The 57,671-nt window shown below is 46.3% G+C and carries 47 protein-coding genes, 3 tRNA genes, 1 other RNA gene and 1 pseudogene (2 of these 52 running past the window's edge); 34 read left to right on the forward strand and 18 right to left on the reverse strand.

The window, feature by feature from the left end:
- The 3 genes and pseudogenes from ACLWMH_RS00630 to ACLWMH_RS00640 all read right to left on the reverse strand — a co-directional run.
- Positions 1-1,339: the beginning of an InlB B-repeat-containing protein gene (locus ACLWMH_RS00630; protein ID WP_411914837.1), read on the reverse strand. The gene continues 3,668 nt to the left of window position 1, outside the view; the window shows 1,339 of its 5,007 coding nt (coding positions 1-1,339); it begins with the start codon at positions 1,337-1,339; its stop codon lies off the left edge, out of view.
- Between the two features lie 310 nt (positions 1,340-1,649).
- Positions 1,650-1,826, reverse strand: a complete 177-nt coding sequence (locus ACLWMH_RS00635; protein WP_411914838.1) for a hypothetical protein — start codon at positions 1,824-1,826, stop codon at positions 1,650-1,652.
- 777 nt (positions 1,827-2,603) lie between these two features.
- Positions 2,604-3,120, reverse strand: a pseudogene (locus ACLWMH_RS00640) (hypothetical protein); the annotation flags it as partial.
- A 278-nt stretch (positions 3,121-3,398) separates the two neighbouring features.
- Between ACLWMH_RS00640 and ACLWMH_RS00645 the strand changes: the two are divergent.
- The 3 genes from ACLWMH_RS00645 (at position 3,399) to ACLWMH_RS00655 (ending at position 9,266) form a co-directional block, all read left to right on the forward strand.
- The gene (locus tag ACLWMH_RS00645; protein WP_411914839.1) at positions 3,399-6,101 is read left to right on the forward strand and encodes a TonB-dependent receptor; all 2,703 of its coding nucleotides are present in this window, start codon (positions 3,399-3,401) and stop codon (positions 6,099-6,101) included.
- Positions 6,102-6,231: 130 nt separating this feature from the next.
- Positions 6,232-8,511, forward strand: a complete 2,280-nt coding sequence (locus ACLWMH_RS00650; RefSeq protein WP_411914840.1) for a trypsin-like serine peptidase — start codon at positions 6,232-6,234, stop codon at positions 8,509-8,511.
- 5 nt (positions 8,512-8,516) lie between these two features.
- The gene (locus ACLWMH_RS00655; protein ID WP_411914841.1) at positions 8,517-9,266 is read left to right on the forward strand and encodes a copper homeostasis protein CutC; all 750 of its coding nucleotides are present in this window, start codon (positions 8,517-8,519) and stop codon (positions 9,264-9,266) included.
- Here ACLWMH_RS00655 and ACLWMH_RS00660 read toward each other — a convergent pair.
- The 7 genes from ACLWMH_RS00660 to ACLWMH_RS00690 form a co-directional block, all read right to left on the reverse strand.
- Positions 9,253-10,251, reverse strand: a complete 999-nt coding sequence (locus ACLWMH_RS00660; RefSeq protein ID WP_411914842.1) for a type I phosphomannose isomerase catalytic subunit — start codon at positions 10,249-10,251, stop codon at positions 9,253-9,255. The genes ACLWMH_RS00655 and ACLWMH_RS00660 overlap by 14 nt on opposite strands.
- On the reverse strand, positions 10,248-10,466 hold the full coding sequence (locus ACLWMH_RS00665) for a hypothetical protein (protein ID WP_411914843.1): 219 nt from the start codon (positions 10,464-10,466) through the stop codon (positions 10,248-10,250). The genes ACLWMH_RS00660 and ACLWMH_RS00665 overlap by 4 nt, the downstream gene beginning before the upstream one ends.
- A gap of 26 nt (positions 10,467-10,492) precedes the next feature.
- Entirely contained in the window at positions 10,493-10,969 is a 477-nt protein-coding gene (locus tag ACLWMH_RS00670) for a 23S rRNA (pseudouridine(1915)-N(3))-methyltransferase RlmH (RefSeq protein WP_411914844.1), read from the reverse strand.
- 12 nt (positions 10,970-10,981) lie between these two features.
- Entirely contained in the window at positions 10,982-11,413 is a 432-nt protein-coding gene (locus ACLWMH_RS00675; protein ID WP_411914845.1) for a DUF3127 domain-containing protein, read from the reverse strand.
- 26 nt (positions 11,414-11,439) lie between these two features.
- Entirely contained in the window at positions 11,440-12,426 is a 987-nt protein-coding gene (gene trpS, locus ACLWMH_RS00680) for a tryptophan--tRNA ligase (protein WP_411914846.1), read from the reverse strand.
- Positions 12,427-12,656: 230 nt separating this feature from the next.
- Positions 12,657-13,697, reverse strand: coding sequence for a ribonucleotide-diphosphate reductase subunit beta (locus ACLWMH_RS00685; RefSeq protein WP_411914847.1), 1,041 nt, complete (start codon positions 13,695-13,697; stop codon positions 12,657-12,659).
- A 90-nt stretch (positions 13,698-13,787) separates the two neighbouring features.
- Positions 13,788-16,295 (reverse strand): ribonucleoside-diphosphate reductase subunit alpha, encoded by a 2,508-nt coding sequence (locus ACLWMH_RS00690; protein ID WP_411914848.1) that lies wholly within the window; start codon positions 16,293-16,295, stop codon positions 13,788-13,790.
- Positions 16,296-16,991: 696 nt separating this feature from the next.
- Between ACLWMH_RS00690 and ACLWMH_RS00695 the strand changes: the two genes are divergently transcribed.
- The 17 genes from ACLWMH_RS00695 to ACLWMH_RS00775 all read left to right on the forward strand — a co-directional run bounded on the left by ACLWMH_RS00695 (position 16,992) and on the right by ACLWMH_RS00775 (position 30,202).
- Positions 16,992-17,306, forward strand: a complete 315-nt coding sequence (locus ACLWMH_RS00695) for a YtxH domain-containing protein (protein WP_411914849.1) — start codon at positions 16,992-16,994, stop codon at positions 17,304-17,306.
- A gap of 140 nt (positions 17,307-17,446) precedes the next feature.
- A complete protein-coding gene (locus ACLWMH_RS00700; RefSeq protein WP_411914850.1) occupies positions 17,447-17,923 on the forward strand; it encodes a hypothetical protein in 477 nt (158 codons plus the stop codon).
- 14 nt (positions 17,924-17,937) lie between these two features.
- Positions 17,938-18,384 (forward strand): hypothetical protein, encoded by a 447-nt coding sequence (locus ACLWMH_RS00705; protein ID WP_411914851.1) that lies wholly within the window; start codon positions 17,938-17,940, stop codon positions 18,382-18,384.
- Between the two features lie 163 nt (positions 18,385-18,547).
- Entirely contained in the window at positions 18,548-19,228 is a 681-nt protein-coding gene (locus ACLWMH_RS00710; RefSeq protein ID WP_411914852.1) for a tetratricopeptide repeat protein, read from the forward strand.
- A 3-nt stretch (positions 19,229-19,231) separates the two neighbouring features.
- Complete coding sequence (gene ribH, locus ACLWMH_RS00715; RefSeq protein ID WP_411914853.1) at positions 19,232-19,732, forward strand: 6,7-dimethyl-8-ribityllumazine synthase; 501 nt, start codon at positions 19,232-19,234, stop codon at positions 19,730-19,732.
- 58 nt (positions 19,733-19,790) lie between these two features.
- Positions 19,791-19,873 (forward strand) — tRNA-Tyr (locus ACLWMH_RS00720).
- 49 nt (positions 19,874-19,922) lie between these two features.
- Positions 19,923-19,995 (forward strand) — tRNA-Gly (locus ACLWMH_RS00725).
- A 55-nt stretch (positions 19,996-20,050) separates the two neighbouring features.
- A tRNA-Leu gene (locus ACLWMH_RS00730) sits at positions 20,051-20,135 on the forward strand.
- 140 nt (positions 20,136-20,275) lie between these two features.
- Positions 20,276-21,112, forward strand: a complete 837-nt coding sequence (gene murI, locus ACLWMH_RS00735; RefSeq protein ID WP_411914854.1) for a glutamate racemase — start codon at positions 20,276-20,278, stop codon at positions 21,110-21,112.
- A 108-nt stretch (positions 21,113-21,220) separates the two neighbouring features.
- Entirely contained in the window at positions 21,221-21,649 is a 429-nt protein-coding gene (locus ACLWMH_RS00740) for an META domain-containing protein (RefSeq protein WP_411914855.1), read from the forward strand.
- Between the two features lie 90 nt (positions 21,650-21,739).
- Positions 21,740-23,968, forward strand: a complete 2,229-nt coding sequence (locus tag ACLWMH_RS00745) for a S9 family peptidase (protein WP_411914856.1) — start codon at positions 21,740-21,742, stop codon at positions 23,966-23,968.
- A 5-nt stretch (positions 23,969-23,973) separates the two neighbouring features.
- Positions 23,974-24,840: a lipoyl synthase gene (lipA, locus tag ACLWMH_RS00750; RefSeq protein WP_411914857.1), complete on the forward strand. Its 867-nt coding sequence runs from the start codon at positions 23,974-23,976 to the stop codon at positions 24,838-24,840.
- Between the two features lie 7 nt (positions 24,841-24,847).
- On the forward strand, positions 24,848-25,609 hold the full coding sequence (locus tag ACLWMH_RS00755; RefSeq protein WP_411914858.1) for a type III pantothenate kinase: 762 nt from the start codon (positions 24,848-24,850) through the stop codon (positions 25,607-25,609).
- Positions 25,587-26,891: a hypothetical protein gene (locus ACLWMH_RS00760; RefSeq protein ID WP_411914859.1), complete on the forward strand. Its 1,305-nt coding sequence runs from the start codon at positions 25,587-25,589 to the stop codon at positions 26,889-26,891. The genes ACLWMH_RS00755 and ACLWMH_RS00760 overlap by 23 nt, the downstream gene beginning before the upstream one ends.
- A 75-nt stretch (positions 26,892-26,966) precedes the next feature.
- A complete protein-coding gene (locus tag ACLWMH_RS00765) occupies positions 26,967-28,337 on the forward strand; it encodes a tetratricopeptide repeat protein (protein WP_411914860.1) in 1,371 nt (456 codons plus the stop codon).
- A 25-nt stretch (positions 28,338-28,362) separates the two neighbouring features.
- Positions 28,363-28,932, forward strand: a complete 570-nt coding sequence (gene lptC / locus ACLWMH_RS00770; protein WP_411914861.1) for an LPS export ABC transporter periplasmic protein LptC — start codon at positions 28,363-28,365, stop codon at positions 28,930-28,932.
- Entirely contained in the window at positions 28,919-30,202 is a 1,284-nt protein-coding gene (locus ACLWMH_RS00775) for a hemolysin family protein (protein WP_411914862.1), read from the forward strand. The genes lptC and ACLWMH_RS00775 overlap by 14 nt, the downstream gene beginning before the upstream one ends.
- 107 nt (positions 30,203-30,309) lie before the next feature.
- Here ACLWMH_RS00775 and ACLWMH_RS00780 read toward each other — a convergent pair whose 3' ends face one another.
- The 8 genes from ACLWMH_RS00780 to ACLWMH_RS00815 form a co-directional block, all read right to left on the reverse strand.
- Positions 30,310-33,330, reverse strand: a complete 3,021-nt coding sequence (locus ACLWMH_RS00780) for a hypothetical protein (protein WP_411914863.1) — start codon at positions 33,328-33,330, stop codon at positions 30,310-30,312.
- Positions 33,331-33,533: 203 nt separating this feature from the next.
- An RNA gene (gene rnpB / locus ACLWMH_RS00785) (RNase P RNA component class A) lies at positions 33,534-33,905 on the reverse strand.
- Between the two features lie 24 nt (positions 33,906-33,929).
- Positions 33,930-35,042: an Mrp/NBP35 family ATP-binding protein gene (locus ACLWMH_RS00790; RefSeq protein WP_411914864.1), complete on the reverse strand. Its 1,113-nt coding sequence runs from the start codon at positions 35,040-35,042 to the stop codon at positions 33,930-33,932.
- A gap of 24 nt (positions 35,043-35,066) precedes the next feature.
- The gene (trmB, locus tag ACLWMH_RS00795) at positions 35,067-35,822 is read right to left on the reverse strand and encodes a tRNA (guanosine(46)-N7)-methyltransferase TrmB (RefSeq protein ID WP_411914865.1); all 756 of its coding nucleotides are present in this window, start codon (positions 35,820-35,822) and stop codon (positions 35,067-35,069) included.
- Between the two features lie 22 nt (positions 35,823-35,844).
- Positions 35,845-36,192, reverse strand: a complete 348-nt coding sequence (locus ACLWMH_RS00800; RefSeq protein ID WP_411914866.1) for a hypothetical protein — start codon at positions 36,190-36,192, stop codon at positions 35,845-35,847.
- 35 nt (positions 36,193-36,227) lie between these two features.
- Positions 36,228-37,364: a methylmalonyl Co-A mutase-associated GTPase MeaB gene (gene meaB, locus ACLWMH_RS00805; RefSeq protein WP_411914867.1), complete on the reverse strand. Its 1,137-nt coding sequence runs from the start codon at positions 37,362-37,364 to the stop codon at positions 36,228-36,230.
- A 13-nt stretch (positions 37,365-37,377) separates the two neighbouring features.
- Complete coding sequence (locus ACLWMH_RS00810) at positions 37,378-38,448, reverse strand: DUF1573 domain-containing protein (RefSeq protein WP_411914868.1); 1,071 nt, start codon at positions 38,446-38,448, stop codon at positions 37,378-37,380.
- A gap of 35 nt (positions 38,449-38,483) precedes the next feature.
- Positions 38,484-38,888 carry a DUF1573 domain-containing protein gene (locus ACLWMH_RS00815; protein WP_411914869.1) on the reverse strand — a complete coding sequence of 135 codons (405 nt, stop codon included), beginning with the start codon at positions 38,886-38,888 and terminating at the stop codon, positions 38,484-38,486.
- A gap of 452 nt (positions 38,889-39,340) precedes the next feature.
- Between ACLWMH_RS00815 and pyrH the strand changes: the two genes are divergently transcribed.
- The 14 genes from pyrH to ftsH form a co-directional block, all read left to right on the forward strand.
- Positions 39,341-40,051 (forward strand): UMP kinase, encoded by a 711-nt coding sequence (gene pyrH, locus ACLWMH_RS00820; protein ID WP_411914870.1) that lies wholly within the window; start codon positions 39,341-39,343, stop codon positions 40,049-40,051.
- A gap of 22 nt (positions 40,052-40,073) precedes the next feature.
- On the forward strand, positions 40,074-40,637 hold the full coding sequence (frr, locus tag ACLWMH_RS00825; protein ID WP_411914871.1) for a ribosome recycling factor: 564 nt from the start codon (positions 40,074-40,076) through the stop codon (positions 40,635-40,637).
- Positions 40,638-40,688: 51 nt separating this feature from the next.
- Complete coding sequence (gene rsgA, locus ACLWMH_RS00830; protein WP_411914872.1) at positions 40,689-41,630, forward strand: ribosome small subunit-dependent GTPase A; 942 nt, start codon at positions 40,689-40,691, stop codon at positions 41,628-41,630.
- Between the two features lie 29 nt (positions 41,631-41,659).
- Positions 41,660-43,858, forward strand: coding sequence for a ribonuclease R (rnr, locus tag ACLWMH_RS00835; RefSeq protein WP_411914873.1), 2,199 nt, complete (start codon positions 41,660-41,662; stop codon positions 43,856-43,858).
- Positions 43,859-43,862: 4 nt separating this feature from the next.
- On the forward strand, positions 43,863-44,930 hold the full coding sequence (gene rlmN, locus ACLWMH_RS00840; RefSeq protein ID WP_411914874.1) for a dual-specificity RNA methyltransferase RlmN: 1,068 nt from the start codon (positions 43,863-43,865) through the stop codon (positions 44,928-44,930).
- A 59-nt stretch (positions 44,931-44,989) separates the two neighbouring features.
- Positions 44,990-45,784, forward strand: a complete 795-nt coding sequence (locus ACLWMH_RS00845) for a thymidylate synthase (RefSeq protein WP_411914875.1) — start codon at positions 44,990-44,992, stop codon at positions 45,782-45,784.
- A 9-nt stretch (positions 45,785-45,793) separates the two neighbouring features.
- The gene (locus ACLWMH_RS00850; protein WP_411914876.1) at positions 45,794-46,330 is read left to right on the forward strand and encodes a dihydrofolate reductase; all 537 of its coding nucleotides are present in this window, start codon (positions 45,794-45,796) and stop codon (positions 46,328-46,330) included.
- Positions 46,311-47,687: a histidine--tRNA ligase gene (gene hisS, locus ACLWMH_RS00855; protein WP_411914877.1), complete on the forward strand. Its 1,377-nt coding sequence runs from the start codon at positions 46,311-46,313 to the stop codon at positions 47,685-47,687. Before ACLWMH_RS00850 ends, hisS begins: the two co-directional genes overlap by 20 nt.
- Entirely contained in the window at positions 47,675-49,573 is a 1,899-nt protein-coding gene (gene dxs / locus ACLWMH_RS00860) for a 1-deoxy-D-xylulose-5-phosphate synthase (RefSeq protein WP_411914878.1), read from the forward strand. The genes hisS and dxs overlap by 13 nt, the downstream gene beginning before the upstream one ends.
- Positions 49,570-50,916 (forward strand): Trk system potassium transporter TrkA, encoded by a 1,347-nt coding sequence (gene trkA / locus ACLWMH_RS00865; protein ID WP_411914879.1) that lies wholly within the window; start codon positions 49,570-49,572, stop codon positions 50,914-50,916. Before dxs ends, trkA begins: the two co-directional genes overlap by 4 nt.
- A gap of 94 nt (positions 50,917-51,010) precedes the next feature.
- Positions 51,011-52,432: a TrkH family potassium uptake protein gene (locus tag ACLWMH_RS00870; RefSeq protein WP_411915590.1), complete on the forward strand. Its 1,422-nt coding sequence runs from the start codon at positions 51,011-51,013 to the stop codon at positions 52,430-52,432.
- 408 nt (positions 52,433-52,840) lie between these two features.
- Entirely contained in the window at positions 52,841-54,802 is a 1,962-nt protein-coding gene (gene gyrB / locus ACLWMH_RS00875) for a DNA topoisomerase (ATP-hydrolyzing) subunit B (protein WP_411914880.1), read from the forward strand.
- A complete protein-coding gene (locus tag ACLWMH_RS00880; RefSeq protein ID WP_411914881.1) occupies positions 54,783-56,576 on the forward strand; it encodes a membrane dipeptidase in 1,794 nt (597 codons plus the stop codon). The genes gyrB and ACLWMH_RS00880 overlap by 20 nt, the downstream gene beginning before the upstream one ends.
- Before the next feature lie 85 nt (positions 56,577-56,661).
- Positions 56,662-57,671: the 5' portion of an ATP-dependent zinc metalloprotease FtsH gene (ftsH, locus tag ACLWMH_RS00885; protein WP_411914882.1), read on the forward strand. 1,081 nt of this gene lie beyond the right edge of the window; only the first 1,010 of its 2,091 coding nucleotides appear in the window; the start codon lies at positions 56,662-56,664; its stop codon lies beyond the right edge, outside the window.

A 57,671-nucleotide genomic window follows, 5' to 3' on the forward strand; every position in this document is an offset into this window, starting at 1 on the left:
GCTCCTTGCCACTCTGAAAGGCTACGTAGTTGTAAGAAGTACGATCATAGTATGTGGCACTCTTGATAGTACCACCCTCCTCTGCGACATACTCGACCGTGTAAAGCTCTATGTCCTTGAGGAAGGAGACCTCGACATTGAGGTCCTTGTCAGCTTTTTGGGTGATGGTGTTGCGACCCTTGCCCTTTGCAAAGGGCTCTCCGTTGATCGTCCACTGATCTGTCTTGTAGCCGCTCATAGGCCTAGCGTTGAACCGTAGAGCTACACCATCATCGACAGTGCTACCAGACTGCACCTCTGAACCAGTAGATAGGAGGCACTGGATCGTACCCCCCTCACCTGCTGTAAGCGTAATCTTGTGCCCTGCCGGAGTGGTCTGCTTGAAGACGGCTCCGATGGTGTCGTCTTCTTTTGCAGTAAGCTTACAGGTGTGCTCATCGACAACCATCAGATAGCGACTCCCTTTCTCCCCATTGAGGGTCCAATAGTCAAATTCGTAACCCGCTTTTGGGGTAGCTGTGAAGTAAGCCATCTTACCCATAGGGACTTTATCTCCCGAGTGGAAGGCTTTATGATTGAAGTTGTCATCCTCGTAATAGGCAGTAATGGTGCCCTTGGGAGCGTCCTCTTGGAATGTAAAGACGACCCCCTCGAAGCTCTGTCCTGAGGACTCAAAGTCTACCTTGATCTCAGTATTGCCACGGACTACTACGGACACACTCTTCATTCCCTTAGAGCCTTCTATTGCGACACCATCTTGGTACCACTGCCCTATGGTATAGCCTGAGTTTGGCACGGCTGTAACCTTGAGTGTTGTGAATTTAGGAACCCGATCGCCATCGTCTATGTGGATCTCCTCCTCATCTCCTGTAAATGGGTTGCGCTCAAGATAGTATGCACTGAGCATGCCTCCATCAGGCGTAGAGGGTGTGAGTCTAACCCTGCATTCATCTGTAGCTGTCTTAGGCTCCTTCATAACGATGACGACATTGATATCCTCTCCAGGCATCTCCATCTCCATCATCTTGGCACCTCCATACGCCTCAGGCTCATGCTGGGCGAGCTTACCATTGACCGTCCAGTGATCAATCTCATAGCCAGCCTCTACAGTTGCAGTGAAGGTAAGCTGTGCACCCACAGGGAGCTTGCGTCCTGAGGTCACTACCACCTTGCCCTCAGAGGGTAGGTAGGTAACACATCTTAGGTCAGAGACACCTTTGGGTAGGGTGTAGCGGACGGCATAAGTCGCTTCACTAGACTGACCACTTGCCTTACTGCCCCATCCTCCCAAGAGGAGAAGCAGGGCAAAGACAATCGGGTGAAGTATTCGTTTTGTCATAGTTTGTATTTGTTGAAATGTAAGTTATAGTATAGTTGTCTATAGTCTCTCATCGTATCAATAGAAATCGCTGAGCCCCATAGACTAGTAATGCTTTATGGAGTGGCGTGTGTATCTCAAGCATTTGATTAGCAAGACCTCTATATATCAGTGCCCCCTCGAGTGAGAAGACGGAGAGGATAGCTGTACCATCTAGATGCTGTGGAGCAACGACCCATCCACTCTCTATCGGGTACCAAGTCAAAGCCTCCGCTGATGGAGTGACACACTCTTGAAGAGCTGTGATGACGGTGACGCCACCGCCCTCCTTCTAGCCATTGACTGTCCATTGCTTACGCTCTGCCTGCTTGATCGGCTCTGACGTCAGCTCGTTGTGCTCCTCTAGAGACGGTTGACCATCTCTGGTGACATAGGAGACATTGAAGATTTTGCCTCGTATCTTTGACGATGGAGCGATGTCGTTTAGGTCATCGATGAGTTGCTGCATAGCTTGACGCTTGATCTGATTTCTAAAGACCGAAAGCGTCTCCAGCTTGTGGAGGTGAACTTTACGTCTCCGCTTGCGAGGATGCCAGATATGTTCCTCGACTCGTCTTTGCTGAATGAGAGGACTGTCTCGTCCTGTGACAAAACCTTCATAATATCTGTCTCAAGGTTCTGTGCCTGCATCTTCAAAACACAGACAAAGACGAAAACTAAGGTTAAAAACACGTATCTCTCTGTCATAATGACATTAATTTAAAGGCGAAACAGTCAAGTTAACCATAATGATATATTCTTCTTTCTTGAATCATAGTTTTGAGATAAAACGTTCATAATCCATTTGTATACGAGTTTATTTGCTTCAATACTTCCCATCTCAATATGTGAAGTCTCTTAGACTTCTGCAATAGACCAAATGTTCGTTTCTATCTTTACATTACGCAAATGGCAGAATGATTACCAAATAACATCAACACAATGCAAAGATGCAGATTTGAAGGTATCTCCGCAATACCTATAAATGAGTATTTTGCATCACACATTCCAGTGTCAAGTGCAACACGGTTACGAATGTAGGAAAAAACAGGGCTGACGCATTATAATTCCATTTCGAAGATTTCCTCTGGAGTCATGCGTGCAAGCTTTTTCCTTAGGCGAAGCGTCGAGGGACCTTTTCTCTTTTCTTTTTCAGTATCTCTCCATCAATCTGTCCATATCCTTTGCAAGCTTCTGGTCGGTGATTTGGGCATTGATTTGCGTGCTGGCAATCGACGAATGTCTCCTCATTATCTGTAAAGAGATGCTCCCGATTAAGGACAATCATATCGCAGTAGGCAACACCCGTATAATAGGCGAAGAGAAAGAGGTCGCGAGCAGCCTCCAACTTCACCCCATACGGCTCAAAGGTCAGGCTCTGCAACTTATCCAACGATGCCCTATCCAATGCACGAGGTTGTTTGTTCTCCCCTCGTTCGATCGTACCGCTCCAAAAGGGTGATTTGGCTTTGCATACTACCTTGTAGCAACTCCTTGATGTCAGTCGCTGTAAAGACAACTCCTCGCTCACAAAGGGCTTGATAAGCCGACTGCGCTGAAAGAAGCAAGTGCTCCAACTTGCCATTCGTTGTCTCAGCTTCACGGCTCTTGCCGTTCAGCCTGCTCTCACGAGCATTCCACAGCTTGGGGTCGTACGACAGCTTGCAACTGAACTGAGCAATCGTTCGCCCATAGGTTCCCCGCAATCCTCTCCCCCCTAATAGTTCCTCAGTTTTTTTTGAAAAAAAGTATAGATATACCATTTGAAAGATCTATATCTTTCATTCCAAAGATCTGTACCTTTTCATGGGAAGTTATAGATGTTTTGTGCGCGTGCTCAGGAAGCACTGAATAAGCGGAGTAAATCGGTTCGCAGTTATGTGCAAGAGTCAATTCAACCGTATTGCAGGAGTACTTTACTCCCATGTAACAAATTACAGCTACCTTTGTAGAGCAATAGGTACTCTTTAATGTTTTATAAAAGAGTGCGCCAAGCCCTAAAAGCATACAATTAGTAGATAAATAGAAGACGAAAAAAGTTATGAAAAAGAATGCATTACGCTTTTTCCTGTGTCTGGCTATTTTTGTAGCCGGTGCACTTGGAGTGAGTGCGCAGGTCATCGTAACCGGGACCGTGTTGGATGCTGAGAATCATCAGCCACTGGTAGGTGTATCGGTAACGAATGGTCAGGGTGCTGCACTGCGTGGTACTACCACGGATCTGGATGGACATTTCCGCTTTGAAGTACCTGCTACAAATCGCCGCATAAGCTTCAGCTGTATAGGTTACAAAGTATATTCAGTAGAGCTTCCCGGCAATGCTACAAGCTATGACTTGGGTACTGTATGGATGCATGAAGAGGCAGTTTCTCTTGGTGCTGTAGAGGTAATTGCGTCTATTGTGCCGAAGGATCGTCACACCCCTGTGCCGGTGGCTAACGTGAGCATGGCTCAAATAGAGGCTAAGACGTTTAATAGCGAATTTCCCGAAATACTTAAATCTACTCCTTCTGTATATGTAACCCGCGGTAATGGGGGGTATGGTGATTCCCGTATCACACTGCGTGGTTTCGGAATGGAAAACATCGGAGTTATGATCAATGGGGTGCCGGTAAACGATATGGAGAACGGCAAGGTCTATTGGAGTAACTGGGCCGGTCTGACCGATGTATCAAGCTTGGTGCAGATACAGCGCGGTTTGGGTGCATCTCGATTGGGCATCTCTTCGGTTGGGGGTACCATCAACATCATCACAAAGAATGTAGACGCCACTCAGGGCGGTAATGTATTCATGGGTGTGGGTAACGATGGCTATATGAAGTATGGCTTCAACGTATCTACCGGTTTGATGGATAATGGTTGGGCACTTTCTGCCAGTGCCAATACGAGCTATGGAGATGGTTGGGCTAAAGCAACTAACTTCCGTAGCTACAGCTATTTCTTGAATATATCCAAGAAATTCAACGAATCACATACCTTGTCACTTACTGCATTTGGAGCGCCACAGTGGCATAACCAACGCTATCAAATGCTGACACAAGAGCAGTGGCAGTCGCATCCCGACGGTATCAAGGCAAACCTTGAATATGGTTGGCATGACGGTAAGATTCTTACGCCGCGTCACAACTTCTACCACAAACCTCAGATTTCACTGAACCACTTCTGGAATATAGATGGTAAGAGCTCACTCTCTACAGCACTCTATGCGTCTATCGCACAGGGAGGTGGCCGTCGCTTAGATGGTAAGGTAGGCAAAGATGAAAATGGTAAGAGTGTGTATTATACCAACTGGATTGAGGCCTTCAGGGGAAACATCAATCAGAAGATTGGTATGCGTACCGGTAGCGGCTTAGTAGATTGGGATGCTGTTTGGGCTGCCAATGCTGCTATGGGTGATGAGGGTAGTAATGTAATCCTTGGTAATAGTATCAATAGCCACCAATGGTATGGATTGCTCTCTACTTACCGCAACCGTATTGATGAATATTTTACGGTTACAGCCGGCTTTGATGGTCGCTATTATATAGGTAATCATAAGAAGGAAATTTATGACCTCTTAGGGGGTAAGTTCTATAAGAATCAGTTGATGAACAGCCACGTACAAGAAGGGCGTACCAGCTTAGGCGTAGGCGACATCTATGACTACCACAACTTAGGTAAGGTGCTGTGGACGGGCGTATTCGCACAAGGTGAATTTACCAGCGAAGAGTTCGATGCTTTCTTGAGTGGATCGCTTACTTACGAAGGCTATCGCTATGTAGTACCTGATGGCTACCGTGCCGATAACTATAAAAAGTTGCTTGATAACCCCAGAACAAAGGATATTGCTACCCGTAAGAACTCTCCTATGGTGAACTTTGTACCATTCAGTATCAAAGCAGGTGCGTCCTACAAGTTCTTGGATTTCAATCATATCTTCTTCAATTTAGGGTACTTCACTAAGGCGCCTAAGTTTGCCGGTGCATTCCTTAACTATACCTCGGAAGTAAATGAGAATCTGACGAATGAGAAAGTCTTTACCGCAGAGCTTGGCTATGGATTGAATCATGAATATGTAACGGTTAACTTGAATGGATACTTTACGAATTGGAAAGATCGTTTCGTGCGTGTCAATAGCTTGCTGGAGCGTAATCAATTCTTCAACTATCGAGGCCTTGCCGCAAATCACTGGGGTATAGAGCTTGATGTAGAAGCACGTCCTATCAAGGAACTTACCATCAATGGTATGTTCTCTTGGGGTAACTGGCTCTGGGGTGGTAAAGCTAAGTATGATATCTACGACGAATCACAGACCTTCTTGGGTTCAGGTGAAGTGGACCTGAGTGGGGTACACGTAGGTAATGCTGCTCAGATGACCGCAGCGCTCTCTATTGACTGGGAGATGTTCAAGAACTTCCATGTAAAGGGTATGCTGAACTACTTTGGTAAGAATTATGCTGACTTTGAGCCTACTCAGAGAATCTCAAAGGATAAGAACGGTAACTTGCAGGCATACAAGGGAGACTCTTGGAAGATGCCGGATTATACTCTGGTAGACCTTCAGGCAAGCTACAACTTCCCCATCTACGACAAGATTAGAGCTACTATCTTCGGAGGTGTGAATAACCTCTTCAATAAAGAGTATATCTCAGATGCTAAAGATGGTACTAAGGTAGATAGCAATGGTGTTCGTACCGGTGTAGACGCACGTGTTTACTACGGAATTGGACGTACTTGGAACTTAGGTATGCGTGTTAACTTCTAAGCGTTAAGAAGTTGCCTATAAGGGGCGGATTACCCCTGTCATTTAAGAAGCTCTTTTGTGCAGAAATGCATGAAGGAGCTTCTTTTCCTTGGAATGTGCTAACTTTGAGACAAATAAGCATTACCTGTATATGATGAAAGTGACTCTATTGCATAAGCTGAGACGCAGTTTGCTGTGCGTATGTCTGATGGCCGGTGCACTGCCATTGATCCATGCTCAACTTATAGCGCCTATTACTCCTACAGAAAGTACTTCTAAACTGAGGACTGCGGAGCTCTCGGAGATCTCTTTGCTGCCGCCCTCTCAGGCTATTATTGATAGTATGGAGAGCGTGGAAGAGAGCACACAGCTTCGTGACGGGTATAGGATCGCAGTGCCCGTTAGTACAGATATCTCAGTGCTTGAAAAGGGGGTATGGCATCATGATCATAAGGGAAATAGAGTGTGTGAGCTGGCGCTCTCGATCAAAGGAGCAAAGAGCCTTCAGCTCTATTTTGATCGCTTTTACATACCTCAGGGAGGACGCCTTTTTATCTTATCTCCCGTGGGAGAACTGCTCAAAGGCGCATTTACGGAAATTAATAATACGCATCTACAGGCACTACCCATTGCCCCTGTAGCAGGTGATCGAGTAGTCATTCGCTATGAAGCATCGAGTAATACAACCGAGGAACCGCTTCTGCATCTTGCTTCTGTGGGCTATGGATTTCGCACTTTTGATGCCCATCCTGGGGATAGTAAATACGAGACTGGTGAGCCATGGATGAGGGGTACTTATTCCTGCGCGCCAAATATCGTATCGCTGCCCAAATTAGATGAGGTAAAGCGCAGCTTGGTATTAATGATGGTACGCGGATCCATGATTTGTAGCGGTGTGCTGATCAATAATATGACCAAGGATGGCACTGCTTATATACTTACCGCCTCCCATTGTGTGAATGCGAGCTTTCGTCGAGCCGGAAATAAGAAGTATATACAGGAGTCTGCCCGTCAGTCCGTCTTTTTCTTTAACTTCTATTCGCCTATTGGCGATAAACTTATACGAGGCGTAGAGGAGCACACCCTTGCAGGTGCAGAGGTAGTGGCATTGGATGAGCGGAGGGATTTGTGCTTGTTGCGTATCGTAGGAGTGGAAAGTGAGGGTAAAACCCCTTCCGGTGGTATCCCTGCCGTCTATCAGCCTTATTATGCCGGTTGGAATGCGAATGCAAATCCCAAGGGACCTTTTTATGGAATACATCACCCAACGGCTTCTGTTGCCCGTTATTCCTTATGTCGGGATGCTTCGCTTGATATAGATGAGTTTGATGCAGGGCAGATGCACTGGTATGATTCTCATTATCATGTCAAAAAGTGGCAAATAGGTACTACGGCAGGAGGCTCGTCCGGTTCTCCTCTATTAGATCAAAATTTGCAAATTGTGGGGGCACTCACAGGAGGTAGCTCTACGTGCAATGAGCCAAAGGATGATTTTTATTACTCAGTAGAGCGCTGTTGGACTGGTAACGGAGTGGATAGCATCTATCTAAAACCCTATTTGGATCCTACCGGTACAGGTAATAGGCAATGTGACGGATTTGATCCCTACGCGCCGCTTACCACAAAGATTCTTTCCAACCATCGTTATGCGCCATGGCGTGATTCGGTCGAGTTCGTGGCTCCCCCTACAGAATATGACGGCTTACTTACTACTTACCGAGTGCGTGAAAAGAGTATGCTCTCCGGCTTGATTATATTAGCGGAGATGACCCGATCGGCATCACAAGAAATGCAATTAGTTGCTTATAAAGAGGCGGCTAATGGCACCAAGGAAGAACTCTATAGAGCAGACTTTACGCTCCCCAGCTTCCAACGTTTTGTGGGAGGTGGTACCTCTACAGAAGAGGTTGGGCGTACGCTAATAGGACCTATAGCTGCCTATATACCATTTGGACGAGAAATAGAGATTGCTAAGGATCAGATCCTTTATGTGGGATTGGAGAGCAAGGTTGGTAAACCCCTATCCTTTGTCCCTTGTAGAACCAAACCTTCTGCCCAAATAGGGGGCGCGACGCTATACAAGCGGATAGGCGAGAGTGATTACCATGAAAGTAGTCCTTACAAAGGTTACTATTGGATAGATGCTTTAATAAGGCCATTAGAACAAGCAGCAGACACCCTATCGCCTACGCTTACCATGCCACAAGCATATATATTCGGAGCTAGCCTGCGCCTTGTGCTTCCTAAGGGAGCAGCAGAAAGCGCAACCGTTGCTATCTATTCACTACATGGGGAAAAGCTCTTTACCTATACCACACAAGATGAAGTTAGTGATGTAGCTCTGCCCAATATAACCCACGGAGCTTGGCGTGTGCTCTATGTGAGCTATCGGAAAGAAAACTATGGAATGGTCGTGTATATAGGTCAGTAACTTATATGGGCTCATTGGAGGTGTGTGTTTCCTCTGTAGAGGAAGCAGAACTGGCAATTAAGTGTGGTGCTGATAGTGTTGAACTCTGTATGGCTCCAGAAATAGGTGGGCTTACTTTCAGAGCGTTATACGAAGAGGAAATACAGCGTTTAGGCGCTTTAGGAGAACATGTTCGTCTGCTTATCCGATTGCGTCCCGGCTCCTTTTGCTACACCAAAGAAGAAGTCGACATCATGTGCCGACAAATAGAGACTATACGCACACTACTTCCTCGAGCCGGCTTTACTATTGGTGCACTCTCCCCGTCCGGTACTTTAGATCGGCTTGCATTAGAAAGCCTTTGCAAAGCTGCAAAAGATGCAGAGCTTACTTTCCATCGCGGGATAGATGTTTTACCGGAGCCCTGGCAATACGTACCACAAATCAGAGAAATGGGATTTAAGCGTTTGCTTACCTCCGGAGGAGCTTCTTCCGCAGTGGAGGGAACTGAGGTGTTGTCGCTTATGCAGCAGGCATCAGGCGATACCCTTACCATAGTAGCAGCCGGAGGAGTAAGAGCCGAGCACATTCCGTTCATCCGAACGAAGGGAGGGCTACAGGCTTTTCATGGGGGCTTTAGAGGCGCAAGAGATAGGGCAGAAAGTAGCTCTGCAAGGCGAGCTCCCGATGGAAGCTATTTAGATGCCTGGTGGACAGAAAGCTACTTAGATACAAACTTACTCACCGAGGCACTAATGGCAGTTAAGGCTGTGTAGGTGCCGGTAAGCTGGTTGATACAAGGTTAGCCTCTTTCATCGCCTTAAAAGAAAGCGGCATGTTGGTAGACGGAACAAGTACGGAAGTTCCTTTCGTAAGGGTGAGTACCTGTTTGTGGGCATCTTCAATGATGCATTCCCCATCTACAGCTGTGAGTATAGCGCAGCTCTCTTTGAAGGGCGGTGCATAATTCCCGATCTCACTCTTAATCCATATATTTTCCATTACGAAGTGAGGAGTGGAGAGCATCAGCGTGATACTATTGGGAAGAGAGCGGTAGGGCACAGCACGAAGGGTACTTTGACTCAGATTGGCTACCTCTAAGGCTTCATTAAGATGCAGGGCGCGTGAGCGTCCTTCTTTGTCTACTCGATCATAATCCCAAAGCCTATAGGTGGTTTCGGAGGGCTGCTGTACTTCAAGAAGAAGGGTTCCTTTGCCTACAGCATGGATGGTGCCGGCCGGCACATTGAATATATCTCCTTTATGTGGCGTTACATGATGGGAGAAGTCGGGGAGCCTTCCACTAATAGCGTAATCCACTAATTCGTGAGGCGGGGTATCTTGTGCAAGGCCTAAGATAATGTCTGCGTTTTCTTCAGTATCGATGATATACCAGGCCTCATTTTTCCCTCGGGGCTTGTTGCTGCCCTTTCCCACTTCTTCATCGGAGGGATGAACTTGAATAGAAAGATTATCTGTTGCATCAATGAGCTTTATCAAAAGAGGGAAGTGCTTTCCATACTTAGCAAAAAGAGTTTCGCCTAAGATCTCTTTTGCGTAATGCATCATCAGTTTATTGAGAGAATATCCTTTCAGCGATTCAGTTATAACCACGGAGCAAGCATCCTCTAGAGGGGATAGTTCCAAGCTCTCGCCTATGCCATTCACTTTAAGTGCTCCTCCCTTTAAGTCAGAGATGCGTGTGCCACCCCAAATCGTATTGCGATAGATAGGCTTAAACTCAAGTATTGGTAGTATCATGATGGCTGTTGTTGATTATGGTTACCTCCGTAGTACTCTTCGCGTAAGCGCTTGAGACGGACTAATACAAAGAAGAGGAGAATAGGAAGGAATAGCGACACACCAAACGTGATGATGAACTGTGTGTCTGCCTCTATTTTACGCACCAACAGTGCATAGAGTCCCATGGATAGGGCCAAAAGAAGTAGGGCACCACATAGAACAGCAGGACGCATGTATATCTTCCTCCTCCACCTCATAGTTAGTCGTGATGATAAGGTAAATGATATATAATGGTAATAGCACGGTACATTTGCTCCACCGCAATGAGGCGTACCATCTGATGCGTGAAGGTAAGTTTGCTTAAGGAAATACGCTCCGGCACAGCTTTGTAAACTGCTTCAGAAAAGCCATATGCGCCTCCTACAATCCAGGTCCAGCATTTTATTGAGGAGCCTAACTTAGCCTCCAACTGATCAGCAAGTGCTCTACTTGTGTAGCTCTTTCCTTTCTCGTCCAAGAGTATAGGCTTTTCACCGACACCTATTCGCTGGAGGATTTGCTCGCCCTCCCATTCCTTTACTTTCGCCTCGTTGCCTCCGGTAAGGCGGTGTGGGGCATCAGGGACAACCTCTATTTTGAAAGGTAGCCGATAGTTTATGCGCAAAGCATAATCATTGATTAGCTCCTGCATAGTCTTTTCTTTTGTTTCGCCTACTACCAGCAGCTTGAGCTGCATACCTGCAATTGCTTAGAAGGGAAGGTCGTCTCCCTCTTGCTCGGGGAATTGCTCGCCGCCCATGCTTTGAGAGGCTTGATTGAAGCCGTTGGCAGATGGATTGGTGTAGCCATTTTGAGCTGCCGGGGCCTGATATGGAGCTTCGCCGTAGGGTTGCGCGGTTGCGTCAGTCATTTGTATCTTATCGATACGGTAGCCATTTACATTCGTGTACCAACGTCCGTTGAATTCACGGCTCTCAATATCTATACCTACCCGCACTTCATCGCCTTCAGCTATGTGGAACTGATCTACTCGGTCACCAAAAAGCGCAATACAAACCTTGCGCTCATACTGACCGGATTGAGTCGATAGGATAAACTCCTGCTTGCGCCATGCGTTTCCTGCTTTGCTTACTCCCTCTACCTCCGGTAGGATCTGTACAATACGTCCTTGAATATCCATAAATAATTAATATACTTTCTTAGTCTTTACTTTGCGCTAAACCCTATTAGCTGTCTCACTTCTCTAATGGTCTTTGTCGCAGTTTCTCGTGCCTTGTCGGCACCCTCTTTTGCCACACGCTCTAAGAGAGCTTGATCGCCTCTTATTTCTAATATACGATCGCGAATGGGTTTTGTGGTTTTTACTATATCAGCAGCTAATTGCTTTTTGAGATCACCATAGCGTACAGAGCAGTTATTATAGGCCTCTAAGAAGAATTGGTACGTATCCGGCTCAGATACGATCTTCATTAACGAGAATAGATTGGCAATAGGTTCTGCCATCGCACTATTCGGCTCTGTGGGACCACTATCGGTAACAGCTTTCATTACCTTTTTGGTAATAGTCTTTTCGTCATCTATCAGATAAATAGCGTTTCCCTCGCTCTTGCCCATTTTACCGGATCCATCCAGTCCCGGTATCTTTACAGGAGATCCAAAGGAGAAAGAGGCCGGTTCGATGAAGTAGTCTACTCCGTATATATTGTTGAATCGACGTGCATATCGGCGCGCCATCTCCATATTCTGCTCTTGATCTTTACCTACCGGCACCTTCACTGCCTTGTGTAGCAGTATATCAGCAGCCATTAGCGTAGGATAAGTAAGCAGTCCGGCATTTACATTTTCAGGTTGCTTGCGTGCCTTTTCTTTGAAAGTGGTCGTGCGAAGCAACTCTCCCAAGTATGCATTCATATTGAGATAGAGGTATAGCTCAAGTACTTCGGGTACATCGCTTTGTCGATAGATTATCGCCTTCTCAGGATCTATACCACAAGCTAAATACTCAGCCAAAATGGTATAGGTACTCTCAATAATGTTTTCCGGGTGGGAGTGTGTGGTCAGTGAGTGCCAATCTGCAATGAAAAAGCGACAGTCGTATTCATCCTGCATCTTTACACAATTCACCACGGCACCATATAAGTTTCCTAAGTGTAAATTACCCGTGGGGCGTATTCCACTAACTACTATCTCCATATTCGTACGTCTTACTGTCTGTGACAAAGTTACGTAAACTTGTGCTACATACCAATAGTGCCCGTGGGGTGATGCATAGGATATTACGTAATGCAAAAAATGGCTTTTATCTTTTCTGCAAATCTTTCATAAACAGAGACTCGTAAGCGGCTTCCCTTATTATAGGGAGAGCTCGTTACGAGTCACTATACTTGTTAAGCAGAAAAATGTGCTATTGAATAGCTTTCCGCTTAGAGGTCGTCGTCTATGGAAGCACTCTTTGCATAAGCTCCTGGGCGTGCTTCGAAGAAGTCTGTTTTAATCAGATTGGGGTTGCTGTATTGTGCTACCCACTTCATACTCTCCGGCTCGGTTTCATGACCCGGGAATAGTACGCTGAAGCCTAAGTCGGTGGAGCGAGAGTTGGCTAACCACATAATATAGTCGCTTACCATAGAGGTATTGAGCCCCTCTATGTCGTTGCCGATTACGTATTGTCCCCATGCGATCTCTTGTCGTGCTCCCTCGGCAATCATCTCTTCAAAGTGCTTGACGGCTTGTGGGGTAAACAGCTCCGGCTCCTCGTTTTGCATCTCTTTAATCATAGAGCGGAAGAGCCACAAGTGTGTATTCTCGTCCCGATTGATATAGCGTATTTCCTGTACGGAGCCCGGCATCTTGCCAATACGACCCAGTGCATAGAAAAACATAAATCCGGAGTAAAAATAGACTCCCTCCAGTATGTAGTTGCCTACCATAGTCTCCAAAAGTCGCTCCGGAGTCTTATCCTTTTGGAAGGCATTGTAAATATCTCCTATGAATTTATTTCTTCTTAGAAGGTGTTCGTCATCACGCCACTGATAGAGTATGTCGTTACGCTCTTCGGGGGAGCAGATGGTGTCGAGCATATAGCTGTAACTCTGCGAGTGGATAGCCTCTTGAAATGCCTGTATAGTGAGGCACAGGTTCACTTCATTGGCGGTAATGTATTCCCCCACGTTGGGTAGATTGGCAGTTTGCAAGCTATCAAGGAAGATGAGAAACGAGAGAATCTTGTCGTAAGCAGTTTTCTCTGCATGGGAAAGGATACGATAGTCCTTTACATCTTGGCTGAGGTTAATCTCTTCCGGAATCCAAAAGTTATTCATCGCCGTACGATACCAATTCGACACCCACTGATACTTGATGTTGTTGAAGTCGTTGAGATTTGTCGTATTACCGTTGATAAGGCGGCGTTTAGAGAGCTCTATATCTCCATGCTCATTAAAGAGCGCCTTTTTTTTCAGTTCCATGATAAAAGTCTTTATTTTTCCGGGATCCTATGTAGCAAGGCTTGACCTTTTGTCCCCAACGATCCCTTTCTTTCTAAAATGTCCTCCTCATTATGAAGCGCATGTTTCACACTCTTCGACCTCTAACGAGAGGCTTCGTACATAATAGAGGCTCTTAACCCCTCCGTGCCAAGCTCGTAAGTATAGGTCTCGGATCCCACTAAAGGAAATTTCCTGAGTGATGTATAGGTTTACGGACTGTGCTTGGTCAATGTGTCGGCTTCTGATTGCAGCGGCATCTACCACCCACTTTTGGTCAATTTGATGGGCTGTTTTGTAAAGCCAGAAGGTGGCATCGGATAGCTCGGGTGCTACGCGTGGTATGATTGTACCCTTTTTCTCTTCAAGGAAGAAGCGATTCATAACCGGATCTACTCCGGCTGTAGTGCCTGCTATAATGCCGGTGCTACTGGTAGGTGCAATAGCCATCAAGTACCCATTGCGCAACCCATGTTTTGCCACATTGCTTGCCAGCTTATCCCACTCAGCCCCCGTGTAATGGCGTTTGTGGAAGTAGGCTCCCGTCTGCCAATCACTGCCCTCAAAGTGTGCATAGTGCCCCTTTTCTTTGGATAGCTCCATGGAGGCCTTTATGGCGTGGTAGTTGATCCGTTCAAAGAGCTGATCCATGTATTGCAGATGCTCCTCGCTCTCCCACGCAATTCTCTTTTTGGCGAGCAGATGGTGATATCCACTTGTGCCTAAGCCGATAGGGCGCATTTTCATATTGGTGAGGCGTGCGTAAGGAATGGGGTAAAAGTTGAGATCGATTACATTATCCAAAGCACGCACCACGGTGTTAATCACATTCCCTAACTCCTTGTCATCATCGCAAGATATATTGCCTAATACAAGCGAAGCTAAGTTGCAGACTACAAAGTCGCCGGGAATAGTCTCCTCTACTACAATCGGCTCTCCCTCTTCGGTGTGTACTGTAGTCTGCTTTAGTTTGATCTCGCTCTGATTTTGTGCTATTTCGCTACATAGGTTAGAGCAATAGATCATGCCGCAGTGATTATTGGGATTCATTCGGTTGACCGTATCTCGGTTGAAAATGAACGGAGTGCCTGTTTCCACGGCACTTTTAATAATCAACCGAAGCATATCTTTCAGTAGTATGCTACGCTTGGGGATGCGCTCATCCGCTACACAGTCCAAGTAGCGTCTTTCCCACTCCTCGCCCCAGTAGTCTTCCAAATTGTATCCTTTGATAGTGGCTACTTCATGCGGACAGAGCATGTACCACATTCCGTTGGGATCTACCTCTAACTGCTGCCAGAAGTAGTCCGGAACGCAAATGCCGGGGAATACATCATGCGCCTTCATACGGTCGTCCCCATTATTTGTCCTAATCTGTAGGAATTCCGGCATATCCCGATGCCAAAGATCCAAATAGAGAGCTACCGAGCCTTGACGTACGCCTAGCTGATCTACAGCGACGGCGGTATCGTTGGCGAGCTTAATCCATTTCAGTACCCCTCCGGCTACTCCTTTAAATCCACGAATATCGCTCCCTACAGCACGCACTTTGCCTATGTAGATGCCCATACCGCCTCCATACTTGCTGACTTGTGCAAAGTTGCTGATCGTGCGATATATGCCAATCAGATTATCGGGCATGACATCTATGAAGCAACTGGAGAGCTGATGTAGTGGCTTACGTGCATTGCTCATTGTAGGTGTGGCCATGGTTACCTTGAGCGTGGAGAGTATGTCGTAGATCTTTTTCGCCCAAGCTACACGCTTTTCGCCTTCCGGTATGGCTAAGTGCATGGCTATTCCCATGAACATCTCTTCCGGACGCTCCAAGACGGTGCCTGAACCATCTCTGATCAGGTAGCGCATATGTACTAAGTGTAGCCCGCTATAAGTGAAAAGGCGGTTGCGAAGCGGTTGTAAAGCCTCTGCCAGCTCGTCTACTTCCTTGCGGCTATAATGCTCCAGTATGTAGTCACCATACAAACCAGCCTTGGTGAGGTAGGATATTTTTTCGTAAAAGCTATGAATGTCCCGCTTATTCTCCTCGGCTACGAGTCGCTCTTCCATATCTAAAGCGAGTAGTCGCCCTGCTATATAGTCCCATCCCGGTGCCTCCGGTGTAATCAGCTCGACAGCGGCCTTTATGAGTAGGGGAAGGGTAGCTGCGCCCTCTTTAAAGAAGGATAAAAATTTGCTGCCCAGTAGGGACAACGAGTGAGCGGCATCGGGATACTCTTCGCGAAGCTCTTTCAGAAGGGAAATAACCCTTTCGTCTTTGATATATTTGCGGAACTTGTCGATCTCTTCGCGTGCTTCTCCGTGTTTGGTGCGATAAAGAATATACGCTTTGGCGACCTTGAAGTGTTGATGCATCATAAGGGTTGTTTCCACAATGTCCTGCACCGCTTCCACTTCAATTGAGTCACGCTCTCCTATTTCCTTTATGATGTCTCTTTCCAGTGCATCCAACTCTCTTTTGTGGAGTGTCTCTTCCGTGGCGCTAAATGCCCTACTGATGGCACTGCGTATTTTCTCTGGTGCAAACACCTCCACTTGCTTATTGCGCTTGATGATCTGCATGGCTGTATAGTTTGTTTCTTCGTTTGAATGCTACAAAGATAAGAAAATGACCAACCTATTGGTGTGCAAAATTAAAAACATCAATAGTTTGTGGTAGGGAAAATTATAAGCTCTATCGTCATACACCGGCACATTCTTTCTTGGATATCCGGTTAAGCTCTCTTTTTTATCTATACCCTTTGTTAAAAACCCTATAGCCTTTTTGTAGAAACCCTATAGGGTTTTTGGGAAAAGGCTATAGGGTATCGGTGAATAGATCTTTACAGCGAAAGAGAATACTTCGAAAAAATGTCGCCTTCTTGCGCTTTTCTGAGAGAAAATCTCCGCCTGTTTTACCTTAGAATGCCGGAGGAGTGGAAATGGTATAGATATTGTATATGAGTAAATAGCAAATGGGAACAAGAATGAGACAAAGAATTAAATGCAAATCAGCTGAGTGAAAATAATGAGGGGTAGCCGCTTGCAATTTGTATGAAATCCTTCTGCAAAAGTGTTGTTTTAGAAACTTTTTTTCTCTACCTTTGAAAGTGAGGGAGAAAAGAGCAGTTTTGCAGCACTATACCGAAAGAGCGCATTAGGCTCTCCCTTTGGAATAGAGATGCATTGATTTCAAAATGGAATATTTTACCTGCGAAGTGATGCTGAGTAGTAGGAAAAAAGAGAATATAATAACCTTTATTTGACCAAAAAATCAACATGAACAAGACAACGAATTTTGCTATTAATTGTGCCATCGGTGTAGCTATAGGCACCGCTATCGGCTATCTGATTGACAGAGACAATCGCCGCCGCTTTATGGATAATATGAAGGGGGCTGCAGATAAAACCCGCGACAGTGTGGTAGAAGGATACTATGAAGCCAAGGAAAAATACTATGAATTACGCGACAAACTGAAGAAGGAAGGTGCTGAATTCATAGATGAAGCAGAGGACTTTGTGGAAGAAAAAGCCGATAATCTAAAAGAGGCAGCCGGAAAAGCTAAGGAAAAGATTACCGAGGAAAAAAAATAACGAGCTCAGTAGGCGATAAGTAAAAAGGGAACAGCTACCCACTTGCGGCGTAGTACACTTTTGAGTTAGAGTTGTACGTGAGAGAGGTGGTGTTTGTATCCAAGTGAGGTTGTTGTTCCCTTCCATAGAAATGATAAGATATGACGGACGATAAGTTTAGCTTCAGTGCAGTTATTGCACATATTACCGACTGGGTGAGGTCTGTGTATAGGCATGGATCATTCCGGCTTATGGAGGGGATTCGAAAGGCGATGAATGTAGCTTTGCGTGGAGTCCTGTTGCTGATATTCGTGCCGTTAATATTGATGCTTTTAGCCATCTCATTGGGTTTCGGATTCAAAAGTTGGTTAGATACTTCATTTGCAATAGGGTTCCTGATGGCGGCTGCCGCCTTGTTAGTCCTTTTCTTTGTAGTACTCCTTATTGGGCATGCCGTGCTGGTTTCCCGACAGTCAAAAATGTTGGGAGAGTTTCTTGATAAAATGGGAGGAAAAGCAAGTGACGGGGAGGACAACATTGAAAAGAAGCCTTTGACAGCATTACTGGAAAGGGAATCCTTCGAAAGTGACTTGGACGAATCAAATAGTGGCATCTCTCCGGATGAGAGAGCTCAATAAGTAAGAGGTACAGTATGGCGAAAAAAGAGAATGTATTTCGGCGTTTTGAGGCGGAAAAGCGTAAGTCTGCCGACGAGTACCAAGAAGCCCGCATGAGGATTAGTGAAGATACGGCTTATCTCCGCGGAAAGAATTTGAAGGACATTACGGCTCTCGTAGTCAACGATGGCTTTATAGAGAAAAATTCAACTGTATATAAAGTGCTGGCCTTCCTTGGATTGAACAAGTCCAGTGAGGCCAAAGAGAAAAATACACCATCCCAAACAAAGGGAGGACGTAAGGGACTTTTAGATCGTGCCGTTAACACCTATGAGCGGATCTCCAAGAGCGGGGTGCCCGGTATGGTGTTTGATATCGTAAAGCCTATGCTGATTGGGCAGGGAGTGGCAATGGGACAAAGGTTGTTGCTGCGCAGTTTGAGCGGATTAAACCCTTTCAGGCGACGCCGTCGGAAGCGTTAGTCTTTTCTTCCTTATTAGACAGCCGGTTCAAGCGACCGGCTTTTTTCGTTAATTGAGTGGAGCTGCCAATCTGTAGGTTGGGGCAAAGTAGTGATGCGCAATTGTGTAATATTTACTACCTTTGCTCTCCTGAAGAGTAATTGATTAAGGATATTACACACTTATGGCAAATCAGAAGAGCAAAGAGAACGGGGCACAGGAGGCACTCTCGCGCGGTGAGAAGTTTTTTGAAAAGAATGCAAACTTGCTGCTGTGGATCCTTCTCGGAATAGTAATAGTAGCGTTTGGCGTTTGGGCTTATGTACAATATGTACGCAAGCCGCATATTGAGCGCGCCAATGAGGCTCTCTATGTAGCGGAAGATCAATTTATCAGTGGTGGCGACAGCACTGTGCTGAAATCCGAGGGACTGACTGACCAAGGCGTGCTTGCCGTTATTGATAAGTACTCCGGTACGAAGGCAGCTAACTTGAGTCACCTCTATGCAGGTATCGCATACTATGATATGGGTAAGTATGAGGAGGCATTAAATCACTTGAAGAAGTTCAAGGCAAAAGATGAGATGCTCGCTCCCAGTGCTATTCGTATGATGGGTGACTGCTGCGTGCAGTTGGATAAGTTGGATGAAGCCGTGAAGTACTTCGAAGAGGCTGCAAGCAAGGCTAATAACGAAGTGATCTCTCCACTCTGCTTGATCAAAGCGGCACATGTGTACGAAACGCAGCAAAAGTATGATAAAGCATTAGCTGCCTACAAGACGGTACGGGATAAGTACTATACTTCTTCTGAAGCTCTGCAAGTAGAGGCTGATATAGCTCGCGTAGAGCTTCTTCTCAATAAGTAATCAATGACTACGGATACAGGACAAGTGCCCGCTACATACGAGCTTCGGAGAAGAGATCCGAAAGAACTGTATGTGGCGGTTGTCTATGCACAGTGGAATGCGGATATTACGGTGCCGTTGAAAGAGGGTGCCGTACAGGCTTTCGCTACTGCCGGTATTCCCAAAGAGCATATAGTGGAGGTGGCTGTGCCGGGAGCTTTTGAGCTTACCTATGCTGCTGCCAAGTTGCTGCATGGAGTACGTAAGTATGATGCTGTGGTGGTATTAGGTTGTGTAATACGAGGAGAGACCAGCCATTATGATTGTATCTGTAATGCCGTAACTCAGGGGATTACTTCTCTCAATTTATTGCATACTACACCGGTTCTCTTCGGGCTTGTGACGACAGAGAATAAGCAGCAGGCAATAGATCGTAGTGGGGGTAAATATGGTAATAAAGGTGCGGAAGCAGCAATATCTGCATTAGAAATGATAGATGTTAGTTGTTTTTTATCAGAAAAGTAGTACCTTTGCACTCAGCTTCTAAGAGGGAAGCTATTTAAGACAGCGCGTAAGCGAGTAGGGGCAGTTGCCAGAGTGGCCAAATGGACTTGACTGTAAATCAAGCGGCGTATGCCTTCGGTGGTTCGAATCCATCACTGCCCACCTCTCTAACTTAATGTTCGTTGCTCTTTGTTAGAAGATTCCTTCGAATGCGGAAGTAGCTCAGTTGATAGAGCATCAGCCTTCCAAGCTGAGGGTCGCGGGTTTGAGCCCCGTCTTCCGCTCAGAACCTCTCTCATCTCTATCTTGTATCGGGGATATGCAGTGGAGAGAAATAAAGCCCGGATGGTGGAATCGGTAGACACGAAGGACTTAAAATCCTTTGGCTATTGCAGCTGTGCGGGTTCAAGTCCCGCTTCGGGCACACTGTTATTAGAGTTGACTTAGTAAGGAGATGTCACATCGCTGACATCTCCTTTTTTTTATCCCTTTTTTGTTTTCGATTGAGGAACTGTTGATTTGTCGGAATTGCTTTACTTTGTGCCGGCAAAGTGGACTTATTTTATGGAAACAAAGCAGTGGGCACCTATCGGTGTGTTTGATTCCGGCTACGGTGGTTTAACTATTTTGAAGGCGCTTAGGGCGCTTTTACCTCAATACGATTGGCTTTATTTGGGAGATAATGCGCGTGCCCCTTATGGGAGCCGCTCTTTTGATGTGGTACATAAGTTTACCCTTCAGGCTGTAGAATATCTTTTTTCGGCAGGCGCCCCTCTTATTATTGTGGCATGCAATACCGCGTCTGCAAAGGCTCTTCGTACAATTCAGCAGCAGGATTTGCCCTGTATGGAGGATCCAACGAAGCGTGTTTTGGGGATTATTCGTCCCACTGTGGAGGCTCTGGAGCAAATCACGCACAACAAGCACATCGGTATACTTGCTACAGAAGGAACTGTCGCAAGTGGTAGCTATCCGGTAGAAATAGAGAAACTTTTCTCGGGCTTTACCATTAGTCAGGAAGCGTGCCCTATGTGGGTGCCTTTGGTGGAGAATGGAGAAGCAGCCGGAGAGGGAACGGATTGGTTTATTCGCCATCACCTTACCCATCTTTTGCAGCAAGATAAGGCTATTGATACTATTCTCTTGGCTTGCACTCATTATCCTCTTTTGAGGGCTAAGATAGCGCAATACCTGCCCGAAGGTATTAGCATCGTGGAGCAAGGTACTTATGTAGCTCCCTCGCTTCAGGACTATTTGCTGCGTCATCCTGAGATGGAGCAGCGTTTGAGCAAAGGCGGAGAAGTGCGCTATTTGACTACGGAGTCGCCGGAGACCTTCTCTCGCAAAGCTTCTATTTTTGTAGGTGAGTCCATTATGGCAACGCATGTAGTGATCGATTAGAGCTACGCCTCTCTTCTGCTACTTAAAGGTTGCCCCTGTGCAAAAATAGGGTTTCTTAGAGCATGAATTGTTATCTTTGTAAGGTAATATTTAGAGATTAAGATGACAATGAAGAAAAAAGTATGGATCATTGTGGCACTCCTGAGTGTAGTGAGTGTGTTCACTGCTTGCGGTGCACGTCAGACCAAACAATCTATTTATAAGGATATATTAGGCAAATGGCAGGTAAGCGCACTACGCGGTGATGCTGTTACCCCTGAAAAAGGGAAGCTGGAGTTTAGCTTTGACTTGCGTCAGGGACGCATACATGGGTATGGGCTATGCAATCAGTTTAGTGGCAGCTTTGTCCTGAAGGAGAGTGGCTCCCTGTCTGTAAGTGAGCTTCTGTCTACTCTTGTAGGGTGCGAAAATGATTTTTTGGAAACTGCCCTATTTGATGCACTCCAAGAGGCTACCCGGATTGAAATAAAGGGCGATAAAGCCCTTGTGTATGGGAAGGGGTCGGACACAGCTATAATGGAGCTGAAGCGTCGCTAAACAAAGTTTAATTGCCTTGTAAGCAGCCTTCCTACACTCAGCGAGTCTGTGGAGGGCTGGGCTATAAACATTCTAACACCAAAGAAATTTATGAATCGTCACACCAATATATTCGGCATTTCTCTTTTTCTTATAGGTTTGCTTTTGGGGGTCGTTCCCTGCCAAAATATTCATGCACAGATAGCAGTTTCTTCCTCAACACATGCCGGCTCACTCATTACTTTGGAAGAGGTAACCGGAGGGGCTTTTTACGATCGTTTTACGGGCGCGCGCATCATGCCCTTTCCCGGAGATGGCGATATGTATACCAGCATTAGTAGGGATGGAAGAAAAATCAATCTGTATAGCTACAAAACCGGGAAAGAGGTCGCTTCGATAGTGGACTTACTCTCGGCACGCGGAGGTGATCAGATAGATCGAATATGGTCCTATACGATAGCGCCTTCGGGTAAGAAAGTGCTTTTGCAGACGGAGCCGGAGCTGATCTATAGGCGTTCATTCAAAGCGAAGACCTTCGTTTATGACGTGGCTACCCAAAGCGTGGCACCCCTGAGTGGGAAAGAGGATAAAGTAATGATCCCCACCTTTAGTCCCGATGGTAGAATGATTGCCTTTGTGCGTGACAACAATATCTTCATAAAGAAGTTAGACTTCAATAGCGAAGTGGCAGTAACGACAGACGGCAGAATAAATGAGATCATCAATGGCTCTACCGACTGGGTGTATGAGGAAGAGTTCGCTGTTACGAGCCTTCTTTCTTGGAGTGAAGATGCCGCTACACTGGCTTATGTATCGACGGACGAAAGTGCTGTGAAACCCTATACGCTTACTTACTATGGAGATAGCCTGTATCCTGCTATGTATTCCTATAAGTATCCGAAGGCAGGTGAGGATAACTCCGTTGTCTCCGTACGCATTTACGACGTACTCACTAAGGGCACCCATACCATTAAGCTACCACTTGAAAAGGATAGCTATATACCTCGCATCACCTTTACTCCGCAAGAGGGACAGCTGGCGGTTGTAACGCTGAATAGACGGCAGAATGATCTCCGTCTCTTCATGGTAAACCCTAAGACAACAATAGCTCGCGAGGTGCTGCGCGAGCAGGATAAGTGCTATATCAGTGAGCAATACATTCATACCCTTGTGATTGATGCGGAGGGCTTTGTTATGCAGAGCGATAGGAGCGGCTATAGCCACTTGTATCGCTTCAATAAGCAAGGAGTTATGACAAAGCAGCTAACGAGTGGAGACTATGATGTGACGGATTTCTATGGCGTTGACCGCAATGGGAATGCCTATTACCAAGCTGCTCTACCTAATCCGGGAGAGCGCCGGATCTATCGGGTAAGTCCAAAGGGCAAGAGTATGCTGTTGGCAGGAGATAAGGGCTTTAATATAGCTCGCTTCGGGCAAGACTTCAGATGGTTTATTTTGGAGCATTCTACACGTCAGATGCCGCGTACGTATTCTGTGTGCTCCGGAAAGGATGGTAAGAGTGTGCGTATCCTTATGGATAATAGTGCGCTTAGGACTAAATTGGCTTCTATAGCTCGTCCGGAGAGTAGTTTTACTACACTTACCACACCGGCAGGACATTCCCTTCGAGCAGAGCTGATTAAGCCGCTGAATTTTGATGAAGGGAGGCAGTATCCGCTTGTGATGATCCAGTATAGCGGTCCCGAGTCGCAGCAGGTAGCGGATCAGTTTAGTATGGGCTGGGAGGAATACTTGGCGCAGCAGGGCTTTTTTGTGGCTATTGTAGATGGTCGCGGCACAGGAGCAAGAGGAAGCGAGTGGCGTAAAAACACTTATATGAGTATAGGCGTCAAGGAGACTGAAGATCAGATCGCTGCAGCGCACGAGCTGGGTAAATTGCCCTATATAGATGCTTCAAAAATAGCAATTTGGGGCTGGAGCTATGGAGGGTATATGGTGCTCCGGTCTTTGTGTTGTGGTGAGGGAGTTTTTGCTGCCGGTATAGCTGTAGCGCCTGTTACGGACTTTGCTTTCTACGATACAATTTATACAGAGCGTTATATGCGTACCCCTCAGGAGAATCCAACCGGCTATAAGAGTAGCTCCGTATTACCTATTGCCACCAATCTAAAGGGTAAGTTATTGCTGATTTATGGGGCAGTGGACGACAATGTACACCCACAAAATAGTATGTGCTTCTCAGAGATACTGATACAGAATAATATAGCATTTGATATGGCTGTCTATCCTGACTCAGATCATAGTATCTATGGAGGAAATCGCCGACTACATCTATATACGAAGATGACAAACTTCCTGAAGCAAAACCTTCAGTAAAATAGATGCAAGAGAGAGAAAAGCCTTTGAAGCACGTGCCGAAGCCTGATTGGCTGAAGATCAAGCTTGGGAGTAATGTGACATATCAGCACACAAGAGAGGTGCTGTCGTCGCATATGCTTCATACCATCTGTAGCAGTGGCCGGTGTCCTAATCAAGGGGAGTGCTGGTCTCGCGGTACTGCATCCTTTATGATAGGAGGGGATGTGTGTACGCGCTCTTGCCGCTTTTGTAATACCAAGAGTGGGCGTCCTGCTCCCTTAAATCCGGAGGAACCTAACTCAGTGGCGCACAGTATTCGGGAGATGAAACTTCGGCACGCTGTAATCACCAGTGTGGATAGAGACGATTTGCCTGATGGAGGCAGTTTACATTGGCAAAAAACTATTGACGCCATACGAACGCTCACTCCGCAGGTTTCGCTTGAAGTACTCATACCGGACTTTGGTGGGAGTGAAGTGGCTTTAGATAGGATTATTTCATCTAAGCCCGATATCATATCGCACAATATGGAGACAGTGCGGTGTCTTACCCCCTCGGTACGTAGCGTGGCTACCTATGAGCGTAGCTTAGCGGTGCTGCGTTATATAGCCTCTAAAGGTATAGTGACCAAAACAGGCTTTATGCTGGGGTTAGGCGAGACCTATGACGAAGTATTGGAGCTTTTGAGGGATATTAAGGACTGTGGTGTTACAGTAGTTACGATAGGACAGTATTTGCAGCCTACCCGTAAGCATCTTCCCGTGGTTGAATACGTGCATCCCGATGTATTTAATAAGCTCAAAGACGAAGGAATGAAGATGGGATTTCGACATGTGGAGAGTGGCCCATTGGTGCGCTCTTCGTACCATGCTGAGCGACATATGCTGTGATGCGTTTATGAGGCCTCTACGAATACTTATTGACCAAGGAAATAGCTTTTGTAAGATTGCTTTCTCGCATGAGGAAGAGCTTATATCCTCTATTACCGTAACGTTGGATAAGGCCGTTGAATCGATAGCACGCTTTCCCCGGTTTGACGAGAGTAGTGAGATCGTATCGATCTATTGTTGCGTAGGTGAGTGCTATGAGCCTCTTCGTGCGTGGCTTTTGAAGAATGCTGCACGCTTGATTATGTTGGATGAAAAGACCTCTATTCCTATGGCAGTAGAGCGATATGATCGTACTTCGCTGGGGGTGGATCGTATTGCTGCAGCTGTCGGGGCTTTGTCCTTATATCCTATAGCAAATGATTTCTTGGTGATAGATATAGGTACTGCGATTACCTTCGATAGAATAAATCGGAAGCGGGGATTCTTAGGAGGTAATATATCTGCCGGTCCGGGTCTGCGGGCTGAGGCATTGCGGAGTCATACTGCCCACTTGCCGTATGTGGAGCCCGGTAAGCATAAGGTAGACATAGATTTTGCCCTTGATACGAAAAGTGCCATTGCCAATGGAGTCTTTCTCAGTGTACTTTATGAAATAGAGGGCTATATTGCGTTAGTGAAGAAAAATTGCCCCGATGCCCTTGTGCTGCTGACAGGAGGCTATGCGTCCTATTTTGTGGAGAAAATAAAAAACGTGACCTTTGTGGAGCGACTTACAATGGTCGGATTAAATAGTATTGTAAGCTACAATGAAAATATTGAGAGCAATTAACCGTACAATAAGTTTGCTTATCCTTTTGGCAGCTGCCTTAGGGATGCCCTTTACGGGACAAGGTCAGAATAATAGTACTGAGTCGCCCTATACACGCTTTGGTATCGGAATGCGAAACGAAACAGCCTCTACAGCTTCTCGAGCCTTAGGAGGAACAGCGTATGCCTTAAGGCGTGCCGATATAATCAATTCAAAGAACCCGGCTTCTTATGCGGCGGTAGATTCGCAAACCTTTATCTTTGACTTTGGAGGTTCCTTCGGGGTTAGTTTGTTGAAGGATCAGAATAATAAGGATACACGCATATTAGGAAACTTCGAATATGCCGCTATGCTCTTTCCCATTACGAAGTGGATGGCAGTAAGTGCCGGTATAAAGCCGTATGCTTCGGTAGGTTATCGCCTTGGGACAACAGAGCCAATCCCCGGAGCAAAAGATCGCAATTTTACGGTTGAAAGTAGAGGATTGGGCAATATTAGTAACCTCTTCTTTGGGATGAGCTTTGAGCCGTTCAAGCACTTTACTTTAGGGGCTAACTTTAGTTATCTCTTCGGTAAGGAAGTACACGCAAGGGCAATTGATTACGGCACCTCAGCTTCGTATAATCCTAATTTCTACGAGACGCTTTCATTGAGAGCATTTAAGACAGATCTCGGCCTGCAGTATGCCTTTGCTGTAGGGAAGCAGGGATTGCTTACGTTGGGGGCAGTGTATAGTCCCTCACTGCCCTTCCGGAGTAAACAAACCTTTTGGGATAATATTTCGCAGGGGGGCGCCATAGTAAAAGAGGTGCGAAGGGATACTATATCATCTCGTGATGCCTTTCGCATGCCCCATGAAATAGGTCTTGGCGTCGCTTATTCAGTGGAAAATAAACTTTTGCTGCTCGCAGACCTCCAATATAATATATGGAACAATGCGTTCATTGACACTTCTAAGGCTACTCCGACCAATCAATTTGGCTTTTCCTTGGGTGCGAGCTTTATTCCCGATAGTGAGTCTCGCTCATTGGGACGGCGAATGGAGTATCGCTTTGGCTTATCAGGAGAGAATCACTACTTGCAGCTCCCCGATGCCACGGGTGCGCTTAAGGGCTCGCTCGTAGGCGCTATCTCAGCCGGTATAGGTATCCCCATGGTTGACCGACGCTCTTGGGTGGATCTGACAGTTGAGTACAAGCATCTGATGCCACGTGCCAAAGGATTTGTGTCGGAGAACTACTGGCAACTCACATTTGGCTTGCGCTTTAACGAGGCTTGGTTCCGTAAGCTCAAGCTTGATTAACAATAATGAAGCGAACTATCGCTATCTTTACAACTACATTACAAAAAAGAACTATTAGACACGTAATACAGACCAATGAAAATTAGAAACTTGCTCTTAGGAGCGTTACTACTGAGTCCGGTCGGATTTCTTCACGCACAGACCGGAGTGACGGATGGGTCACCTTTCGGGCATGGTGAAGACAGTATTCGCTGTCGCGAGAATATAAGCCTGCTCACCTCCTATGCAAAGAGTGACAACTACAAAGATGCGCGTTTGTTTTGGGAAAAAGCCTATAAAGAGTGCCCCGGAGCAAGCAAGAATATTTACATCTATGGGGTGAAGATCCTTACTTGGGAACTGGAGAATGCCGCTTCTGCTCAAGAAAAAGCCGCTAAACTGGATGAGTTACTTGCACTCTATGATAAGCGTGCTGAGTACTTTGGAGACGATGCTAAGTATGGTCGCGATTGGATCTTGTCACAGAAGATATCTGACTATATGCGTTATGTAGCTCCCGAGAAGCTTGATTACGATCTTATTTATAAGTGGACGAGTAGTGTCGTATCCGCTGAAAGTCAGAAAAAAATAGATCCCCAAGTTGTTTATTTCCATGTGTTCTCATCACTCAATAAAGCCATTGGTCATCCCGAATGGCATGAGAAATACATCAACGACTACATGGCAGGTAACGATCATTTAGAGCAGTCTATAGAGCTATCTAAGAGTGCCGGTGATACAACGACCATGGAATTTGTACAGACACTGAAGGATCAGTTGGATGGTCTCTTTGCTCAGAGTGGTTTGGCAGATTGTAAGATGCTTGCTGATATCTACGGTAAGAATCTGGAGGCTAACAAGACGAATCAGGCCTATCTGCAAGCTATGTTAGATATGTTCCGTATCTCAGATTGTGAAGATAGCCCCCTGTACTTCAAAGCTAGTAAATACATGTTTGCTATTCGACCCACAGCTGCTTCAGCTGTAGGCTTGGCAAGAGAGGCACTAAGCAACAAGCGTATTAGCGAAGCAACCGACTACCTCAATAAGGCAATCTCCCTGACTCAGGATCATAAGCTGAAAGCTCAGTGTTACTATACGCTCGCTACGATACAGATGAATGCTCGAAGCTATTCGCAGGCTCGTGCTTTGTGTAATAAAGCAATGGCAGAGAACCCCAATATGGGTGCTCCATTGATACTGATTGCACAAATGTATGCTTCTTCCGCTTCTTCTATTTATCCGGATGATCCCGTAAAGCAGCGCTGTGTATTCTACTTGGTAATGGATAAGTTGGAGAGAGCACGCTCGGTGGATTCCTCTGTAGCAGGCAAGGCCGGTCAACTGATCGCTACGTATCGTAGGAGCCTTCCCTCTTCCTCCGACATATTTATGCATCCCGAGTTAGACAAGGGTAAAACGTTCCACGTAGGGGGATGGATCGGTGAATCCACTGTTATTCGATAAGCAAGCTCTACGTAAAAGACTATTCGTGAGTAAAGTACTTCTCCTTATAGGGAGTGGTGCTTTACTCCTTTTTTGTTTTACAGCTTCTTCGTGTAGTAAGAAAAAGAAGCCGGAGTTGGAGCATATTACCTTTGATGCCAATGCCGGCTACTCGATGCTTACTCGCAATGTAGATGTAGCCGTTTCTGACTCCGGACAAACGAAGTATCGTCTATTAACTGATGCGTGGTATATTTATGATCAGGGCGATAGCTCTCGTTGGTTCTTTCCGGAGGGCTTCTTAGCCAAAGAGATTGACTCTCTTAAAACTATGCCCACGCAACTATCATCCGATACAGCTTATTACTTTACGATACAAGATACTTGGCTCTTTTTAGGGAACGTGAAGGTAGTGAATGAACGCGGAGAGCGCTTCTTTGCTAAGCAGCTATACTGGGATAAACCACACAATCATGTTTATTCGGAAGATACGGTCAATATCATAAGCGGGGAGCGACACTTGACCGGATCCGGCTTTTCCGCTAATCAGGATTTTACACTCTATTCCATCTATAACAATAATGGTGTAACGGTGGTAGAGGATGACGATAAATGATATGACGATAGCGCTTAATTTACTTTTTCTCTTCGTACTAATCGTTTTCTCCGCCTTCTTCTCGGGGATGGAGATAGCATTTCTTTCAACGGATCGTCTTCGTCTACAGATTGATAAGGCACGCGGTGGATCCGTTAGCGGTGTACTGCGGCGTCTTTTCCGCAATACAAGCCTTTATATCACGACCATGCTGGTGGGCAACAATATCGTCATCGTTATGTACGGATTAGTTACATCGGCATTGCTTAATCCGCTGCTTGCCACATTCTTTAGTGATGGGGTAGTGATTCTGATCAATTCAATTGTATCGACCTTTGTGATTCTCCTTTTGGGAGAATACCTGCCTAAGAGCTACTTCAAGCGCAATGCCAATAAATGCATGCATCGCTTCGCTTTTCCTATTTATTTCCTTTACATTATTCTCTATCCGATCAGTGTTTTTTGTGCTTTGATTAGTCGCTTCTTCATTTGGATTAGTGGCTCTTCCAATAAAGCGCAGAGCATTGCGCCTAAGCTGACTACTGTTGATCTGGATCATTATCTAAGTGTGAGCATGCAGTCGTATTGTGCTGAGAAGCAGCCTTTGGATACCGAGGTGAAGATCTTACAGAATGCTATTGACTTCTCGGAGGTTAGGGCCCGTGATTGTATGGTGCCGCGTAATGAAATTGTGGCATGTGATATTGATACCGATGTAGAGGAGCTAAAAGATATTTTTGTTACAACGGGATTCTCCAAGATCGTTGTGTATAAGGAAAATATTGACGACATAGTGGGCTATGTACACTCTTCTGAAATGTTTCGAGGGGGGGATTGGCAGAAGCGGATGCGCAAGACGCTCTTTGTGCCGGAGAGTGCCTATGGGCATAAGTTGATGCGTCAGTTAATGCTTCGTAAGCAAAGCTTAGCTGTTGTAATTGATGAGTTGGGTGGTACTGCCGGTATTATCACTTTAGAGGATTTGGTAGAGGAAATCTTTGGAGATATAGAAGACGAGCATGACAAAAAGAAGCTTATAGCAAAGCAACTTGATGAGTGTAATTGGGTTTTGAGCGGACGTATAGAGATAGATGATCTGAATGATCGCTTCGGCTTGGACTTGCCTGAGTCGGATGATTACAATACACTGGCGGGATTTGTTATTGATCACTGTAACTCAATTCCTGAGAACAAAGAGGAGGTAACAATCGGTAAGTATCATTTCACGGTACTCAAGAGTAGCTCTAACCGCATTGAGCTGCTTCGACTCACTATACAAGAGGATGAGTAATGCATCCTTTCTCATGAAAAAATGAAACGCTGCCCCAATCCTATCGATTGAGGCAGCGTGCTTTTTAGGGCATGATCAAATAAATGTGCCTGCCCTTTTAGAGTACTTTACTTACGCTTAATAGTAAGCTTAGTAGTAAAGTAGGGCTCTTCGTTTTCGTATAGTACAAATAGGTATTCTCCCTCTGAGAATGCGGCAACCGATAGGGTTCCCTTACCTAATGAATCACTTGTTGCGGATGCCAGTAGATGCCCCGATAAGCTATACAAACGTATTGCCGAATAGGGCGTAGCACCTTGCCAGTACACGCTCTCCGACGTCGGATTGGGATAGATAGCTAAGGCCGTTTCCTGAAGCGTGGCGGTAGGATTGCGGAAGCTCGCCTTGATCGTTACATTACTTACGGCTGTAAAGCTCTTTGTCGCTGTAATATCTTCATCATTGGCCCATAGCTTGTCCAATACATATTTCTCATCGGGAGAAACGCTTACTTTCAGCTTGCTCCCATAGGCAACCTTCTGTAGGTCATCGGCTCCCGATACGGTGATGCGTCCATGTGCATTGGGTTCTACCGATACGGTGAAGGTGAGTTCACTATCGGTGCATTGACCCTTTCTGCCTGCATACGGGTGTCCATATCCATAGCCGGGTTGCTTTACTGAGTAGACGCTCCAGTTCTTGCTCTTTGCAATATTGGCAGCATGCTCAGTAAATACATTGCCTGTAGAGGGGTCACCTGTTTCCTCTGCATAGATGAGTACATCTATTGAAGCAGTCTCCTTCGTAGAGCGATCGGTCAAAGCCTCGGCAATGGCCTCCATAGCAGTACAGTTCAATAGGTTGTCTTCGCAAGAAAGCCAAAAGAGATCCTTACAATCAGAGATATTTAGTGAAGTAAGGCGGTTGCTGTAGCAATAGAGATATTGCAGATGAGTGGAGTGTGATGCGTCTAAAGAGGTGAGTTTATTGTTGTAGCACATTAGAGACGTCAGATTGGGGCATTGTGCTACGTTGAGGTGCTCCAGCATATTCCCATAGCACCAAAATCTTTCTAATTTCTCTCTTCCGGATATATCAAATGTGGTTAATTGATTTGAGGAGCAGGAAAGTGTTTTCAGCTCTCTACAGGCGGTTATGTCCAGGGTGGACAATTGGTTGTCGTCACATGCTAAGTACATCAGCTGTGGGCAGTAAGAGAGATCTAATGAGGTGAGTTTGTTGTTGTGGCAAAAGAGCGTTGTCAGATTTTCGCATTGCGTAACATCCAACGTTTCTAATTGATTGTCTTGGCATAAGAGCGTAGTCAGCAAGGGGTTCTGAGTGGTCTTGAGCGAGGTTAACTCAAGTTTGCTACAATTCATTTTACTTATATCGCCACTTAGGGTAACCGTTTGTGCCATAAGTGTATACCAAGTAAAAGTACTATCTGTCTTTACCGGCTCTTTTAACCCGGTTGCTGTTACAGGGCCATCAGCGTCGATAAGCATCTTGATCTTCTCCCCTACTTTCTTGTTTGTAGTAAATGTGATGCGGGCGCCACTGAAGTCTTGGCAAACTCCCTTTCTCCCTGTGAACGGACTTTGTTTATCGGAGCCTCCGACCTCGGCACTCAGTATGCTCCACGCCTTTTCGCTCGCTATGGCTACGATATGCTCGGTTACTATATTCCCTTTACCTGTGGTCGCCTTCTTTTCCTTATCACATAAGGCAATTAGGGATGCTTTTTCGGAAGCCTCCCGCTTGGGTAAGCTGGTGGCAAGCTGCTCCATCTCTTCACAGCCAATGAGGTTGTCTTCGCAGGCAATGTGTTTGAGAAGCGTGTTGGATGAAACATTTAGCGCAGTGATACGATTGCTGTAGCAAGAGATAGTTTCTAAAAGCGAGCAGGCAGATACATCCAAAGCGTGTAGCGTATTGCCGCCACAGTAAAGCTCCTTTAAGTTTGTGCAAGAAGAGATGTCTAAAGCACTCAGCGCATTTCGTGCGCAATCCAATAGGGTTAGGTTCGTATTTTGTTGTACGTCTATAGTTTGTAGCGCATTATCGGCACAATGTAGTGCTGCGAGGGGCTTGCATTGCGATACATTGAGTGTGGTGAGTTGATTCCCTTCACAGATAAGTTTTGTAATATTTCCCTGTAGCGTGATCGTTTGTGCAGAAAGAGTATAGGCGTGACTTGTGCCATCTGTGTTAATTGGCTCTACAAGTCTCTTTGCCGTAACGGCTCCGTTGGCTTGTATGCTTAGGGTAACTTGCTTCCCAACGGCTCTTTCAGTAGACAAAATAATCGTACTGGGCTCGAAGTCAGAGCAAGAGCCTTCTCTTCCGGTATACTCGGTTTCCTTGTCATCATCTCCGACAGAGAAGACATTCCAATTCTTAGCAGTCGCCACTTCTACAGCATGAGTAAGCAGGATATTTCCTTCTCCGCTTTGCGCTGTTCGCTCTTTGTCTGTCAAGGCATCAAACACGGCTTCTTCTTCCGGAGTGCGAGTGGGTAGTGCGCCCACTAAAGTCTCCATAGCACTACAGGAGAGTCGGTTGTCTTGACACGCTAGGTAGGCAAGCGCAGTGCAGCCCGTTAGATTGATCGTTTTTAATTGATTGTGGTAGCATAAGAGGTACTCCATACCCTCATTGTCGGATGGGTCTAACTCCGTAAGGCGGTTATTGCCACAGTCTAAGTAAGAAAGGGCCCCTTTATGGGGAAGGAGCAATGAGGTTAATTGATTGTCCCAGCACTCTAAGGAGGAAAGCCTTGCGCATGCCGACACGTCTAAGGATGTTAGTTGATTGGTGTAGCAAGTGAGCTCTTCCAAAGTGCCACATTGCGATACGTCTAAAGTGGTCAATGCATTGGACGTACACTCGAGCTTGCTGATATTACCCTTTAGTGTCACTCTCTGGGCGGTCAGGGTGTACGATTTCTTTTGACCCGATGTAATGGCCTCGCTGATGCCGTTTGCCTCTATTGTGCCGCTCCCCTTAATCAGAAGCTGCACTGTCTCTCCAACTTTTTTGGAGGTAGTAAAGGTAATGCTTTGCGATGCTGCCGTAGCAGCAAAGAACAGTGTGAAAAAGGCGGCTATTGAGATATAATTAGTCACCTTTATGAAAGTTTTTTTCATATCCTTTTGTTTTTATTCCTGTACTGCAAAGGTAGTCATTCCTATAAGTAGACCTCTGAATTTGGAAATAAAAGTAAAGTTTTCTTATCGGTTGACTTTGCAGAATGACTGAGACTATAGGAATAGATCCGAAAGGTGATAAGTGTAGGGAAAAGAAAGAGGCATGTAGCGCGGTATCGTCCTGCTACATGCCTTTTTCTATGAGGTACAGTAGTGCTATAAGCCGGGTTCTGTAGCGCAAATGCGCTGTCTGCCATTTATCTACGAACTGCGTTGCCGCAGCCCTCCAGCAATCTACCCCTCGGCATCGGACGGGTCGTCCTACAGCGCCGGTATACATGATCTTGCAACCCATAAGCGGTACGGCAGACACTGTCACCAGTGTCTCGGTAGGCTCTTACCCCACCTTTTCACCCTTGCTCCTATAGAGAGGAACTCGTCCCCGGGAGCGGTTATTCTCTGTTACCTGCTTTTACGGCTCACGCCGCCTTCCCGTTAAGAAGTATGGTACCCTGTGTTGCCCGGACTTTCCTCCCCCACGCATGACGCATGGCAGCGGCAGACCGCACTACTGTATAATTTTGGATTCGTTTATCCCATTAGTGCCTCATCTCTACACGCTTGGTAGGAGGCTCTTTACTGTTGCGCTCTTGAACAGCTTTTACTACAGCATCAGCAAAGTTATCAAAAAAGAGCGACAGCATATTATCCTTCTGAGAGGCGGAAGGCTGCCCCTGATCTCCGGAAGAACATATACTTTCAACGATAGGAATTTGAGCCAATAGAGGGAGCTTTAGCTCTTGTGCCAAACGCTCGCCACCCCCTTTGCCAAAGATATAATACCTATTGTTGGGAAGCTCTTGCGGAGTAAACCAAGCCATATTCTCCACAATACCAAGGATCGGCACTTCGATTTTGTCATTCGTGAAGAGATCAATCCCCTTGCGTACATCTACTAAGGCAACTTCCTGAGGGGTGGTTACCATAATGATGCCACTAAGTGCAATCGTTTGCACAATAGTGAGGTGTATATCACCGGTACCCGGAGGCATATCTAAAAGAAGAAAGTCCAGCTCCCCCCAATTAGCTTGTGTAATAATCTGAGTTACTGCATTGGATGCCATTGAGCCGCGCCAAATAAGTGCCTTGTCGGGATCTACAAAGAAACCGATTGACAGTAGCTTGATCCCATTGAAAACCTCAATAGGCTCAATCAGCTCTTTCCCATCAATCTCTTGTGCAACGGGACGCGCCTCCTCGCAACCAAACATCTTGGGCATGGAGGGACCGTATATATCCGCATCAATAACCCCTACCCGATAGCCTTTCAAGGATAAAGCTACCGCCAAATTAGCCGTTAGTGTACTTTTGCCTACTCCCCCTTTCCCGGAGAAAATGGCAATCGTATTTTTTACCCCTTTGAGTGGCTGCTCTGTCGTCTCGGCAACCGGCTTAGCTTCGGGGAAGAGCGGGGTGATATTTCCTTTGATCTCTATATCGGGGGAAACAAAAGTGAGCAGTGCCTGTTCGGCTGCTTTAATGACCGACTTATGAAAAGGGTCGTTATGTTTAGCGAAGCGTAGGTTAAACGATACTTTATGCCCTTCTATGCGAAGTGCTTCCACCATTCCAAGTGATACAATATCTTCACCTGTACCGGGGTATCGAACCTTTTTGAGTGCGTCTAATATGAGTTGTGGGTATAGGTCCATGATAGGAAAGCGAGCTTATATATATTATTTGCCGGGATGCATAAATCGTGTGATGCTCTTATAATCATCGTGGGGAGGTTCATGATCAGGCTCAATAAACTGCTCCGGTGCATCCTGTAGCGAAAAAGCTATGTATTTGATCTTTTTCCCCCGAGCAAGCCATTGCGCTTCGTAGCGTGTAGAGGCATAAGGCACTTTTTCGCGTAGTGGCTCGGTGGAATGGTATAAGTCATTGGTAGCTGCTTCCGGCTCTATGTGATTAGCCTCTAAAAGCAGCAGCGTATATTCATAAAGGAAGTTGCTATCCGTCTTGAGGAAAATTTTCCCTTCCGGAGATAGAATGTGGCGATATCGCTCCAAGTAATAGCTGCTGATAAGCCTTCCGCGTGTGCGCTTCATCATAGGATCCGGAAAGGTGATCCACAGTGTAGATACCTCCTTAGCGGCAAAAAACGAGCCAATCATTGCTATGTCGGTGCGCAGAAACGCTACATTGTGTAGCGACCCTTCCACTACCTGTTTGGCCCCTGCCCATATCCGTGCGCCTTTGCGGTCAACCCCTATGTAATTCCCATTTGGGAACTCTTGCGCCAAAGCAACCGTGTACTCGCCACCACCGCAACCCAGCTCAACTGTGATAGGGTGTTCGTTGTGAAAAAAGTCGGTCTCCCACTTTCCTTGATAGGGAAACCCCTCTTCCTGTAAGCGACTCCAGGGATATTGAAGTACAAAGGGAAGCGTATCTATATAGGCGAATTTGGCTAACTTGCCCTTTCCCATGGTGGTGAGTTAGTGCAGTCTGTTACTCTTTATCCTCATCATAGAGGCTTTCTTCGTAATCCAACTCAGCCTCTACTACAGCTTGGATAACGATATCTTCAATGGGCTCCATACCGTCCTTGCGGATAGCCTCGCGGATGAAATCACTCATTTCGTCCAGATCCAAGACCACTTCTCGGTCCTTGTCCTCATCCTCCTCAGTGTATTCGTCCATGTAGCCGCGCGCATCGTAGAAGTCGTAAATCAAGTCAATGATATAATAGAGATCATCGTCGTCAAGAGATTTATTCATCTCATCGCTCAGTGTGTGGCGGATAAAGGCGATAGCCTCCTCATCATCGTAGATGTCGTATAAATCCGGGTTGCTCATAATTGGTAAGTGCTTAATATAAATGGCTTATAAAGTTATTTTCTTGCGTCCTGTCGGAGTGCTTGATAGTAGGTATCTAGCAGTTTCTGTGCCCCCTTGAATGGGGTAATGCGGTCCTGCAGAATACACTCTTCGATCTCTTGCTGCAGTGCTTTTACGCGCTCATCTTCGTAGAAAGAGTTTTTAAGTGTGTCGTTGATGGTTTCGTACATCCACCATTTTGCCTGACGCTGTCTCTTGAGATCAAAGAACCCCCTATCGACAGTAAAATGCCGATACTGATCAATCATGTCGAATATATCTTTTATGCCGATAGCATAATAGCCTGAGTAGGTGAGCACTTTAGGCTCCCAGCCCGACTCAGTTGCAGGAAAGAGCTGAAGAGCATTGCGGAAGTGAGAGGCCGCCAGCTTGGCTTTGTCGATGTTGTCCCCATCTGCTTTGTTGATGATGATACCATCGGCCATCTCCATAATCCCTCGTTTGATCCCTTGCAGCTCATCACCTGTGCCTGCTAACTGTATGAGTAGAAAAAAGTCTACCATTGAGTGCACCGCAGTTTCACTCTGTCCCACGCCTACTGTTTCGACAAAAATAGTATCAAAGCCGGCGGCTTCGCAGAGAATAATCGTTTCTCTTGTCTTGCGCGCCACACCTCCTAAGGAATCCCCGGCCGGACTTGGACGAATAAAAGCGTTTTTCTCTCGCGAAAGTGCCTCCATACGCGTTTTGTCGCCCAATATACTTCCTCCGCTTACCTCACTGGTAGGGTCAATTGCTAGTACAGCCAGTTTATGCCCCTGCTTAATAAGATGCATACCAAAGGTATCAATACTGGTACTTTTACCTGATCCGGGCACGCCCGTGATCCCTATTCTCATGGAGTTGCCACTATGCGGAAGGCACTTTTCAATGATCTCTTGTGCCATGTGGCGGTCTGAAGCCAGGGTGCTTTCTATGAGCGTAACCGCTTGACTTAAGAGAGATACATTTCCTTCCAGGATGCCTGCTACATATTCGTCTGTCGTGTAGCGGCGTCGCTTACGTGGTTTGAAGTAGGGGTTTATAATCGGTGGTGCTTTAATGCCGCGATTTACCTTGAGCCCTTGGTAGGCAGGGTCATTTTCGGGGTGATCAATGTGCGCACTATCTTTGTCAAAGTGTTGTTGCATAGCGGAAGGTTGTTTATTGGTTGGTACGAGCCATAATGCGTATTTTGCGCAGTGGTCCTGCCGGATCGTTGCAGAGAAGGGAGAGATCGCTCGTAAGGCGCTGTTCGTCGGTTTGAGCTAACTTAGCCGTATCTATCCGGTAGCTGATTGTACCCTCCTCCCCCGGCGCTATACAAGTTTGGCTAAGCGCGGCTTCAATAAGGCTTGTATCGGGATAAACTCCATATAATAAAAGCGGTTTTTGCCCTATGTTTTTCAGTCTTACTATGCCCTTGTAGGTGGAGTCAGTAGGGATTATGCCCAGGTCGATGTAGGTGCGTAGCTCTAATTGGGGTGCTAATGAGTCGGATCGATCCAAATCCGGCACGTAGGGTAGGGAGATGGCTATTTCTCCGGTGCCTACTATCTGCCCATTTCGTTTAGCCGTAACCCGGATAGGCCGACTTATCAATCCATAAGAAGTCTGTGGCGTACCTTTGGCAACGGCAATGACTTCCATGGGTTCATGATCGCCAAGGGCAATGCGTGTTGCCGATAGTGTAATTTCGTCGGTTTGTGGGCTTAGGGTCACCTCAAGGGGTTGCTCGCTCTTATTGGCTACAATGAAGCGTAGCCTACTCGTTTGTGCCGTGCTAACGATCCCGAAGTTAAGGCGAGGGGAATTGATATAAAGGTCCCCGATGTGTAGGCCTTTGTCTTTCCCTTCGCTGAGCGAAATTACAATCCCTTTGATATATAGCAAAAAAGGCTCTTCTCCCGCATTGGAAAAAATGCGAACCTCTTTGATAAACTCACCGGGGCGGTAGAGGGGATCAAAGCTAACGGATACAAATCCACTCTCTCCGGGTGCCACAGCTTCCAAAGTGTATTTGGGGGTTGTGCAGCCACAATCGGTGTGTACCGCAGTGATTACAAGGGGCTTATCGCCTGTATTGGTGAAGGGAAAGAGATGGGTCACGCTCCCCTTCTCTTCAGCTACCATGCCAAAGTTGTGGGTGGTTTCGCTGAACGTCAATGTTTGTGCTCCGGCTGTGCCTATCCATGCGAGTAGCCCCAGCAGGAAAAGTATCCGTCTCTTATTCATTCTCAAGCGTACTTAAGCCCCGTGTGTGGTGCTTTTTACTCTACTACTCCTTTAATCCGCACAATGTAGGCACCCTCCTTCCCATTACTATAGATAGCGATGGTTTTCACAAATTGACCGGGGCGACCGGCAGGATTGTAGGTAACCTCTACAATAGTGGACTTGCCGGGAGCAACGGGCTCCGTATTGTATTTAGGCTTTGTGCAGCCGCAAGAGGCTGTAACGCGCGTTATTACTAAGGGTGCGTTGCCTGTATTCTTGATAGTAAAGGCATGGGTTACATGTCCGTCAGCCTCTTTGATTGTACCAAAGTCAAACGAATCTTCAACGGCGAATATCACGGCTCCCTGTGTATTAGTCTTCTGCTCCTTCGTTTCTTGGGCGGATAGCGTAGCTATGCCCAGCAGTAGTGCTGTAAGTACAAAAAAAACTTTCTTCATAAAACAAGAACTCTCTTTCTTTATCATTACTTTTCTATTCCCTACTCCCTGAAAGAGATAGGGCTCCTTATGTTGCAAATATACGATAATATCGCCTAATGATACTCTGTTGGTCTCACTTCCCCTTATGGCAACGTGTTATACAACGGCAATTTTGTCCGAGAGGCTTTGCCTTTGCAATAAGTATTGATCTATTAGACTTCAAAAAAGATCAGAACCTTTCATTTGAAACATCTGTATCTTTCCAACGAAACATCAGTACCTTTCAATCAAAAGATGCCTATCTTTTTCAATGACCTGTGGTCTTTGTTTTATAACCCTTGAAAGGCTGTTGTTTTCGGAGCAATCCCTATATAAAGAATCCTATTGTTGGAAACTTCACGGAAAAATGGTTACTTTGTAAAGAGGATACACTGAAGCTTTATGTTTTCAGGAAATAACGAAGATAGATTATGGCAAAAAGGCGGGTATTACTTAAGCTGAGTGGCGAGTCGCTGGCCGGAGCGCGCAAAGAGGGAATTGATAAATCTTGTTTGGATAGCTATGCAGCAGCGATCAAAGAGAGTGTCCTATTGGGCAATGAGATAGCCATCGTAATAGGGGGCGGTAATATCTTTCGCGGTATGGCGGGAGCTGCTTCCGGCTTTGATCGTGTGACCGGCGATAGTATGGGCATGTTGGCTACCGTGATTAATTCGCTTGCATTGACTGCCTCTTTACAAGCCATTGGACAGGATGCTTTGCTGCTCACGGCACATCCTATGTCGCCTATTGGATCGCACTACTCGGCACCGGTCGCTAAGCAGGCACTACGTGAGGGTAAAGTGGTACTCATTGCCGGTGGTACGGGCAATCCTTTCTTTACTACGGATACCGCTTCTGTACTGCGTGCTATTGAAATAGGGGCAGACTTGATGCTTAAGGGGACGCGTGTGGACGGAATTTATACGGCTGATCCGGAAAAAGATCCTTCAGCAAAACGCTTTGAGCGAATTACTTACGATGAAGTGTATGCACGAGAGCTTAAGATAATGGACTTGACTGCCATGACCTTAGCGCGTGACAACGGACTTCGTATCAGAGTATTCAATATGGATCAAGAGGGCAACTTAGTGCGCTTAATGAAGGGAGAGCCTCTGGGTACCTTAGTAGAAAACGAATAATAAATATAAGTTACATACAACTATGCAACAGATTGACGAATATATAGCCATAGCAGAAGAAGCTATGAAGAAAGGTACCGAGTACCTGGAAGAGAAGCTCGCTCGTATTAGGGCAGGCAAGGCCAATCCGAAGCTATTGGATGACATTCGGGTGGATTATTATGGCACGCCTACACCATTGAGTCAGGTGGCTTCCATATCCATCCCCGATGCACGCAGTATAGTGATCACACCGTGGGAAAAGAAGATCATCAAGGATATTGAAAAAGCTATTATCGACTCTCCCCTGGGAATTATGCCGGAGAACAATGGAGAGATCGTCCGTATCGGTATACCTCCTCTTACAGAAGAGCGTCGTAAGCAGCTCGTTAAGCAGACAAAGAATGAAGTAGAAGATACTAAGATCAGCATACGTAACGCACGTCGTGATGCCATCGATAAGATCCGTAAAAGTGTTAAAAATGATGCGTTGCCGGAGGATGTAGCTAAGGATGCGGAAGATCGTATGCAAAAGCTGCACGATAAGTACATTGAGGTAGCTGACAAAATATTTGCAGCTAAAGAAAAAGAAATCCTTACGGTATAATAAAGGAATCACGACAGCCTTTAATGGGCCGTCGATCAACTTGTATTGAATATGGAGACTGCACTCGTAATCCGCGCTATGGGCAATGTGTGTCGAATTGCGGATCATACGGGCGCAGTTAGGGATGCCGTAGTAAAAGGTAACCTTAGACTCAAGGGAGTGCGTTCGACCTCTCCCGTGGTCGTGGGAGATCGAGTGGAGGTATCCTATTCGGAAGAGGGACATCCGCCTATGGTGGTGGGTATATTACCTCGGCGCAACTATATTATTCGTAAAGCAGCTAATCTATCGAAAGAGTCTCATATATTGGCCGCTAATATAGATTGTGCCTTGCTGGTTGTTACGCTTACACAGCCTGTTACCACTACTACTTTTATGGATCGCTTCTTAGCTACCGCAGAAGCGTATAGTGTGCCGGTAGTCATTGTTTTTAACAAAGTGGACCTTTACACGGAGATAGCGTTGAAGCAAGATGCAGTGGATCTTGCACAGCTATACCGATCTATTGGCTATAAAGTATTGCAAGTGTCCACTAAGACTTCGGAGGGCAAAGAGGAGTTAAGCGAGCTGATAAAGGGTAAGATTGTACTTGTAGCCGGTCACTCCGGGGTAGGGAAAAGCTCTCTGATCAATATGCTGTTGCCGGAAGTTGATTTGCCGGTAAGTGAGCTGAGTACGCACTTTGGTACGGGTACGCATACCACTACTACAAGTGAGATGATACCCTCATTGGATGGGGGATATATAATAGACTCCCCCGGAATAAAGGGGTTTGGCACGCTGGAAATGGATGAGCAGGATACCGCACATTATTTCAAGGAATTCTTTGCCTTGAGTGCTCAGTGTCGGTTTAATAATTGCCGTCATCTCAATGAACCGGGTTGTGCTGTACGTGCGGCAATAGACAGAGGGGAAATAGCTGTCTCGCGGTATATAAGCTATTTAAGTATCCTTGGGGATAAGTACGCCGGCAAGTATCGTCCTCCACAATAAGGATGGAATAAACAAGACTAAACTATAGAATGAAAAAGAAGGCCACAAAAGCAGGGGGAAAGAAATCGTCTTCCAAGCGCTCTAATAAAGCGAGTACCGGCAAGTTTGTGCTTAACGATAAGACAGTGAAGAAACTACAGGAGTTCTTCAGAAGTAATGTAGGCGGAAGCTATAATTATCGTCAGGTATCGGCTTATTTACAGGCGCAGACGAAAGAGGAGAAAGAGCTAGTCAAAAGTGCATTAGAGCGTTTAGCTCAAGAGAAAACACTGGAGCGTGTGGGGCGAGGTAAGTATCGTTTCCATGGTGCACCGGCTACGATAGAGGCTACTTTTCAGCGACGCAACAATGGAGCCAATAGTGCCGTGGCAGATCAAACAGAGATTGCCGTCAATGAGCGCAATCGTCACCATGCCCTGAATGGTGATACTGTATTAGTACGTCTCTTTCCTCATAAGAAAGGAGCCAAGCCGGAAGGTGAAGTGGTTAAAGTGCTCAAGCGTAGCAAGGAACACTTTGTGGGCGTTGTGGAGCGGAAAGGAGACTACGCTTTTTTGGTAACGCATGATAAGTATCTGGATAGCGATATTCTGTTGCCGAAGGGAAGCTTTGAAAAGGCGCATGACCATGATAAAGCCATTGTACACATGGTCAAGTGGCCTGAGAATAGTAAGAATCCGATTGGAGAGGTAGTTGACGTATTGGGTAAGAGTGGTGTAGCCGATACAGAGATGCACGCCATCTTGGCTGAGTTTGATTTGCCTTACCGATATCCGAAGCGTGTGGAGCAAGCCGCCGAAAAGCTGGATGCAAAGATTACAAAGGAGGATATCGCTGAGCGGGAGGATTTTCGTAAGGTCACAACTTTTACGATAGACCCTGCCGATGCAAAGGATTTTGACGATGCTATCTCAGTGCGGAACCTCGATACAGACAGGTGGGAAATAGGGGTACACATAGCGGATGTCAGCCATTACGTAAAGCCCGGTTCACTAATTGATGAGGAGGCCTATAGTAGGGGGTGCAGCGTTTATTTAGTAGACCGTACAGTGCCTATGCTGCCTGAGCGTCTTTGTAATGATATATGCTCATTGAGACCCAATGAGGATAGGCTCTGCTTCTCTGTGATATTTACAATCGATACGGTTAATGCCCGGGTGGTAAACTATCGTATCCGTCACACCGTTATAAATAGTGATCACCGCTTCTCCTACGAAGAGGTACAGCTTATATTGGATGGAGAGGAGGGACCATACGCAGCGGAGCTTCGCCTACTGGATCAAGTGGCGCAAAAGCTTCGCAAGGAGCGTTTCAAGGGAGGTAGTATCAATTTTAGTTCTACTGAGGTGAAGTTTCTTTTGGACGCTCAAAGTAATCCTATTGGTGTGGAAACGGTAGTCAATGGCACGGCTCATCAGTTGATAGAAGAGTTTATGCTACTGGCTAATAGAACGGTGGCAAAGCGCATTAACAATCCGACCCGAGGTCCTAAACCAAAGACAGAGCGTGCTTTCATCTATCGTGTTCATCCCCCTATTGACGAGTACACCTTCAAGCAGGCTGCCGCTTATCTGGACGAAAGTAACTTGCTCCCAATGAAGCTCCGTAGAGAAGCAAAACCTACGGCCGGCACGATTAATAGAGTGCTGGAGCAGATTGCCGATACCCCAAGGCAGCCGTTAGTTGAAATGGTATTGGTGCGCACATTGATGACTGCTTACTATAGTTGCGATAATATAGGGCACTTCGGTCTCGGATTTGATTACTATACGCACTTTACCTCTCCTATACGACGCTATCCGGATTTGGTTGTGCATCGCTTGATAGACCGCTATCTATTTGAGAAAGCCAAGAGCGTGAAGTACAATGAACTGAGCGAAGTGGCAGAGTATACTTCTAAGTGTGAAGAGGTCGCTACCAAGGCGGAGCGAGCTTCGGTGAAGTATATGCAGGTACGCTATTTGGATACGAAGATAGGGAAGATATTCGATGGTATTATTTCCGGTGTTACCGAGTGGGGTATCTATGTACAGCTCGTGCAGAGCGGCTGTGATGGATTGATTCCTATTCGCTCTTTGGAGGATGATTTCTATGAGTTGGACGAGTCGGGCTTTTCGCTCATTGGAAAGCGTTATAAGCGTGTCTATCGAGTGGGAGAAAAGATTACAGTGCGTGTAGTCTCGTGTGATGCCGAGCGCCGACTAATTGATTTTGAGGCGGTAGAATAGATCTATGACAGACCAAATGGAAGAGGCTCCTCAGAAACTGGAATTGTTAGGGTTCAATACCGATGAACTGAGTTCTTTCGCTGTCTCTTTGGGTATGCCGCGCTATGCAGGGCAGCAGCTTACGGAGTGGCTGTATAAGAAATGCGTTACGTCATTTGATGAAATGACCAATATATCGCTTAAGTACCGAGAGCTCTTAGCAGCCCATGCTACTATCGGTAGGCATGCGCCCGTACAAGTACAGGAGTCGGTAGATGGTACTAAGAAGTACCTCTATGCTCCCCGTGAGGGGCATTGTGTTGAAGCGGTATATATACCTGAGGAGGACCGCAGTACACTCTGTATATCTTCCCAAATGGGGTGTAAGATGAATTGCCTTTTCTGTATGACCGGCAAGCAAGGATTCAATGGCAATCTTACCTCGGCAGAGATTGTGAATCAGTTTCTTTCATTGCCGGAGCGTAAGCATATCACCAATATAGTATTTATGGGCATGGGAGAGCCGCTGGATAATGTGGATAATGTGCTCAAGGCGATTGAGTGTCTCACGCTGCCCAAGGGAATTGCGATGAGCCCACGGCGCATTACCCTCTCTACCGTGGGCGTAGAACCCGGGTTAAGTCGCTTCCTGCAAGAGTGTGATGCGCACTTGGCTATTAGTTTGCATTCCCCCTTCCATGAAGAGCGTATGCAGCTGATGCCGGTAGAGAGAGCAGTGCCTTTTGAGCAGCTGATACGCAAGCTAAAGGGCTATAGCTTCGCAGGGCAAAGAAGGTTAACTTTTGAGTATATCGTTTTTGGTGGATTGAATGATACCCCCGGGCATGCCAGACGTTTGCAGCGCCTCTTGCGCTCAATCAATTGCCGGGTGAACCTCATACGCTACCATGCCATACCGGGAGTAGATCTACCGCACACGGATGCAAGGCGCTTGGAAATATTTAAGCAGCAACTTGAAGATGCCGGGGTAACCGCAACTATTAGAGCTTCTCGAGGGGAGGATATATTGGCGGCTTGCGGTATGCTCTCCACGCATAGACAAGCGCAACAGACTACTGAATCCAAATCTTGATCATTAGTCGGAGGGCGCTTCGCTTTATTGTCCTTTGGAATATTTATCTTTGTACTGTTATGAAACAGTATCTTGATTTGCTGAATAAAGTACTCCGAGAAGGGGTTGAAAAAAGCGATCGTACGGGTACCGGTACCAAAAGTATCTTTGGCTACCAGATGCGCTTTGATTTGTCGGAAGGCTTCCCTTTGCTTACTACCAAAAAACTGCACTTGAAGAGCATTATATATGAGCTTCTATGGTTTCTTCGTGGAGATCAGAATATAGCCTATCTGCATGATCATGGAGTGAGTATTTGGGATGAATGGGCAGATGAACAAGGCAACTTGGGCCCCATTTATGGTGTTCAATGGCGTTCGTGGCCTCGTTATGATAAAGGTTCGATAGACCAAATTAAGTCTGTGATAGAAGAGATAAAGCGACAGCCCGATAGTCGTCGTATGCTTGTCTCTGCATGGAATGTAGCGCAGCTAAATGAAATGCGCTTGCCCCCTTGCCATATTCTGATGCAATTTAATGTGGCAGCAGGGAAACTCTCTTTACAGCTCTACCAGCGCAGTGCCGATCTATTTCTCGGAGTGCCCTTCAATATTGCTTCGTACTCACTTTTGTTGATGATGATTTCACAGGTGGTCGGATTGCAGCCGGGCACATTTGTGCATACATTAGGCGATGCACACTTATACCTCAATCACATAGAGCAAGCTAAGTTGCAGTTGGAGCGAGAGCCACGCTCCCTACCACAAATGAAGATTAATCCGGAAGTAAAGGATATAGATGCCTTCTGTTATGAGGATTTCCTTTTGGAAGACTATAATCCCTATCCCCATATTAAGGCTTCCGTAGCTATTTGATTAAAAGATATGACCATATCAATCATAGTTGCAGAGGGCTTGGACCGAGCTATTGGGAGAGATAACGATCTCCTGTGGCGTCTGAGCGGTGATTTGAAGCGTTTCAAGGCTACGACCATGGGACACACTATCCTTATGGGGCGTAACACATATGCCTCCTTGCCGAAAGGTGCACTCCCCGGCCGACGCAACGTAGTAGTGTCTACACAGATCAGTACCTTGCCGGATGCCGATGTATTCGCATCAGTGGAAGAGGCTCTCGGCAATATTCGCCAAGCAGGTGAGACGGAGCTATTTGTAATAGGCGGTGCTATGCTGTATCGTACTATGTTGCCCTATACGGATCGCCTTTATTTGACTACCGTAGAGGCGTATTTCCCGGATGCAGATGCCCATTTCCCGGAGATTGATTTTAGTGAGTGGAAGCAATGCGGAAAGGAAGAATATTTCGAAGCTGATGAGCGTAATGAGTATTCTGTTCGTGTTGCTCTGTATGAGCGTAAAGCAGCGACAAAGAAAGAATTTATTGAATCGAGTAATGAGTAAACCCTCTATACCTAAAGGAACCAGAGACTTCCTGCCGAGTGAAATGCTTCGGCGAAACTATATATTTGACACAATTAAAGAGCAGTTTCGACTCTTTGGATATGAGCAAATTGAGACTCCCTCACAAGAGTTGATGAGTACGTTGATGGGTAAGTATGGGGAGGAAGGAGATCGTCTTGTATTTCGTATCTTAGACTCAGGAAACTGGCTGTCAAAGCTTAGCGATGAGGACATTTTGGAGCGTAATGTGGCCCATCTTACTACGAAGGTCGCGGAGAAAGGCTTGCGGTACGACCTTACTGTTCCGTTTGCCCGATTCGTAGTACAGCACAAAAGTGAAATTTCGTTGCCCTTTAAACGCTATCAGATACAACCTGTATGGCGTGCTGATAGACCACAGAAGGGACGCTATCGGGAGTTTTATCAGTGTGATGCCGATGTAGTAGGAACTGATTCCCTGCTCATGGAGGTTGAGTTTGTGGAGTTAGCGAAGGCTATCTTCTCAAAGTTGCAGTTGAAAGTGGTTATGCTACTCAACAATCGCAAAATACTCGCCGGTATTGCTGAAAGCATAGGCATTCCGGAGCGTTTGACTGAGATGACGGTGGCAATGGATAAGTTCGACAAGGTCGGCTTAGAGGGCGTAATAGAGGAATTAAAGAAATGCGAATTTAAGGAAGGCTGTATCACGGCCTTAAAGCCCTTCCTCCTTTTGGAAGGTGACAACGAGGCACAGCTCTCTCAGTTGGAAGTGCTGCTAAAGGCTAGCTCTATTGGATTAGAAGGCATACAAGAGATGCGCTTTATCCTAAGCCATTTGCCCCAGGAAGTGGAAGAGGCGTTTGAAGTGCGTTTTGATAGCCGGTTAGCTCGTGGCTTAGGCTATTACACGGGTACTATAATGGAGATTAAATCCCATGAAGTGGAGATAGGAAGTATTAGCGGAGGAGGACGATACGACAACCTGACCGGTATCTTTGGAGAGAAAGGACTGAGCGGAGTAGGTATCAGCTTTGGTGCTGAGCGTATCTATGATGTATTGGAGAAGTTAGACCGCTTCCCGAAAGAGTTAGAAGGGAGTTGCCAAGTGCTTTTCGCTAACTTAGGAGAAGAAGAAACCCAATACCTCCTTCCCCTACTACGAAACTTGCGAGAGAAAGGTATCTCTTGTATGGTCTATCCCGACTGTGCGAAGCTGAAGAAGCAACTCTCCTTTGCGGATAATAGAAAGATCCCTTACGTAGTAATTGCCGGAAGCAGCGAAATGAGCGAAGGTAAGGTCACGCTGAAGAATATGACAACAGGGGTGCAGGAAGCCCTCGCAAAAGAACGCTTAGTAGAGCAATGGATGAAATAGGAAAGGTGCATTACCCGCTTCTTGAAAGCATCAATGAGCCGAAAGACCTGCGCCGCTTACCCAAGAACAAGCTGCCGGAGTTGTGTCGAGAGATACGTTCTTTCCTATTGGATGAGCTTTCCACACATCCCGGTCATTTAGCCTCTTCCTTGGGAGTCGTTGAGATAGCGGTCGCGTTGCACTACGTCTACATCACTCCCTACGATCGTCTCGTATGGGATGTGGGACACCAAGCATATGCCCATAAGGTGCTGACCAATCGGCGAAAGAACTTCTCTACACTTCGCGAGTGGGGCGGTATGTCCGGCTTTATCTCTCCCGAGGAGAGCCCTTACGATACGTTTACCAGTGGTCATGCCTCCAATTCGATCTCTGCTGCTTTGGGAATGGCGGTAGCTGCCAAGCAGAAGAATGAGCCGCGCCGAGTGGTAGCCATCATTGGAGATGGGGCAATGACCGGTGGTTTAGCCTTTGAGGGGCTCAATAACGCCTCCTCTTTTCCCAACAATATGCTTGTTGTCCTCAACGATAACAACATATCCATAGATGCCAATGTGGGAGGACTGAATAAATACCTTGTAGATATCAATACGAGTCGTGCCTATAATGCAGTGCGTTTTGATCTCTACCGAGGAATGAAGCGTTTGAATCTAATCGATGAAAAGAGCAAACGTACGGTGCAGCGCTTCAATAATTCGTTTAAATCCATGCTTTCCCGTTCACAGGGTAATTTTTTTGATGGACTGAGCATCCGTTACTTTGGTCCTGTGGATGGTAATGACGTGTTGCGCTTGGTGGATATATTGAGCCGGATTAAGGAAATGGAGGGCCCTAAGCTTCTGCACCTTCGTACTATCAAAGGAAAAGGTTATCCCTTTGCAGAGGCTAGTCCTACAACTTGGCATGCGCCCGGACGCTTCAATATAGTGACAGGGGAGCGAGAAAAGAAGAATGGCCTGCGCCCTCCTAAGTTTCAAGACGTATTCGGACACACATTAGTAGAGCTGGCAGAGCAGGATGAACGAGTGGTGGGGATTACGCCTGCGATGCCTTCTGGGAGTTCGATGAATATGCTGATGAAGCGCTTCCCGGAGCGAGCTTACGATGTGGGGATTGCAGAGTCTCACGCAGTTACTTTTGCAGCCGGCTTGGCGCATGAGGGAATGATTCCTTTCTGTAACATATACTCATCCTTTGCGCAGCGGAGTTTGGATCAGATCATACATGATGTCGCCATTGCCAAAACGCCTGTTATATTTTGTTTGGATAGAGCCGGTTTAGTAGGAGATGATGGGGCCACTCACCAGGGAGCATTTGATTTGGCTTATCTGCGCTATATTCCTAATCTCACGATTGCCGCACCGATTGATGAGCATTGGTTGCGTCATCTTATGCTTACCGCTAAGGAAGCTTTCTGTCCCTTTGTTATTCGTTATCCGCGTGGAGAGGGATCCTTGATAGATTGGCATAACGAAGCAAAGAAAGTGCCTATTGGAAAGGGTCGTAAGTTGGTAGATGGTGAGCGAATAGCTGTGCTATCAATAGGTGCTATCGGGGTTGAAGCTCGTGAAGCGGTAGAGCGTTTACATAAGGAGGGAGTAGTTAAGCCTGCTCTCTTCGATATGGTTTTCCTCAAGCCCATTGATGAGGATATTCTGCAAGAGGTATTTAGTGGATACGATCGTATCGTTACGGTGGAAGATGGCTCCCGTATCGGAGGTTTGGGTAGTGCTGTAGCTGAATACATGAGCGAGCGCGGCTATACAGGAAAGCTTCTGCGGTTAGGTCTTCCCGATGAGTTTATACCGCATGGCAGTGTGCCGTTACAGCGCAGCTATGCAGGCATTGATGCAGAGCATATTTACCAGTCTATATTGTCGCTATGAAGATCATTGTAGCAGGTGCCGGGGAGATCGGGCAGCACTTAGCTCTCAATCTTGCCAATGAAGAGCATCAGGACATAACCCTGATGGATGAAGACGCACATAGCTTAGAGAAGATAGCCACCGGACAGGATATGCTCACCTTTGCGGGTAATCCGACCGATGCTCATGATCTAAAGGAGTGTGGTGTAGAAAGCACAGATCTTTTCATCAGCGTGATGAACGATGAGCATGCTAATATATTGGCCTGTATGCTGGCCAATGACTTCGGGGTGAATGAAACCATGGCACGGGTGAGTAATCCGCGTTACTTGGGGCCTGAGTATGCGCGTTTCTTTCATGAAGGCGGAGTTAAATCCCTTATCTATCCTGAGGAGTTGGCGGCAGAGGAGATCAATACAATACTTCGTAATCCTTGGGCACGTAAGTACATTGAGTTGGTCAATGGCATGATCGCATTAGTAGGTGTGAAGGTGCGTTTTGGATCGGAGATAGTAGGCAAGCGGCTTGTGGAGCTGACCGTACCGGAGCGCAAGATATTTCACGTCGTGGCGATCAAGAGAGATTCGGAGACCATCATCCCAATGGGTGAGACTCGCTTTGAGCATGGTGACATAGTCTTCTTTACTGCATTGGCGAACGATATTGACGAGGTGCGTCGTATATGTGGCAAGCAGAGTGTGACGGTAAAGAAGGTCCTCATGATGGGCGCATCTGATATAGCCTTACGTGCTATTGATAAGGCAAGCCGCAGCATACACTTTGTATTGATTGAGGAAGAGAAGGAGAGAATTAATCAGATACGGAATTGGTTGCCTCAGAATGTAACCCTTTTTCACGGGGATGGTCGTAATACATCCCTACTCAACGAAGTGGGTATCTCGTCTGCACAAGTCTTCGTGGCGCTTACTGAGAATAGTGAAACGAATATATTGGCATGCTTAGCTGCGAAGCGGTTTGGTATTTTTAAAACCATTGCTCAGGAGGAAAATGTGGATTACATACCGCTTGCTGAAAAGTTGGATATCGGTACCATCATCAACCGTAAAACCATTACTGCAGGGCATATTTACCGTCTTCTTCTAGGTCAGGACACCAATACGGTAAAGAGCCTTACTATCGCAGATGCGGATGTCGCAGAAGTAATTGCACGCAGAGGTGCACCGATCGTGGGTAAAAGAGTGCGTGACCTCACGCTTCCTGAGGGAATTACTTTGGGTGGTATGGTACGTAATGGAGTACCCAGTATGATCAATGGTGAAACGGTAATTGAGCCGTACGATTTGGTTATTGTCTTCTGTCACGGAGTGATGATGGAGCAAATACGCAAACTCTTTGAGGCGTAACAAAGCTGTGCCAACAAAATATATATCTAAGCGGAGGTTGCACAATCAGGCACCTTGGATTAATTTCCGTTTTATTGCCTATGCAATAGGCAATATGTGCCTTCTGGAGAGTGGCTTTTTGCTACTCTGTGTGCTTGTCTCACTCTTATGCAGAGAGAGTTCTTTAGGGCCTTTCCTATGGACTGCTCTAATCATGGTCGCAGTTGCCTTGCTGCTAAGATCTTGGGGAAAAGATCATACAAAGCACAGGCAACATGTGGGTAGCCGAGAGGGCATGCTGGCTGTGACCTTGAGCTGGATTACCCTCTCATCCATCGGTATGCTGCCTTTTGTATTTGGTGGCTATGTACCCACAGTAGCAGATGCATTCTTTGAGACTGTATCGGGGTTTACAACGACCGGGGCTACCGTATTTGAAGAGATAGAAAACCTTCCTCACGCTTTGTTGCTTTGGCGTAGTATGACGCAGTGGCAGGGAGGTATTGGTATTATTTTCTTTACGCTTGCTCTTCCGCAAGTGAATAGTGTCGGGGGCTCTTCGCTCTATAATGCAGAGACTACAGGCATCAAGCATGAGCGTTTTTTGCCGAGAATAGCTGAAGTGGCAAGACGTTTGTGGGGGGTTTATGTGGGACTTACACTGCTGCTCGTGTTGCTCTTGTGGGCAGGTCCTATGAATCTATTTGATGCGGTTTGTCATGCCTTTTCCTGTATTTCTACCGGAGGCTTCTCCACGCACAATAATGGAGTGCTCCACTTCAATTCAGCGTATGTGGAGTACGTGCTTACTCTATTCATGTTCATCGGCAGTATCAACTTTACGTGGATTTACATGAGTCTTGCGCATCGAAGCTTAAAGCGGCTCTATCGGGAAGAGGAGTTTAGTTGGTTTGTGGGCTTTTTGGCATTCTTTATAGTGGCTACATTCTTGTGGCTGTTCCTTAAAAATATATACTCCTCCCCTGAGTTGGCTTTCCGTCGGTCTATTTTCCAAGTGGTTACACTTACAAGCAGTACGGGCTTTGTAACTGCGGAAAATGTGAATGAATGGCATTCGTTTTTCTTTTCTTTGGCGATCATTATGATGACAGTGGGCGGCTGTGCCGGTTCTACCTCCGGTGGATTTAAAATAGGGCGTTTTATGGTCATGGTAAAGAACCTCAGCAATGAGTTCAAAAAGCGTATCCATCCCAGTATGGTTACCAATGTGCGTTTTAATGGTAAGGCGGTGGATACTGATGTGGTTATACAGGTGCTTGCCTTTGTAGGACTCTATTTGGGAGTAATCATTATTAGTACGTTTTTGCTTTGTTTGGGGGGCAATAGCTTCCTCTCTTCAGTGAGTGACTCAGTAACCTGTATCTCTAATGTAGGTCCCTCATTTGGTCCCCATGCTATGAACTTCTCTTTAGCCGGAAGTTTTGAAAAGGTCGTATTAAGCCTTGTTATGTTGGCCGGTCGCTTGGAAGTATTTACACTGATAGGAATTTTTGTGCCCTCTTTTTGGCGGAAATAACACTTTTTTAAGGCTCTTTTGCATGTCTGCAGGTGGAGCTGGATCTAATAGAAAAACAGAATAAAATACCTGCGTAAAAAAGATCTATAAGTTTCCCGCAAAAGATCTATAACTTTCATTTGAAAAATCAGAACCTTTTGAATGAGAGGTATAGATCTTTTTTTATGGACTTTTATAGGGATCTGCCTATAGTGTGTAGAAAGGTATCAAAGGCGCAGAAAGGAAGCGCATTTTTTCGTACCTTTGTATAAGTGAAGGTAGTACCTTGCACACAAATATAGTAGCGAATCGCAGCTTGTCGGAAAGGCCGGACAAGGAAGAGTCATTTTTGGTGATCAGTAGATTCGTTGGCTGAGCAGTGTGATGGGTGGTATTCCTTTAATTGAGTATTCAGAGGAAGAAAGGAAAATGATACAGAATAGCAGACCCGGAGGCGAGAGTACATACTCTGCCGATAAGATACAAGTATTGGAAGGTTTGGAGGCAGTCCGCAAGCGTCCGGCCATGTACATCGGAGATATAAGTGAGCGAGGCCTTCACCACTTGGTAAACGAGGTAGTGGACAACTCTGTGGATGAGGCTCTGGCCGGGTATTGTACCGATATAGATGTGCGGATACTTCCCGGAAATGCCATTCGTGTAACGGATAACGGCCGAGGAATACCGGTCGATATGCACCCAAAGGAGCACCGTAGTGCTTTGGAAGTGGTGATGACTACATTGCATGCCGGAGGTAAGTTCGACCAATCAAATTACAAGGTCAGCGGAGGTTTGCACGGAGTGGGTGTTTCTTGTGTGAATGCTCTTTCCAAAAAATTGGTAGCAGAGGTTAAGCGAGATGGCAAATTGTATCGTCAGACCTATCATGAGGGTAAGCCTGAGGCTGCTGTACAGGAGGTAGGCACCGCAGATGGTAGTGGTACTATCATTACTTTCTATCCTGATGATACCATTTTTACGGCTACCGAATATAAGTTTGATTTATTGGCTCGTCATCTGCGCGAGTTGGCTTTCCTTAATGCTGGTCTTCGTCTTCGTCTAACGGATGAGCGAGAGCAGCTTGAGAATGGTAACTATCGCTCGGAGGAGTTCTTTTCTGAGCAGGGATTGGTAGAGTTTGTAGCTTATTTGGATCGCAATAGAGAGCCACTCTTGCCCACACCGATACATGTGGAGTGCTCTAAAGAGGGTTTTCCTCCCATCGATATAGCAATCACGTACAACAAAGACTACCAAGAAAATGTCTACAGCTATGTGAACGATATTAATACGATTGAGGGGGGAACACACGTTACAGGTTTCCGTCGTGCTCTAACGCGCACGCTTAAAGCGTATGCCGATCAGTCGGGCATGTTGAGTAAAGCCAAAGTGACTGTTGTGGGCGATGACTTCCGCGAAGGATTGACTGCTGTGATCAGTGTACAGGTAAAGGATCCACAATTTGAGGGACAAACCAAAACAAAGCTTGGAAATAGCGATGTGGCACCCGCTGTCGATAAAGTAGTGGGAGAGGCTTTGTCGGAATACCTTGAAGAGCATCCGGAGGAGGCAAAACTGATTGTAGAAAAAGTACTACTTGCAGCACAGGCGCGTACAGCAGCAGAAAGAGCGCGTAGCTTAGTACAGCGCAAGACGGTACTATCGGGAGGTGGCTTGCCCGGAAAGTTGGCAGATTGCTCTTCGAAGGATCCCGCTAAGTGTGAGCTGTTTATAGTCGAAGGAGACTCTGCAGGAGGTACGGCTAAGCAGGGACGAGATAGAGAGTTTCAGGCTATTTTGCCCCTTCGAGGAAAAATCCTCAATGTGGAGAAGGCGCAAGAGCACCGAATCTTTGAAAATCAAGAAATACGAAATATATACACTGCCTTAGGGGTTACCGTAGGTACGGAGGACGATCCGAAGGCACTCAATCTGTCGAAGTTGCGCTATCACAAGGTGATCATCATGACCGATGCCGATGTGGATGGAGCACATATCGGTACCTTGATCTTGACGTTCTTTTTCCGTAAGATGCGTGAGCTGATAGAAGATGGGTATGTCTATTTAGCTACTCCACCGCTTTACCTCTGTAAGAAGGGAAAAGAAGAGGAGTATTGTTGGACAGAGCAACAAAGGCGTGCCTTTGTAGAGCGTTTTGCCGATGGAAATGAAAATAAGGTGCACATACAGCGCTATAAGGGTTTGGGTGAAATGAATGAAGAGCAGTTGTGGCAAACTACTATGAACCCGAATACGCGTATCTTGAAGCAAATCACGATGGATGATATTCTCTCGGCCGATACACTGTTCTCAACATTAATGGGTGAAAATGTGGAGCCGCGTAAGAAATTTATTTCCGATAACGCTAATTATGCTCGCATCGACGCTTGATATAGCTCCAAGCGATGATCTGCCTCATGCCTTATCTGCCCTGTATAGGGAGGCAGACGAGCAGCAAGGGTATAACCCTAAGCCGATTATAGGACTCGTTTCGCATGCTACCGAAGCCGGCAGCAGTGTAGCAGATGCCTATGTGAAAGCAGTGGCAGATGCCGGCGGAGTACCTATTCTGCTCCCCATCTCAGAGGATCTTTCCGCGTTGGATTCCCTATTGAATACTATCGATGGGCTTTTGCTGACCGGGGGCTGTGACTCGCTTTCTGCTTATTATGGCGAAGAGCCAAGTCCCAAGTTGGGCAATGTGCAGGTACGACGTGACAGAATGGAGCTACCGCTTGCACTTTATGCCGTGCGACGTAATATTCCCATTCTGGGTATTTGTAGGGGAATGCAGCTGATCAACATAGCTTTGGGAGGCACCCTCTATCAGGATCTCGAGAGCGAGTATCCTACCAAGTTAGTGGCACACGCTCCCAAAGTGGAGCTTGCCTATGGGGCACACTCAGTACGCCTCAGCGGAGGAAAAAATGAGCTACGTGATATTTTAGGTCTTTCTGAGGGTCAACCCCTAATGGTTAATAGTCTACATCATCAGGCGGTTAAGCGAGTGGCAAGGGGCTTGCGCGTTGTGGCTACTGCTTCTGATGGGGTAATAGAGGGGTTAGTGGGCTATCCGGAAAAGAACATAGTGGCCGTACAGTGGCATCCGGAGCAAATGGCTTCCAAAGGGGACGCTACGATGCAACGGCTCTTTGCCTGTTTTGTCAAGGAAGCTGCTCTGTACAAGCGCGCTAAAGCAATCCATCAGAATATCATTGTGTTGGATTCGCATAACGATACCCCGATGGAGTTTACCTCTACGACTGATTTGTCTGTAAGAGGTAATACACAGGTTGATTTGCCGCGCATGCGTGAGGGAGGAGTATCAACCTCCTTAATGGTGGCTTATGTTCCACAAAAGGCCTTGACTCGCGAAGCGGAGCGCAAAGCCTATCAATATGCATTGGATAAGCTTGATGAACTGAAGCAACGAGTAGTAGCTCATCCGCAGCTTGTGAGGTATGTAACAAGTGCGGAAGAGATAAGGACAGCTAAAAGTGCCGGGCTGCTTGCCATTGCTCCCGCAATAGAAAATGGCTACGCAATGGGTTCCGATTTGGGGCGGTTAGAGGAGTTTCGTAGATTAGGCGTGGTCTATATAACACTTTGTCATAATGGAGATAACGCAATATGTGATGCCGCTCAAAAGAGTAAGCGTACCCATGGAGGCTTAAGTGCACTTGGAAAGAAAGCTGTACTCAGAATGAACGAGTTGGGGATATTAGTGGATGTATCCCACACTTCTGCTGAAACGACTCGTGATGTACTTCAGTTAAGTAAAAAGCCAGTTATTGCAAGTCATTCGGGCGCTAAGGGCGTCTACAATCATCCAAGAAATTTGTCGGATGAGCATATACGGAAGATTGCAGAAGGAGGAGGTGTAGTACAAGTATGCCTCTATCATAGTTTTGTAGCGCCTCGCCGTGAAGAGGCGGATGTGCGCAAAGTGGCAGATCATATTGATCATATAGTCAAGGTAGCAGGCATACAAGCAGTAGGTGTGGGAAGCGACTTTGATGGAGGCGGCGGGGTAATAGGTCTCCGCGGAAGCAATGATTTGATCATGCTTACCATAGAACTTCTCAGACGAGGCTACTCAGAGCAGGACTTGCGTGCTTTGTGGGGAGGTAACTTTCTGCGCGTAATGGAAGCAAATCAACGTTAGTGGAATACTTTTTGTATAAGTAGTAGTTATATAGTAGTACGGAGAGCGTATTACCGGCAATATACCAATCAAGACAAGAAATACAATGCCCTTAGGACACAATAATAAGAACCAAAATAATCCTCCGCAGCGCTCTAAGGCGCCTTTTAATCCTTTTTGGATATACCTTATCATAGGAGTTTCGCTCTTGGGGCTGCTTTTTATCAAACCATCCAAAGCACAGAAAGAGCTGAGCTGGAATGAGTTTAAAGCCTATGCAACCGAGAATGCCTTTTCTAAAATAACCGTGGATAGGCAGAACCTGACAGCGGTGGGTACAGTAGCAGACAATAAGTTAAGCGAGGTCTTTAGTCGTCAGGAAATACGCCGTATAGGGAATACGACTCCCCGAAGTAATGCCGTCGAGTATGAAGTGGTGACACAGATCCCCTCCGTGGACCGCTTTAGTGAGTTTACCGACGGACAGGAAATATCGGCTGAAATAGTTTATGCAGCGCGTAGCTTCCCTTGGGGATCTATTTTGTTAAATACGATACCCTTCCTACTTCTCATCTTCTTCTGGATCTATATCATGCGCCGAATGAGTGCGCAGAATAGTAAAGGCGGTGGAGGTATTTTCTCTGTGGGAAAGAGTAAGGCTAAGCTTTATGACCGAGCTAAGGTAAATGTGACCTTCAAAGATGTGGCCGGCCTTAATGAAGCAAAGCAGGAAGTAAAGGAAATTGTAGACTTCTTGCGTGAGCCGGAGCAGTTTACCCGATTGGGGGGAAAAATACCAAAGGGCGTACTCTTGGTAGGTCCTCCGGGAACCGGTAAGACTTTGATAGCTAAGGCAGTGGCAGGAGAAGCTCATGTGCCTTTCTTCTCTATGTCCGGGAGTGACTTTGTAGAAATGTTTGTTGGCGTAGGGGCAAGCCGTGTACGCGACCTATTTACTCAAGCCAAAGAAAAGTCGCCCTGCATAGTCTTTATTGATGAAATAGATGCCGTGGGACGCGCTAGAGGAAAGAGCAGTAACCTCGGCGGCAATGATGAACGAGAGAGTACCCTCAATCAGTTACTTACCGAGATGGACGGATTTGACTCCAATAGCGG

Origin of the sequence: Porphyromonas miyakawae (assembly GCF_045865415.1) — a bacterium.
Classification (GTDB): Bacteria; Bacteroidota; Bacteroidia; order Bacteroidales; family Porphyromonadaceae; genus Porphyromonas; species Porphyromonas miyakawae.

What these genes read in the sequence shown, in the direction of transcription:
- ACLWMH_RS00635 (WP_411914838.1), bottom strand. Translation starts at nt 1,826, where the DNA reads ATGCAGCAACTCATCGATGACCTAAACGACATCGCTCCATCGTCAAAG.
- ACLWMH_RS00645 (WP_411914839.1), top strand. Translation starts at nt 3,399, where the DNA reads ATGAAAAAGAATGCATTACGCTTTTTCCTGTGTCTGGCTATTTTTGTA.
- ACLWMH_RS00650 (WP_411914840.1), top strand. Translation starts at nt 6,232, where the DNA reads ATGATGAAAGTGACTCTATTGCATAAGCTGAGACGCAGTTTGCTGTGC.
- ACLWMH_RS00655 (WP_411914841.1), top strand. Translation starts at nt 8,517, where the DNA reads ATGGGCTCATTGGAGGTGTGTGTTTCCTCTGTAGAGGAAGCAGAACTG.
- ACLWMH_RS00660 (WP_411914842.1), bottom strand. Translation starts at nt 10,251, where the DNA reads ATGATACTACCAATACTTGAGTTTAAGCCTATCTATCGCAATACGATT.
- ACLWMH_RS00665 (WP_411914843.1), bottom strand. Translation starts at nt 10,466, where the DNA reads ATGCGTCCTGCTGTTCTATGTGGTGCCCTACTTCTTTTGGCCCTATCC.
- ACLWMH_RS00670 (WP_411914844.1), bottom strand. Translation starts at nt 10,969, where the DNA reads ATGCAGCTCAAGCTGCTGGTAGTAGGCGAAACAAAAGAAAAGACTATG.
- ACLWMH_RS00675 (WP_411914845.1), bottom strand. Translation starts at nt 11,413, where the DNA reads ATGGATATTCAAGGACGTATTGTACAGATCCTACCGGAGGTAGAGGGA.
- trpS (WP_411914846.1), bottom strand. Translation starts at nt 12,426, where the DNA reads ATGGAGATAGTAGTTAGTGGAATACGCCCCACGGGTAATTTACACTTA.
- ACLWMH_RS00685 (WP_411914847.1), bottom strand. Translation starts at nt 13,697, where the DNA reads ATGGAACTGAAAAAAAAGGCGCTCTTTAATGAGCATGGAGATATAGAG.
- ACLWMH_RS00690 (WP_411914848.1), bottom strand. Translation starts at nt 16,295, where the DNA reads ATGCAGATCATCAAGCGCAATAAGCAAGTGGAGGTGTTTGCACCAGAG.
- ACLWMH_RS00695 (WP_411914849.1), top strand. Translation starts at nt 16,992, where the DNA reads ATGAACAAGACAACGAATTTTGCTATTAATTGTGCCATCGGTGTAGCT.
- ACLWMH_RS00700 (WP_411914850.1), top strand. Translation starts at nt 17,447, where the DNA reads ATGACGGACGATAAGTTTAGCTTCAGTGCAGTTATTGCACATATTACC.
- ACLWMH_RS00705 (WP_411914851.1), top strand. Translation starts at nt 17,938, where the DNA reads ATGGCGAAAAAAGAGAATGTATTTCGGCGTTTTGAGGCGGAAAAGCGT.
- ACLWMH_RS00710 (WP_411914852.1), top strand. Translation starts at nt 18,548, where the DNA reads ATGGCAAATCAGAAGAGCAAAGAGAACGGGGCACAGGAGGCACTCTCG.
- ribH (WP_411914853.1), top strand. Translation starts at nt 19,232, where the DNA reads ATGACTACGGATACAGGACAAGTGCCCGCTACATACGAGCTTCGGAGA.
- murI (WP_411914854.1), top strand. Translation starts at nt 20,276, where the DNA reads ATGGAAACAAAGCAGTGGGCACCTATCGGTGTGTTTGATTCCGGCTAC.
- ACLWMH_RS00740 (WP_411914855.1), top strand. Translation starts at nt 21,221, where the DNA reads ATGAAGAAAAAAGTATGGATCATTGTGGCACTCCTGAGTGTAGTGAGT.
- ACLWMH_RS00745 (WP_411914856.1), top strand. Translation starts at nt 21,740, where the DNA reads ATGAATCGTCACACCAATATATTCGGCATTTCTCTTTTTCTTATAGGT.
- lipA (WP_411914857.1), top strand. Translation starts at nt 23,974, where the DNA reads ATGCAAGAGAGAGAAAAGCCTTTGAAGCACGTGCCGAAGCCTGATTGG.
- ACLWMH_RS00755 (WP_411914858.1), top strand. Translation starts at nt 24,848, where the DNA reads ATGAGGCCTCTACGAATACTTATTGACCAAGGAAATAGCTTTTGTAAG.
- ACLWMH_RS00760 (WP_411914859.1), top strand. Translation starts at nt 25,587, where the DNA reads ATGAAAATATTGAGAGCAATTAACCGTACAATAAGTTTGCTTATCCTT.
- ACLWMH_RS00765 (WP_411914860.1), top strand. Translation starts at nt 26,967, where the DNA reads ATGAAAATTAGAAACTTGCTCTTAGGAGCGTTACTACTGAGTCCGGTC.
- ACLWMH_RS00775 (WP_411914862.1), top strand. Translation starts at nt 28,919, where the DNA reads ATGACGATAAATGATATGACGATAGCGCTTAATTTACTTTTTCTCTTC.
- ACLWMH_RS00780 (WP_411914863.1), bottom strand. Translation starts at nt 33,330, where the DNA reads ATGAAAAAAACTTTCATAAAGGTGACTAATTATATCTCAATAGCCGCC.
- ACLWMH_RS00790 (WP_411914864.1), bottom strand. Translation starts at nt 35,042, where the DNA reads ATGGACCTATACCCACAACTCATATTAGACGCACTCAAAAAGGTTCGA.
- trmB (WP_411914865.1), bottom strand. Translation starts at nt 35,822, where the DNA reads ATGGGAAAGGGCAAGTTAGCCAAATTCGCCTATATAGATACGCTTCCC.
- ACLWMH_RS00800 (WP_411914866.1), bottom strand. Translation starts at nt 36,192, where the DNA reads ATGAGCAACCCGGATTTATACGACATCTACGATGATGAGGAGGCTATC.
- meaB (WP_411914867.1), bottom strand. Translation starts at nt 37,364, where the DNA reads ATGCAACAACACTTTGACAAAGATAGTGCGCACATTGATCACCCCGAA.
- ACLWMH_RS00810 (WP_411914868.1), bottom strand. Translation starts at nt 38,448, where the DNA reads ATGAATAAGAGACGGATACTTTTCCTGCTGGGGCTACTCGCATGGATA.
- ACLWMH_RS00815 (WP_411914869.1), bottom strand. Translation starts at nt 38,888, where the DNA reads ATGAAGAAAGTTTTTTTTGTACTTACAGCACTACTGCTGGGCATAGCT.
- pyrH (WP_411914870.1), top strand. Translation starts at nt 39,341, where the DNA reads ATGGCAAAAAGGCGGGTATTACTTAAGCTGAGTGGCGAGTCGCTGGCC.
- frr (WP_411914871.1), top strand. Translation starts at nt 40,074, where the DNA reads ATGCAACAGATTGACGAATATATAGCCATAGCAGAAGAAGCTATGAAG.
- rsgA (WP_411914872.1), top strand. Translation starts at nt 40,689, where the DNA reads ATGGAGACTGCACTCGTAATCCGCGCTATGGGCAATGTGTGTCGAATT.
- rnr (WP_411914873.1), top strand. Translation starts at nt 41,660, where the DNA reads ATGAAAAAGAAGGCCACAAAAGCAGGGGGAAAGAAATCGTCTTCCAAG.
- rlmN (WP_411914874.1), top strand. Translation starts at nt 43,863, where the DNA reads ATGACAGACCAAATGGAAGAGGCTCCTCAGAAACTGGAATTGTTAGGG.
- ACLWMH_RS00845 (WP_411914875.1), top strand. Translation starts at nt 44,990, where the DNA reads ATGAAACAGTATCTTGATTTGCTGAATAAAGTACTCCGAGAAGGGGTT.
- ACLWMH_RS00850 (WP_411914876.1), top strand. Translation starts at nt 45,794, where the DNA reads ATGACCATATCAATCATAGTTGCAGAGGGCTTGGACCGAGCTATTGGG.
- dxs (WP_411914878.1), top strand. Translation starts at nt 47,675, where the DNA reads ATGGATGAAATAGGAAAGGTGCATTACCCGCTTCTTGAAAGCATCAAT.
- trkA (WP_411914879.1), top strand. Translation starts at nt 49,570, where the DNA reads ATGAAGATCATTGTAGCAGGTGCCGGGGAGATCGGGCAGCACTTAGCT.
- ACLWMH_RS00870 (WP_411915590.1), top strand. Translation starts at nt 51,011, where the DNA reads ATGTGCCTTCTGGAGAGTGGCTTTTTGCTACTCTGTGTGCTTGTCTCA.
- gyrB (WP_411914880.1), top strand. Translation starts at nt 52,841, where the DNA reads ATGATACAGAATAGCAGACCCGGAGGCGAGAGTACATACTCTGCCGAT.
- ACLWMH_RS00880 (WP_411914881.1), top strand. Translation starts at nt 54,783, where the DNA reads ATGCTCGCATCGACGCTTGATATAGCTCCAAGCGATGATCTGCCTCAT.